The sequence below is a fragment of the Streptomyces sp. NPDC058295 genome (assembly GCF_042880655.1).
Lineage (GTDB): Bacteria > Actinomycetota > Actinomycetes > Streptomycetales > Streptomycetaceae > Streptomyces > Streptomyces coriariae.
This window is the reverse complement of record NZ_JBHVYO010000063.1, coordinates 1-44,233: the sequence shown is the minus strand read 5'-3', so window position 1 is coordinate 44,233 and position 44,233 is coordinate 1. Positions and strand designations below refer to the sequence as shown.

Below are 44,233 nucleotides of genomic sequence, written 5' to 3'. Positions count from 1 at the left end.
CGTGCGGACCGACCCGGCCGTCGTACCGCGCGTCGCCCGGTGGCCTCTCGCGGGCTTCAGGGCCCGGACACCAGCCACGGTTCCTGGGGCAGCGTCCGGCCCGTCTCCAGGAGCGACTTGAGGTTGGACAGGACCGCAGGCCAGCCGCTCGACGCGTCGGAGAGTTCGCCCTCGCCGTCGAGATCCTCGTGGGTCACGGTGAGCCGGACGATATCGGCGTGCTGCCGGATGTCGAAGGTGACCCGGGAGTGCCGGTCCGGCCGGCCCTCGTCGCCGGGCGCCCCCCAGCTGGTGACCAGCCGGATGGGGCGCTCGCTCTCGACGACGGTCCCCACGACGTCCGCGATCCCGGAGCCGTCGGTGCGCACATGCTCCCAGCGGGATCCGGGCCGCCAGTCCGACACGTTGGCGTGTCCCCAGTAGGCCGCGGTCAGGTCGGCGTCGGTGAGCGCGTCCCAGACCTTCTCCGGCGCACTGGCGATGTAGGTGACGTACACGAAGGCGGGCTTGTCGGTCATGGCTTCCTCGGATCGTCGCTTGACGTCGGAGAGCACGCGCAGCCGCGGGCGCTCGAACTTGTCGATCCACCGTTCCTGGATCTCGTGGAGCGGGACCGGATCGAGGTAGTGCAGCTTCTCCCGCCCCCGCCGCACCGCCGTGACCAGCCGGGCGGCCTCCAGGACGGCCAGGTGCTGGGTCACCGACTGGCGCGCCATGTCGATGTGCGCGCACAACTCGCCCAGCGTCTGGCCGTTGCGTTCGTGCAGCCGGTCGAGAAGCCGGCGGCGCGTGTCGTCGGCCAGCGCCTTGAAGACCTTGTCCGCGCCCGGGTCCACCCCCGGGCCTTCTCCCGATCGCACACCTCAAGTTAGGCAGGCAATTACCTGCATGTCAATCGGGCCGCAGCCGCCCAGGATCGACCCATGCAGACCAAGGGGAGTTTCATCGTGCCGCCCGCACCGCTGCGGCTCGAAGGGGTGGGGATCACCCTGCGCGAATGGACCGACGACGACCTCGACGCCCTGGTGGAGGTGTACGACGACCCCGAGATCGCCCGGTGGACCCCGGTCGTCTCCCCCTTCGACACCCGGGCGGCCCGTGCCTACCTCGACAGGGCGCGCACGAGCCGGGCCGAACGACGCGCGGCGCAGCTCGCGATCACCACGGACGGCGGGCGCCCGAAGGGCGAGGTGCTGCTGTTCCGCGGCGCGTCGGACGAGCGGGACGCCGAACTCGCCTACGGGGTCGGCGCCGAGCACCGCGGGCAGGGCCTCGCCGGCCGTGCGGTGCGCCTGGTCACGGAGCTCGCGCTGCGCGAACTACGGCCACGGCGGCTGGTGTTGTGCATCGAAGAGGGGAACGCGGCGAGCGAGGCGGTCGCCCACGCGTGCGGCTTCGCGCTCGCCGACGAGCCGCCCGTGCCCCGGCAGGCCAAGGGCCGCGAAGTCCTGCTGCGCACCTGGTCCCTCCGCCCGGAAGGGCACTGACCGGTCGGGCCGCCCGGGAGGAGCGGCCCGACCGGCCTGCGATCAGGCGAGGTTGCGGCCTGACGTCAGGCGACGTCGAGCGCCGTGTCGTCGATGACGAACGAGGTCTGGAGCTTGGAGCCCTCGGTGCTGGTGAACCTGAGGGTGACCGTCTGTCCGGCATACCCGCTCAGGCTGAAGCTGCGCTGGGTGTATCCGGCGGCCGCGTTGAGGTTGGATCGATCGCCGTCCCGTCGGCATCCGGCCGCGCCCGTCGGACCCTCACTCTCTCCGAGACGTTCGACGGGGACGGACACCGAGGGCGAGACGGCGACGCCCGCCTCGGCGCAGCCGTGCACCCGTATCGAGTGGCCATCGGTCGAGATCGGCCCGGCCGCAGTGAGCGCCCGGACCGACTGCGGTGGGCGTCGGCCCGGCCGTCCTACCGCACCGCGTGCTGTCCTACCGCGTGCCGCCCTGCCGCGTGTACAGGTACGGCGTCGTCGTGCTCAGTGGCGCGAAGCCAAGGCGTTCGAGGATGGGGCGGCTCTGGGCGGAGGCGTCGACCTGGAGGTAGCGGTAGCCGCGGTCGGCGGCGATGCGGGCGCGGTGGGCGATCAGAGCGCGGTAGACACCTCGGCCGCGCCAGCCCTCGACGGTGCCGCCGCCCCACAGGCCCGCGAACCTCGTTCCCGGAATGAGCTCCATCCGTGCCGAGCTCACCGGCACGTCCCCCGCCATCGCGAGGAGGGCCACGATCGCGTCGGGGTCGGCGGCGAGGCGGGCGAGCAGGAGGTCCCGCAGCCAGGAGCCGTCGTGACCGAACGCCCGCTCGTTCGCCTCGACCATGAGCTCGACACCCGCCCGGTCCGTGACGGGGACGATACGGACGCCCTCGGGCGGCCCGGCGTCGACCAGCTGGTCACCGGTCTCGCCGATCATCAGGGTCTCCTCCGGGTCGGCGGTGAAACCCGCCGCCGTGAGCCGCTGCCCGAGGTCGGCCGGACGGTCGTGCCCGTGCAGCTTCCACTCGAACTCGTGCCCGAGCCCGGTGAAGTAGGCGACCTGTTCCGCGATCACCGCGTCGGCGTCGGTGGAGTCCAGGTCCGACCAGAGCACCCCGCTCCAGCCGCCCTCGCCGCCGACATGGCGGACCACGGCCCCGGTCCGTTCGACGCGCGCGTCGGAGCTCTCGGGGCGCGCGCCTTCGCGCATGTCCCGGTCGTACAGGGCGAGTACCGCGGCATGATCCATGCGCCCACTCCAGCACCCCTGCCCGGCCGCGACAACGCAATTACCGGTGCGGGAACGAGCGGGGCGCGGCCACGCCGTCCGGCCGCACCGCCGCCAGGTACGCGCTCAGCCGGTCGCGGTTGCGGGCCAGACAGTCGATCCGGGCCTGGATACGGTCGATGTGCCCCTCGAGGAGGGCGGCGGTCTCCGGGGTGAGGTGCTCGGCGGGCAGGACGATCTCGTCGGGGCCGGAGAGATACGGCAGGATCGCGCGGATCATCTCGGTGGTGAGGCCGGAGTCGAGCAGTCCGCGGATCTGCTGGACGTCCCGGACGGCCGCCTCCCCGTAGGAGCGGTAGCCGTTCTCCCCGCGGTCGGGGTGCAGCAGGTCCTGCTCCTCGTAGTAGCGCAGCAGCCGGGTGGGGACACCGGTGCGGCCGGAGAGGTCGCCGATCTTCATGCCGCGCTCCGATCTTCGCGCGCCGCCGCCGTGCTCGGCGCCGTCCCTCGCCGTCGCCGCTCGGCGCCGTCGCTCCGCGAGCGGCGCACCGGGCGACGCTTGCCTTCACACTGATGTGAATGTTCGACCATGGTGGCATGTCCACCACCTCCATGGTCAAGGGCACCGCCGTGCCCGCTTCCCTGCCCTGGCCGGGGCTGCTCGCCCTGTCCACGGCCGCCTTCACCGCCGTGGTCACCGAGCTGCTGCCCGCCGGGCTGCTGCCGCGCATGGCGCCGGCCCTCGGCGTCCCCGAGGCCCGGGTCGGGTTCCTGGTCACCGGGTACGCGGTGGCGTCGTTCGTGGCCGCGATCCCGGTGACCGCGCTGCTGCGCGGCCTGCCGCGCCGGCCGGTCCTCGTCGGCACCCTGCTGGGCTTCGCGCTGAGCAACGCGGTGGTCGCGCTGTCGTCTTCGTACGGCCTCACCTTCACCGCGCGCCTGGTCGCCGGTGTCATGGGCGGCACGCTGTGGGCGATGCTCGCCGGCTACGCGGCCCGGATGGTGCCCGCCGAGCGACGCGGCCGGGCGATCGCGGTCGTGCTCGCCGGCATCACGCTCGCGCTGTCGCTGGGGGTGCCCGCCGGGACGGCGCTGGCCGAGGTGGTGGGCTGGCGTGCGGCGTTCGGGCTGCTGTCCGGACTGGCCGTGCTGCTGGTGGGCTGGGTGTGGTGGCGGGTCCCCGACTTCCCGGGCGAGGCACGGGGCGAGCGGGTGCCGTTGGCCCGGGTCGCCCTGCTGCCGGGGCTCCCGGTGATCCTTTCCGTCACCCTGTTCCTCCTGCTGGGCCACCAGGTGCTCTACACGTACATCGCGCCCTTCACCGAGCACGCGGGGTCCGGTCGTACGGATGTGGTGCTGCTGGTGTTCGGGGCGTCCACGGTGGCCGGGATCTGGGGGACGGGCCTGCTGGTGGACCGGCGCCCGCGGGCCACGCTGCTCGGCGCGCTCGCCCTGTGCGCGGCGGTCATGCTCGCCCTCGGCCGGTACGCCGACGCGCCCGCCGTGCTCCTGGTCTCCGTCGCCCTGTGGGGAGTGGCCTTCGGCGGGGCGCCGACCCTCATCCAGACTGCGCTGGTGAACGCCTCGGGGCCCGCCGCCTCCGACGTGGCGACCTCGCTCCAGACGACGGTGTACAACGCGGGCATCGCGGGCGGCTCGCTGACCGGAGGCGTGGTCCTGGGGGCGCTGGGCGCGGGGGCCCTGCCGTGGACGGCACTGCCGCTGGTCGCGCTGGCCCTCACCGCGGTCGCGCTGGGCCGCCGGCACGCCTTTCCGGTCGCGCGGAGCCGAGCCTAGGCTGGGCGGCGATGCCCGGGTCAACCGTCGAGGAGCCGTACGCCATGGTCGAGGCCGCCGAACTGCCGTATCTGCGCCGCTGCGTGGAACTCGCCGCCGAGGCACTGCGGGTCGGCGACGAACCGTTCGGTTCGGTACTCGTGGGCGCGGACGGCACGGTGCTCGCCGAGGACCACAACCGGGTGGCCTCCGGCGACCGCACCCGGCACCCCGAGTTCGAGCTGGCCCGCTGGTCGGTGGCCCGTCTGTCGTCCGCGGAGCGTGCCGCGGCGACGGTCTACACGTCGGGCGAACACTGTCCGATGTGCGCGGCCGCCCACGCGTGGGTGGGCCTGGGCCGGATCGTGTACATCGCCTCGTCCGAGCAGCTCGCGAGCTGGCTGGGCGAGTGGGGTGCACCCGCCCCGCCGGTGCGGACCCTGCCGGTGCACGAGATCGCCCCCGGAGTGACGGTGGAGGGACCGGTTCCCGAGCTGGTCGAGGAGGTACACGCACTGCACCGGCGGTTCCACGGCGGCTGAGGCGGACCCGCCCGCTCGCACTCCGCGCTTCGACGGCACCACGCGTGCGGCGCGCCGGACCGCCGCAGGCCCCCTGCTCCCGCCCGGTACGACCGAGGGGGCCTGCGCACTCCCGCTCCGAGGAGGTCGGCTCAGCGGTCCGCGTGCGGGCGGAACCGCCGCTGGAGGGCCAGACCGCCGAGCAGCAGGGCCGCGCTGCCGGCTACGGCGGGCAGGGTGGCGTCGGCCCCCGTGTGGGCGAGCGAGGACACGGCCTCGGGCACCCCGAGCTGGGGCGCGACGGCCGGCTTCTGCGGAACGGCCCGCGGGCCGGGGTGCTGCGGCTCCGAGGGCGGGTTGTGCCGGGTCGGCGGCTGCGGCGCCGGCTCGACGGGCGGCGGAGGCTCTTCTTCGGACACGTTGACGGACTCGTTGCCGAGCGCCGGGTTCCCGATGCCGACGACGTTCACGCTGTTGCCGCTGACGTTCACCGGGAGGTGGACCGGCAACTGGACACCGTTGCCGGAGACGACGCCCGGGGAGTCCTGCGTGGCGCCGTGTGCGGTGGCCCCACCACCGGAGGACGCGCCGTGTGTGGCGGCCCCAGCGCCGGAGGACGCGCCGTGCGCCCCGGAAGCGGCCATCGCGCCCTTGTTGGCGCAGGTGTTGCCCGCGGCGGGGTTCAGCACGCCCACCACGTTCACCGTGTTCCCGCACAGGTTCACCGGGAGGTGCACCGGCAGCTGGACAGCGTTGCCGGAGATCAGTCCGGGCGAGCCGGCCGCGGAGCCGTCCGCCGCGGAGTCGGCGTGTGCGGGCAGTGTCACAGCCATCGCGCCGGAAACTGCGGCGACGGCCATCACACCGGTTCGGGTTACCCGTCTCATGGGTCCCTGCCTTCCAGACTTGAATCGCGGGCACTCGCCCGCACCCGGTAGAACGTCGGCGCACCATCTGGGTAATGCCAGAACACCCTTTCACCCCATTGGGTCACCTTTGCGATCCCTCTCAGACTCCCTCGTCGAACTGGTGTCAGCCCCGCCGCACGGGCCTTGCGGGGCGCCCGCGGCGCAACCCGCGAGGGGGCGCGGGGTGGCCCCCGTCCGCCCGGAGGCGGGTCGTCGGCAGGCCGCCTATCGTGAGCGAGGGCGCCGTTCCCGGACCGCTGCGGGCGTCCCTGGAGGCATTGATGCTGGCCAAGCTGCCGACGCGGCCCGGGCTGCGACGCTGCGCGCTCGCCGCCACCGCCGCACTGACCCTGGTGGGCGCGGGCCTGCCGACGGCGACCGCGAACCGGAACGCCGCCGGGGACGACCGTCCCGGCCTCTCCCGGTTCTACGGCCAGAAGGTCACCTGGTCGGCGTGCGACGGAGACCGCATGCCCAAGGACCTCCAGTGCGCCGACCTGACCGTCCCGCTCGACTACCGCCACCCCAAGTCCGGCACGCTCGAACTCGCGCTCGCCCGCTACCGGGCCACGGGCGACAAGCGCGGCTCGGTGGTGCTCAACTTCGGCGGCCCCGGCGGCCCCGGTGTTCCCGAACTCGCCTATGGCGGAAAAGAGTTCATGGATCTCACCAACGGCTACGACGTGGTCAGCCTCGATCCCCGGGGGGTCGGCCGCTCCTCCCCCGTCAGCTGCGGGGACGGCGCGGACAGAGGACTGGCCTCCCTGGACGCCGACTCGGCCCTCGCCGATCCCCAGGCGCTCCTCACCCGGTTGAAGCGGGTCGCCGTCGACTGCGCCGAGCACTCGGGGCCGGTGCTGCCGCACATAGGCACCGTCGACGCGGCACAGGACCTGGACGTGCTGCGCGCGGCACTCGGTGACAAGAAGCTCAATTACCTGGGGTTCTCGTACGGCACCCGGCTCGGCGCGGTCTACGCCGCCCGGTTCCCCGACAAGGTGGGCCGGCTGGTCCTCGACGGCGTGGACACCCTGACCGAGCCGCTCACCGAGCAGGGCCTCGCGGGCGCCCGGGGGCAGCAGGTGGCGCTGGACGGCTTCGTCGGCTGGTGCACCAAGGACATCGCCTGCCCGTTCGGGCAGGATCCGCGCGTGGCCCGCGAGGAGGTCGTCCGGCTCGTGCGCTCGCTGGACGAGGACCCGGTGCCGACCGACTTCGGCGACGACTTCTCCGGCCAGGACCTCGTCGGCGCGATCGGACAGGGGCTGTACAGCAAGGAGCTGTGGCCCCTGCTGGAACGGGCGCTGGCGCAGCTCATCGAGAGCGGGGACGCCAGCGGGGTCCTGAGCTTCGCGACCGGCGGCTTCGCCCTGCCGCTGCCGTTCCCGCTCCGGGCCGCGGGCCGCGGCGAGCCCACCCCCGGGGCGCTCGTCGACGAGGAGGACATCCCCCTCGACAACCTGCCCGCGGCGCTGATGGCGATCAACTGCGCCGACGATCCCGACCGCCCCACGGCCGCGCAGATCTTGGCGGACCTCGAGCGGCTGCGCGCCGCGTACGACAAGGCCTCTCCGGTCTTCGGGCAGTACCGCCTCACCGAGGTCCTGATGTGCTACGGCCGCCCCGGGGGAACCGACTTCATCCGCGACGAGGTGAAGGACCTGAACACCCCGGACATGCTGCTGGTCGGCACGCGCGGGGACCCGGCGACGCCGTACCGCTGGACCGTGGAGACGGCGAAGCGTCTCGGTGCCCCGGCCGTGGTGCTCGACAACAAGGGCGACGGCCACACCGGCTACGGGTCGTCCAAGTGCGTGCACCGCAAGGTCGACGACTTTCTGCTCTACGGCTCCCTCCCGCCCAGCGGCAGCTCCTGCGGGCCCGACGAGGACGACGGCTGAGTGCGCCGGTTCCTGCCGCTGCTGCTCGTCTGCCTCCTCGCGGCCGGGACGACGGTGGCCTCGTCCGCCCGGTCCGCCTGGTGGTGGCTCGCGGCCGGACCGCTGCTGGCGTCGGCCTGTCTGGGGGGCTGGGACCTGCTCCAGCGCCGCCGCTCCGAACTGCGCACCCACCCGCTGGTCGGGCGGCTGCGGTATCGGACGGAGCAGGTGCGCGCGCGTGCCCGGCGCGGCGACCCGCGGGAGCCGTTCGGCGGCGACCGGGACGCGTACGAGTATCTGGTGCCGTCGCTGCGGCCGGTCGAGCCGGCCGAGGAGCCGCCGGTGGTGCGGGTGGGTGGGCCGGACTGCTCCCAGCCCTACGACATGGCGCTGCTGAACGTGTCCGCGATGAGCTTCGGGGCGCTGTCGTCGCGCGCGGTGCTCGCCCTCAACCGGGGTGCGGCGCTGGGGCGTTTCGCGCAGGACACCGGGGAGGGCGGGCTGTCGGAGCACCATCTGCGCGGCGGCGGCGACCTGGTCTGGGAGATCGGGACGGGGTACTTCGGCTGCCGCGACGCCGACGGCGGCTTCGACGCACGGGAGTTCGCGGACAAGGCGGCGCTGCCCGAGGTGAGGTGCGTGTCGTTGAAGCTGTCCCAGGGGGCGGCGCCGGGCAGCGGCGGGGTGCTGCCGGGGGTGAAGGTGAGCGCCGAGATCGCGCGGGAGCGGAAGGTCCCGGTGGGCGAGACGGTGGTGTCGCCGCCCTCGCACCGGGTCTTCTCGACGCCGCGTGAACTGGTGCTGTTCCTGGCCCGGCTGCGTGAGCTGGCCGGGGGCAAACCGACCGGGTTCAAGCTGTGCGTGGGCTCGCGGCGGGAGTTCCTCGCGGTGTGCCGGGCGATGGTGGCGGAGGGTCTGACGCCCGACTTCGTGGTGGTGGACGGGTCGGAGGGTGGCACCGGCGCCGGACCTGCGGGGTTCGCCGGGCACCTCGGTATGCCGCTCACCCAGGGTCTGATCACCGTGCACAACGCCCTGGTCGGCGTCGGGCTCCGGGACCGGGTCCGGATCGGGGCGAGCGGCCGGGTGGCCACCGGCTCGGACATCGTCACGCGTCTCGCGCAGGGCGCCGACTACACCAACGCGGCCCGGGCGATGATGCGCGCCGTCGGGTGTGTCGGCGCGCTGCGGTGCCACACCGGGACCTGCCCGGCCGGCGTCGCGACCCAGGACCCGCTGCGGGCACGCTCGTTGAACGTGGCCGACAAGGCCCGGCGGGTCCGGCACTACCAGCGGGAGACGGTGCGTGACGCCGTCCGGATCATGGCGGCGATGGGCATCCGCGAGCCGGCCGAACTCACCCCCGCCCATCTGGTCCGGCGGACGCGGCCGGGCACGGTCCGTTCTTACGCGGAGCTGTACGAGTGGCTGGCGCCGGGAGAACTGCTCTCCGGACCACCACCGTCCTGGGAGACGGACTGGAAGGCCGCGGACCCGGACAGCTTCGGCTAGCGGCCCCGCGGCGGACGGCCGCGAGGCCCCCGAGGCCTACAACAGCGGCCTACAACGGCCGCAACGGCTACGAGGGTTTGACGCTGACGAAGGCGTCGATCGCCGCCGTCAGCTCGGCCGGCTTCTCGACCGGGAGTTCGTGGCCCGCGTCGAGGACGCGGACGGTGGCGTCCGGATAGGCCTTGGCCATGCGCAGCATCTGCTGCACCGGGAGCTGGATGTCGTGGTAGCCGTGGATCATCAGGGTGGGGGCCTGGATCTCCCCGGCCCGGTCCAGCACGTCGAAGGCACGCATGGCGCCGTACAGCGTCATGACCACCTCGCGCGGGGTGTCCGCGGAGGACTTGATGTACGCGCGGATCTCCTCGCGGGGGTAGCCGGGGGCGAAGGCCCGCTGGATGTTGGTGGCGACGAACAGCTTGAAGGGGACGAGGGTGGAGACGCCCATCAGCAGGCCCCTGCCCCGGCTGTAGGTCATCCGGCCGATGGAGTTCACCAGCACCATGCGCTCCACCCGTTCGGGGTGGGAGAGGGCGACGGTCTGCGAGATCATCCCGCCCATCGAGTGGCCGACCAGCACGAACCGGTCGATCTCCAGGTGGTCGAGGAGGGCCAGGAGGTCCGTCGCCAGCTCCGCGACCGTCTTCACGCCCGCACCGCTGCTCTCGCCGTGCCCGCGCAGGTCGAGCCGGATCACCCGGCGCTGCTCGGCGAAGTGCGCCACCTGGTGGTCCCAGCGGTGCCGGTTCGCCGTCCAGCCGTGCACGAACACCAGGGGCACCCCGTCGCCGTCGCGCGGGCCCTCGTCGTCGTACGTCAGTGCTGCGCCGTCGACTTCGAGCTGCGGCATGGGTGCCTCCTGCGGTGCGGTCCGGACCGGTCCCGGTTACTGACGCGTACGGTAACCGGCGGAGGGGGCCGCCGTCACCGTCGGACGCCCACCGGAAAGCCGTCGCCTGTCCCCAGTCGAGTTCGGGGTCGCCCCACCACACGGTGGCGCCCGCCTAGTCGGGGTGGAAGGTGCAGACGAAGGCGAGCATCAGCATGCCGGTGCCGGCGACGGCCCAGGCGATCAGCGCACCGGCGACACCCCTCTCCTCGGCGAACCGGCTCGGCAGGGAGAAACGCCGGCCCCGACCATCGAGCCGACGACCATGGTGGTGAGCGGCAGGCTCAGTTTCGCGGTGGTCGGCCGGGACCCGGTCTCGGTCTCGGTCTGCGTCATGGATGCCCTACGACGGAGGGACGGAAGCGGTGCGCCGGCGGTCGGGGAGCGTCCGTCGGCCACCGCTGCGACCGTGACAACGCGGGCGCCCTGACATGTATTGATATTGCCCCAAATGCCTGAACGGTGATTGGGACCTATCGTGCTGATATGGAGCACGCACTCAGCCCAGCGACCCTCTCCGAACTGCGGCGCCCGCGCCCCTATCCCGCGGTGTCCGTGCTGACGCCGACGCACCGGCGGGAACCCGAGAACACCCAGGACCGGGTCCGGCTGCGCAATGTCGTGGCCGAGGCGAAGAAACAGCTGGATACCGACCCGGCGGTCAGCCGCGAGCGGCGCGCCGACGTCGCCGACCAGCTCGACCGGGCCCTGGCCGAGGTCGACCTGGCGCACACCGAGGCCGGCCTGGTCATCTACGCCGCCCCCGGCGAGCACCAGGTGTGGTCCCTCGCCCGTGCCGTCCCCGAACGCGTCGTGCTCTCCGACACCTTTCTGACCCGCAACCTCGTCTCGGCCCAGGCCGCCGAACGCCCGTTCTGGGTCCTGTCGGTCTCCGCCGACCGCGTCACGTTGTGGAACGGCGGCGCCGACCGGGTCACCGAGGAGCACGCCGCCGGCTTCCCGCTGGTCAGGAGCCAGCCGAACTTCGACGCCGAACGCATGGAGCGGATCGGCGACCTGCCCAGCACGTTCCGCGACGAGGACACCCGCCACTTCCTGCGCGAGGCCGACACCGCCCTGGGCGGACTGCTGCGCGAGGACCCGCGACCGCTGTACGTCACCGGCGAGCAGGCGGCGCTGTCGCTCCTCGACGAGCTGGGCGGAGCCACCCGAAACGCGGTGCACGTCGCGCACGGCGGGCTCTCCCACGGCACACCCGACTCCGTGTGGCAGGCGGTGCGCCCGCTGCACGACGCGGAGGCCCGCCGGAACACCGCCGCCGTCGCCCGTGAGCTCGACTCGGCCCGTGGACACAAGACGTTCGCGGCCGGCGTCGACGAGCTCTGGCAGAACGCCCGGGAGGGCCGGATCCGGCTGCTGGCCGTGGAGGAGAACTACCGCGTCACGGTCCGCGACGGCGGCGACCATCTCGTCCCCGCCGAGAGCGGCGATCTCGACGCCCGAGAGGACATCGTGGACGAGATCGTCGAGCAGTGCCTGGAGACGGGCGCCGAGGTGCGCTTCGTACCCGACGGCGCACTCGGCGACGCGGACGGGATGGCAGGCGTACTGCGCTACTGACCCGCACCACGGCGGCCGGCCCGATGACCCTGGCCGGCCCCATGGCCCTGGCCGGTCGGTCGCACCGGTCGGCCGGTTGCCCTGGTCGGGGCCCGCTCGGCGGCTCTCACCGGCGGCGTACGCTACGGCGTGATCGTCGACCGGGATGGTGAGTACGCGTGAGTGACCTGCTGGGCGTGGCCGTGCTGGGTGCCGGACACATGGGGGCCGACCATATACGCCGCCTCGATCGCGTGGTCAGCGGAGCCAGGGTCGCCGCCGTGGCCGATCCCGATGCCGCGCGCGCGAAGGAGGCCGTGGCCGGGATCGAGGGGGTGACGGTCCACCCGGAGGCCGAGGCCGCGCTCGACGCGCCCGGCGTCGAGGCCGTGCTGATCGCCTCGCCCGGCCCCGCGCACCAGGAGGCGCTGCTCGCGGCCTTCGCCCGCGGGCTCCCGGTGCTGTGCGAGAAGCCCATGGTGCCGGACTCGGCCGGGGCGCTGCGCGTGCTGGAGGCGGAGGCCCGGCTGGGGCGGCGGCTGACGCAGATCGGGTTCATGCGGCGCTACGACGCCGGGTACCGCAGGCTGAAGGCGCTGCTGGACGACGGGCGGCTCGGGCGGCCGCTGATGCTGCACTGCGTGCACCGCAACGTCTCCTCACCGCCGGGCTTCACCAGCGCGATGCTGATCGACAGCTCGGTGTCGCACGAGATCGACGCGGCCCGCTGGCTGCTCGGCCAGGAGCTGACCGCGGTCACCGTGCGGCGCCCGCGTCCCTCCGCCGGCGCCCCGCAGGGCCTGCTCGACCCGCAGTTCGTGCTCTTCGAGACCGATGGGGGCGCCCTGGTCGACGTGGAGGTCTTCGTCAACTGCGGCTTCGGGTACCAGGTGCGCTGCGAGGCCGTGTGCGAGGCGGGCAGCGCGCGCATCGGCGACGACCAGGGGATGCTCGTCACCACAGGGGGCACCGCCGCCGCGGACGTGCCCCAGGACTACCTCGTGCGGTTCGCGGACGCCTACGACCGCGAGGTGCAGGCCTGGGTCGACGCCACCCGGCGCGGTCTGGTCACCGGCCCGACCGTCTGGGACGGCTACGCGGCCTCCGTCGTCGCCGAGGCCGGGATCCGCGCCCTGGAGAGCGACATGCGCGTCGCGGTCGAACTCGCCCCGCGCCCCGGCCTGTACACCGCGGGCGGTCACTGACACCCGACGGGGCTCAGGCACTGCCGAGCAGGGCCTCCAGCCCCTGGTCGACGGCGGCGCCGACATCCTCCCGGCCCGCCGCGACCACGGCGTAACTGCGCAGCAGGAACCGGCGCAGGGCGCCCGTCTCGAACTGGAGCAGGGCCAGGCCGAGCGGAGAGTGGAACTCCACCACCGTACGGACCGGCCCACAGGGCCAGATGTGCACGTCTCCGGTCCCGGCCGGACCGCTCACACCCTGCTCCAGCAGGGTCCGGCCGAAGGTCCAGGTGACGGCCTCACCCGCGAGGGAGACCTCCGGCGGGAAGTCGACGTGTACCGCGAACGGGTCGGTGGAGTCGTAGCGGAGCGTGGCGGGCACGGGCAGCTCCTGGTCCTCCGCGGTGATCAAGCGGGCGCGGACGGGTTGTTCAAGAGTGATGTCCATGCATGTACGACCTCGCCGGGGCCACTTGCATTACGCGAAAGCGGTGTCCAATTCTTGTGACCTGCATCACAGCGGCCGTTGCCTGGAACATCAGCCCGGCGAACATGCGACCGATGGTCACCTCGACCCCCTCAGGAGTCCCCCAAGTCACGTACGTCACCTACGACTTGACCCCTTTCCGGCGCCCGCCGACCACCTCCCGCCACCCCTCCGTGAAGACACTGGCATATGCCAGAAGCACCACCGAATCGTGTGTTGCCAAATCCCTTACACGCCGTCGCGGGCTGTGCAACAGTCGTAACGGCCCTTGTGTCAGCCTTCGCCGTACCGTCCCCCATCGGAGTGCGTCATGCCGCCCCATGTCTCCGCGGACCGCTCAGCCGCCCAGCCGCCGGGGCGCGGCTCGGTCGACGCGCTGATCACGCAGACACGACGGCTCAAGGGCGAGATGGACGCCGTACGGCAGGACACCCGGAGCGACACGGCGGACCCGCAGGGGCGCTGGCAGCGCGCGCTCTGCGATCTGGCACTGCACCAACTCGACGACCTCGACGCGCACTTGGCCCAGTTGCGGGACGGTCCGCCGCCCGTGCCGGCCGCCGAGCCCGTGCCCGCCGCACCGGTCGCTTCACGGCGCGAGGCGCTGCTGAGCCGGGTCGGCAGCGCGGAGTGGAACCTGCTGACGGACGAGGCCGTCTGGTCCGAGGAGCTCTACGGGATCCTCGGCCGCGATCCCGCCGCTCCCCCGCTCACCCTCGACGAACTTCCCGCGCTCGTCCTCGACGAGGACCGGCCGAAGCTGACGGCTATGGTCACGGACTGTCTGATCGACGCCCGGCCCATCGACGGCGAGTTCCGGGTCGTGCGCCCGGACGGCGAGCACCGCACCGTGCACATGATGGGCGAGCCCGTGCTCGACACCGAGGGCGGCACCACCTCGATGTGGGCCGTGCTGCGGGACGTCAGCGAACTGCGCCGCAGCCAGCGGGCGGTGCGCGAGAGCCGTGACTCGCTCCAGCGGCAGCGGCACCGGGCCCAGACCGAACACCGGCTCGCGGTGGAGTTCCAGGAGGCCGTGCTGCCGCCGTGGCGCGGCTCCCCGCGCCTGCCGCACCAGGGCCCCGGCTCCCTCGACCTCGCCGCCCACTACCTGCCCGCCGCGACGACCTCGCAGATCGGCGGCGACTGGTACGACGCGCTCGAACTCTCCGACGGGCAGACGCTGCTGAGCGTCGGTGATCTCACCGGCCACGGCCCTGCCGTCACCTCGACCACGGCGATGCTGCTGGGCGCCCTGCGCGGAATGGCCATGGCGGGCACCTGGCCGGCCCAACTGATGTCCTGGCTCAACCAGTTACTGGACGCCACGGTCCAACCGGCCCTGGGCAGCGCGGTCTGCTGCCGCTACCGGCCGGACACCCGCACCCTGACGTGGGCGCAGGCCGGACACCCCGTCCCGTTGCTGTTCCGCGACGGGACGGGACGTCGGATGGACGCACCGGAGGGCGTGCTCCTGGGAGCCACCGCACGCGCCGCCTACGGGCAGGCCGAGGAGACCCTCGAAGAAGGCGACCTCCTTCTGCTGCACACCGACGGGCTGGCACCCGCCGACCGCCTCCTCGGCCTGGCCCCTCGTCTGGACAGGGCGCGCACCGCACAGGAGTGCGTGCGGATGGTCGTGGAGGAGTGCGGCGAGAGCGAACGCGCCGACGACGCCTGCGTGCTGGTCGCCCGGGTCACCCGGTGAGTGGACCGACCGACGACAACCCGCCTACACCTGGGTGCCGTTGCCCCCCTTGCTCCCCCGGCTGCCCTTCTGCTTCGGCAGCGCCAGCCTGATCTCCTCCCGCAGTTCGCTGATCCTCGGGTAGCCCGCGTACTGCGCGGTGAGCCGGTACATCTGGCTCAGCCGGTCCCAGGTGCGCCGGGAGGAGTTCGATCCCATCGACATCAGGGCCAGCCGCGCGAACCGGTCCGCCTGCTCGGGGTCATCGGCGATGAAGCAGGCGGACGCCATGGACAGATGGTCGAAGATCTTCGACCGTTCCCGCCCGTCGACGCGCAGCGCCAGCGCCTTCTCCGCGTAGTACTGGGCATGCGCGGCCGCCTGTGGCTCGAACTCGGCCAGCGTGCGGTAGGCCAGCGCCTGCATGCCGTACAGATCCTCGTCCTTGAAGGTCTGCATCCAGGACGGCGGTGTGACGTCGCCCTTGTCGGAGACGAAGAGGTCCTCCGCCTGGCCGAGGGTACGGCGCATGGCCTGGCCCTTGCCCATCGACGCCTGCGCCCAGGCCTCGATGGTGTGGAACATCGCCCGGGTGCGCGCGGTCACGTTGTCGCCGGATCCGGACTGGGCGAGTTTCATCAGGTCGAGGGCCTCGTCGGGCCGCCCGAGGTGGACCATCTGACGGGCCGCCCGGGAGAGCGCCTCGCCGGCCCGTGGGCGGTCACCGCCCTCTCGTGCGGCATGGGCGGCGATGACGAAGTACTTCTGGGCCGTGGGCTCCAGACCGACGTCGTGCGACATCCAGCCCGCGAGGACGGCGAGGTTGGCCGCGACGCCCCACAGGCGCCGCTGGAGATGGGTGGGATGGTGGTAGGCGAGGATGCCGCCCACCTCGTTGAGCTGTCCCACCACGGCCTTGCGTTGCAGCCCGCCTCCGCGGGCCGCGTCCCAGGCCCGGAACACCTCCACCGAGCGCTCGAGTTCGTCCACCTCCTCCGTTCCGATGGGGGCGGCCTCGTAGCGGTCGAACCCGGCGGGGTCGGCGTGGTGCAGGAGGGGATGGTCGATGACAGGAGCGTCGGAGGAGAGGGTGGGGTCGGTGTGCAGCCACTCGTACATGGCACTGCTGAGAGCTGAGCCCGCGGCGAGCGCGGCACCCGCGCCCACCAAGCCGCGTCGGTTGAGCATGAGGTCCATTCCCGTGAATTCGGTGAGGACCGCAGCAGTCCGTTCGGGCGCCCACGGCACATCGTCGGGATGTTCCACACTCCCGCCGCCGGGCCGATTCCCTGTACGCCCGTGCCGGACCAGACCGAGGTCCTCGATGGTCACGACACGGCCGAGACGCTCGGTGAACAGAGCCGCCAACACCCGCGGTACCGGATCACGCGGGATCTCTCCCGTGTCGATCCACCGCCGCACCCGGGAGGTGTCGGTCGACAGCTGGGGGTGGCCCATGGCCGCCGCCTGCCGGTTGACCAGCCTCGCGAGTTCACCCTTGGACCAGCCGGCCAGGCCGAACAGGTCCGAGAGGCGGGTGTTGGGTTGTCCGCTCACGTCAAGCCCCCAGGTTCTCGGCTGAGTTGACAGTAGCCCGGTGAAAGTTGCCGGGCGACTATTCGCCAGGGTTCGCCAGGGTTCGCCAGATGGTGTGCCACTGGGCGATGGGTGTCAGGTAGGAAAGCGCCACCCCGACCCGGTCGCCGAGGGACATTCCCCAGGGTGCACCCGAAAGGACCGGTCGGGGCAGCGCTCTGACGTCCGGCACACGAAGGGATCTGTTTCTCCCATGTACGCAGCATCGTCCTCCGTGTCCGCCCCGCCCCGGTCGCTGCACACCCGCCCGGGCGGCGGCGGCCCCTACCTCGACCCCGCCGCGCGGTCGGCGGGTCCCGCGCTCGGCGCCGGTCCGACCCGGCGTCCCGCGGGGCTCGGCACCCCACCGCTCAGCGGGAGACTCGACCTGTCCGGCCCCCAGGGCGCCCAGCTGCGCACGGCGATCGCGTCCGTGCACCGGATCTGCCCGGAGTTCGCGCCGGTCCAGGTGCTGCGCCGCAGCGGACGCTCGGTGCTGCTGGTCGGTACGACCGGCCGCAGCACGGCGGTCGCCAAGTGCTTACTCGACCACTCCCCCGTGTGGGCCGAGCAGATCCGGCACGAAATAGCCGCGTACCGCACGTTCGTCCGGCACCGCCCTCCGGTGCGGGCGCCGAGACTGATCGCGGCGGACCCGGACAACTGCACACTGGTGATCGAGCGGATGCCGGGCCGGGTGGCGGCACTCCAGCGGCACCCCACCGAGGCCCCGCCGCGGGCCGACGTCCGGGCGGCACTCGGCGCGGTCTGCCGGCTCAACGCCTGGCGGCCGCCGGCGGGGACGTTCGACGCCCCGCTGGACTACGCCGCCCGTATCTCCCGCTATCACGAGCTGGGTCTGCTCACCGACCGGGACCTCGGCGACCTCCAGAAGCTGCTGCACGGCATCGCGGCCACCGCGGGCCGGCAGGGCATGGGCCAGTTCTGTCACGGCGACGCCCTCCTGTCGAACATCCTTCTCTCACCGGCCGGTCCAGTGCTGGTGGATTGGGAGCACGCGGGTTGGTATCTGCCGGGCTACGACCTGGCGACGCTGTGGTCGGCGCTGGGCGACGCGCCGGTGGCGCGCCGTCAGATCAGCCAGATCGCCCAGTTGGCGGGCCCGGCCTCCCGGGACGCCTTCCTGGTGAACCTGATGCTGGTCCTGACCCGCGAGATCCGTACCTACGAGACGGCCGTGCAGCGTTCGATGCACGACGTCACCCCGGCGGCTCCGGGGGGCCATCCGGGTGGCACGCCGTCCGGCGAGGAACAGCGCCTGCTGCTGCGACGGCTGCACGACGACTGCCAGCTGGCCCGCCGGGCCGTGCGCGCGGCGGTCGGCACGCGCTGAGGGGACGGGGGTTCCGCGGTTGCGCCTGAACGGCGGCGCCGCGCGGGCCCCCGCGGTGCGTCAGCGGTGTCTTGACAAGGGAAATCGCCTGTCTGTGGGCATGATTGACGGGTTGTCGGCAAGCCGGTGACAGATGGCTCATGTCCGGCCCCGCACGCCCCGCCCGCTCGTCCCAGGAGGCCGCATTGCGAAAACCCGTCACTCACCCCGGACCTGGCAGACACCCCCGTAGAGCCGCAGGCGCCCTGGCGTCGGCGGCTCTGTTGCTGCCGCTGCTCGGCGCGGCCTTCCCGGCCGAGGCGACCGCTCCCTCGACCTCCCGGGCTGCCGGGGCGGCCGGCCTCCAGCGGGCCTTCGCCGTCGCGGCCGCCGAGTACCACGTGCCGCGGAGCCTGCTGCTGGGCGTCTCCTATCTCCAGTCCCGCTGGGACACGCACGCCGGAGCGCCGAGCGTGACCGGCGGCTACGGACCGATGCACCTCACCGACGCGCGTACGGCGCTCGCCGCGGCCCCGCACCACAGCCAGGGCGCGGAGGACGCCCGTGGCGACTCAGCCCGCCCGGCCCGTGTCCCGCGGACGCCGCTCCCGGCCGGCGAGGAGCTCCCGGCCCGGCTGCGCACCCTGCCGAGGGCGGCGGAGCTGACCGGCCTGAGCGCCGAGGAGCTGCGCACGGACCCCGCGGCCAACATCGCGGGCGGCGCCGCGCTCCTGGCCGCCGCGCAGCAAAGCCTGGGCGAGCCGCTGAGCGGCGACCCGGCGGACTGGTACGGCGCGGTGGCGCGCTTCTCGGGCGCGGAGGACCGCGCGACGGCCGCCGACTACGCCGACGACGTCTTCGACGTGCTCCGCACCGGCGCGGAGCGCATCACGGACGCCGGTGGGCCGGTCGCCCTGGCCGCCGTGCCGGACCTGGCCCCGCGGACCGGCCAGCTGGGGAAGACCGGCCTGCGCACGACCTCCACGGCCGGCACCGAGTGCCCGACGACGGTGTCCTGCGAGTGGATCCCGGCGCCGTACGAGCAGTTCGGCGACAACGACTACGGCAACCACGACCTCGGCGACCGGCCCGCCGCGCCGAGCATCAAGTACATCGTCGTGCACGACACCGAGGGCGGCTGGGAGGGGGTGCTGAACATGGTCCAGGACCCCACCTATGTGTCCTGGAGCTACACCCTGCGCTCCACCGACGGGCATGTCGCCCAGCATGTGAAGGCCAAGGACGTGGCCTGGCACGCGGGCAACTGGTACGTCAACGCCAAGTCGATCGGCCTGGAGCACGAGGGCTTCCTCGCCCAGCCGGACTCCTGGTACACGGAGGCGATGTACCGGTCGTCGGCGCGTCTGGTGAAATACCTGGCCGCGCGGTACGGCATCCCGCTGGACCGGCAGCACGTCCTGGGCCACGACAACGTGCCGGGGCCGACCACCGCGACCGTCTCCGGGATGCACACCGACCCGGGCCCCTACTGGGACTGGCGGCACTACTTCGAGCTGCTGGACCGGCCCTTCGCGGCGTCGGCCCGCAGGAGCGGCGGTCTGGTGACGATCCGGCCGGACTACCTCGCCAACCAGCCGGTGTACACGGACTGCGTCACCAAGGGCCGGCCGTGCGCGGCGCACGGTTCGGGCGCGGTGCGGCTGTACTCCGACCACGACGAGAAGTCGGCCCTGATCAAGGACATCGGCCAGGGCTCGGCCCCGACCACGGGCGTGAACGACATCTCCTCGCGGGTGTCCACCGGCCAGCAGTACGCGGTCGCCGACCGGTGGGGTGACTGGACGGCGATCTGGTATCTGGGTCAGAAGGCGTGGTTCCACAACCCGAAGGACCGGCCGACGGCGGTGCCCGCGGCGGGCCAGGTGATCACCCCGAAGGACGGCCGCGACAGCGTCCCGGTCTACGGCCGCGCCTACCCCGAGGCGTCGGCCTACCCGGCGGGCGTCCCGGCCCAGGCGGTGTCACCGCTTCCGTACACCCTGCCGAAGGGCCAGAAGTACGTGGTCGGTGACAAGGTGCCGGGCGAGTACTACTACGCGGTCACCTTCGCCACCGGCTCGCACCGGGTCGTGATCGGTGAGGACCAGTACTACGAGATCCAGTACGGCCACCGGGTGGCGTTCGTGCGAGCCGCGGACGTGCAGCTGATGTCCTCCACGTCGTAGCGGCGCCTCAGCCCTGCTGGAACAGCTCCGCCGGGAGCGGTTTCAGCAGGGCGTACAGGTCGTCCGTGATGGGGCGGTCCCAGGCGGCGATGGTCACCAGGACGTTGTCGCTGCGGTCGAACTGCACGCAGGAGATCCGGCCCTCGGAGAGCTTGAGGCGGCGCACGATCAGAAGGTTGTCGCCCTGCATCACCGGCATGTCCTCGGTGCCGACGACGCTCACCTCCTCGTCGTTCTCCAGCGCGAGCAGCAGCTGGGCGACCTCGAAGGGGACCTCGCCCTCCTCCACCTCGCGGGCCGGGGAGCCCTCGGGCAGGTTGCCGATGATCATCGCGGGGCCGCGGCCGCCGAAGAGGTCGTAGCGCAGGAAGACGCCCTGGCAGCTGCCGTCGGGGGCGGGCAGCAGCCCGGCACCCAGATTGCCGGGCCAGTCGCCCGGATCCATGGCCAGGACGTCGAAGTCGGGCCCGGCGGGAGTGGCGCTGCGGCGGCGGAGGAACGACATGCCGCCATGGTACGTGGACAGCGCCGTCCGGCGACCGCCGGGAGGGACGCGGTTCGTCGTCCCGGGGGGCCGTCACTCCCCGGGCGGTGGCGGCCGACGCCTGTCCGCCCGCCTCCCGCGTCGGGTCCCCTGGTCCGGGCAGGCTTCCGGTGCCGGCCGTGCGGCCGACACGGGTCTCAGGTCAGGTCGAACTCCCCCTCCCGCGCCCCCGACACGAACGCGCCCCACTCGGCGGGCGTGAAGATCAGGGAAGGGCTCTGGGGGCTGCCGCTGTTGCGCATCGCGATGAATCCCTCGACGAAGGCGATCTGGACATCCCCCCGCCCCCGGCTGCTGGACTGCCACTCGGCGTTGCTGAGGTCCAGCTCCGGCTTGTCCCAGCCCGTGAGCGGCTGCTGCTGGATGGTGCTCTCGGCCACGTCCGTGCTCCTCCCGGTTCGTCGTCCGCGGGTCAGCCTAGCGATCGGTCCCGGACGCCGACAGAGCACGTGAGGGGGACCTTTCAGGACTGCGGTGGCCGCGCTCCCACGAGCCACATGGAGAAGAACTGCGAGCCGCCGCCGTAGGCGTGCCCGAGGACCTTCCCGGCCCGCTCCACCTGGTGTTCCCCGGCCTGGCCGCGCACCTGGAGCGCCGCCTCCGCGAAGCGGATCATGCCGGAGGCTCCGATGGGGTTGGTGGACAGGACGCCGCCCGACATGTTGACGGGCAGGTCGCCGTCGAGCTCGGTCACCCCGGCCTCGGTCAGTTTCCAGCCCTCGCCCTCGTCGGCGAAGCCCAGGTTCTCCAGCCACATGGGCTCGTACCAGGAGAACGGTACGTACATCTCGACGGCGTCGATGTCGCGGCGCGGGTCGGTGACGCCGGCCTGCCGGTAGACGTCGGCGGCGCAGTCCCGGCCGGCCCGCGGGGACACGGCGTCCTTGCCCGCGAACAGGGTCGGTTCGCTGCGCATCGCGCCGCCGAGCATCCAGGCCGGCGGCCGGGGCGCGCGGGCGGCGCCGGCCCGGTCGGTGAGGATCATCGCGCAGGCGCCGTCGGAGGAGGGGCAGGTCTCCGAGTAGCGGATCGGGTCCCAGAGCATGGGCGAGGCCTGGACCTTCTCCAGCGTGATGTCGTGCTCGTGCAGGTGGGCGTAGGGGTTCTTCAGCGCGTTGCGCCGGTCCTTGTACGCCACCAGCGAGCCGACGGTGTCCGGGGCGCCGCTGCGCCGCATGTAGGCCCGCACATGTGGCGCGAAGAATCCGCCCGCCCCGGCGAGCAGGGGCTGCTGGAAGGGGATCGGCAGCGACAGTCCCCACATGGCGTTGGACTCGGACTGTTTCTCGAAGGCGAGGGTCAGCACGGTGCCGTGGACGCGGGCCGCGACGAGGCCCGCGGCGACGAGCGCGGTGGACCCGCCGACCGAGCCGGCCGTGTGCACCCGCAGCATCGGCTTGCCGACCGCGCCGAGCGCGTCGGCGAGGTAGAGCTCGGGCATCATGACGCCCTCGAAGAAGTCGGGGGCCTTGCCGATGACGACGGCGTCGATGTCGGCCCACGTCAGCTCGGCGTCGTCGAGGGCGCGTCGGGCGGCCTCGCGGACCAGCCCCGCGATCGACACGTCCCGGCGGGCCGCGACGTGCTTGGTCTGGCCGATCCCGACGACGGCCACGGGCTCCTTGCTCATCGCGGTTCCCCTTCGAGTACGGCGACCAGGTTCTGCTGGAGACACGGGCCGGAGGTGGCGTGGGCGAGGGCGCGGTCGGACTCGCCCCGGTGGATGCGGGCGGCGGCCTCGCCGACGCGGATGAGGCCGGCGGCCATCATCGGGTTGGCGGCGAGGGCGCCGCCGGACAGGTTCACCCGCACGCTGTCGTCGAGCCGCAGCGCCTTGCGCAGGACGACCTCCTGGGCGCTGAACGGAGCGTGCAGTTCGGCGGTGTCGACGGGTCGTTCGAAGGCGCCGGCCCGTTCGGCGGCCAGGCGGGTGGAGGGCGAGTCGGTCAGGTCGCGCACGCCGAGCGAGTGGGCCTCGATCCGGTGGTCGATGCCCCTGATCCAGGCGGGCCGGGAGCACAGTTCGCGGGCCCGCTCCCCGGCCGCGAGGATCACGGCTGCGGCGCCGTCGCCGACGGGAGGGCAGTCGCCGGTGCGCAGCGGCCGTACGACGTAGTCCCCCTGGGGGACCGCGCCACGGAGCTGTGCGCGGGAGTTGAGGGTCGCGACCCGGCGGCTGCGGGTGGCGATCGCGGCGAGTTCGCTCTCGTCGGTGTCGCCCGCGTCGATCAGGGCCTGCGCCTGGAGGGCGGCGAGGGCGACGGAGTCGGGCCACAGCGGGGCGACGTAGTACGGGTCGAGCTGGCGGGTGAGCACGTCGCGCAGGGAGCCGGGTGAGGACTTGCCGTAGGAGTAGACGAGCGCGGTGTCGGCGTCGCCGGTGAGCAGCTTGGTCCACGCCTCGTACAGGGCCCAGGCGCCGTCCATCTCTACATGGGACTCCGAGATGGGGGGCCAGGCGCCGACGCCGTCGAGGGCGAGGGTGAAGGAGAAGGCCCGGCCGGCGAGGTAGTCGCTGGAGCCGGAGCAGGTGAAGTCGATGTCGGCGGTCTTCAGGCCGGTGCGGTCCAGGACGCTGTGCAGGACCGGCATGAGCATCTCGACCTCGGAGAGCTCGTCGGAGGTGCGCAGGACGTCGGTCTGCGCGAAGGCCACCACCGCGATGTCCCGGGTCACAGCAGCTCCTTGTAGGCGTCGTAGTCCGCGTCGGGTTCGCCGGTCGGCCGGTAGTGGTCGGGGTAGCGGGCGCCGTCCGTCCACACGGGTTCGACGCGCAGGCCCATGCGCACCTGGTCGTAGGCGATGCCGCCGATGCGGGCGTGCAGCGCGAGATCGGCGCCGTCGAGGGCGATGTGGGCGTAGACGTAGGGCACCTCGATGTCGAGGTTCTTCGCCTTGATGTTGACGATGCAGAAGGTGGTGACGGTCCCGCGCGGCCCGACCTCGACCTGCTCGCCGGTCGGGACGCCGCAGGTGGGACAGGCGCCGCGCGGCGGCACGTACACCTTGCGGCAGGACGGGCAGCGCTCGCCGACGGTCCTGCGGTCGGCGAGGGAGTTGATGTAGGCGGTCTGGGCGCGGCCGGGCGAGTAGGTGTAGTCGAGCCGGGCGGCGGCGACGATGCCGCCGACCGGGTCAGCGAACTCGCCGGTGCTGCCCGTGAGTTCGGCCGGCTCGCCGTCGTGCGGCTCGAAGCAGGCGATGTCGGTGATGGCGCCGGTGCGCTGCTCGGCCCAGCGGATCCGGACGCGCATTCCGGTGTGGACGGCGTCGGGGCCGGGGGCGTCGAGGGCGTGCAGGAGGGCGGTGTCGGCGCCGTCGAGCCGGACCAGGGCCCAGGCGAAGGGGGTGGTGAGGGGCTGTCCGCGGCGGGGGGCGTGGTTCCAGGCCCAGGTGGTGACCGTGCCGGTGGGGGCGACCTCGACCAGGTCACGCAGGTCGTCGGCGGTGACCGGGTCGTACTCGACGGGCGGGACGAGGGTGCGGCCGTCGGTGGTCGTCACCCCGAGAACGACCCGCTCGCGCAGACCGGTGAGAAAGGCGCTCTGGACGGGCCCGAGAGACCGGGTGAACGGAAACTCGACGACCAGCGGCGCTTTGAGAACTTCGGGCATCGGGGCTGCCTCCTCGGGAAGCCGACGTCAAGGGGGGCGCCCCGCAAGGGGCGCGGGGAACTGCGCGACCAGCCACGACGGCCCCGCAGACCGCGAACGACATGCACCACCCGCTCACCCGGCGGAGCGTCACGCACGCTTGTAGACCGGCGCCCGCTTCTCCGTAAAGGCACGCGCACCTTCCTTCGCGTCGTCGGTGTCGAACACCGGCCAGCCCCGGGTGAGTTCGGCGGCGAGGCCGTCGGTCTCGGTCAGATCGGCGGCCTCGTACACGGACGCCTTCACGGCCTCCACGGCAAGTGGCCCGCAGGCGTTGACGCGTTCGGCGATCTCCAGGGCTTTTTCCAGGGCGGTGCCGTCGGGGACGACATGCCCGATCAGCCCGATGTCGGCGGCCTCGCGGGCGGTGTAGGGCCGGCCGGTGAGCAGCATCTCCAGGGCGTGGGTGCGCGGGATCTGGCGTGGCAGCCGGACCGTCGAGCCGCCGATCGGGAAGAGGCCGCGTTTCACCTCGAAGAGTCCGAAGGTGGCGGACTCGCCCGCGACGCGGATGTCGGTGCCCTGGAGCATCTCGGTGCCGCCGGCCACGCAGTACCCCTCCACGGCGGCGATCACCGGCTTGCGGGGGCGGTGGTGGCGGAGCATCGCCTTCCAGTGCAGGTCGGGGTCGGCCTTGAGCCGGTCCCGGTGCCGCTCACCCTCCATGCCGCGGCCGGCCAGGGCCTTGAGGTCCATGCCTGCGCAGAAGGAGCCGCCCGCGCCGGTGAAGACGATCGAACGGACGGAGTCGTCCGCGTCGGCCTCGAGCCAGCCGTCGTACAGGCCGACGAGCATGGCGATCGAGAGCGCGTTCCTGGCCTCCGGTCTGTTGAGCGTGAGCACGAGTGTGGCGCCTTCGCGGCGCACGGTGAGGTGTTCGGTGCCGCTCATCGCAGGTCTCCCCTCGGAAAGAACGAGAACAGGTTGCAGGAGGCGTGACGGCAGTTCAAGGGTTTTCTGACAGTCAGTCAGATTTATTGGCGCGAGCCCTTCCCACTTGCCGCCCCCTTTGCTCAGATGACCGACGAACCGTCGGAGAACCAGGCCCCCCGGTCAGGAGGAACGGTGGAGTACAACCTTGCCGACCTGTTCGAGTCGGTCGTCGACGTGGCGGCGGACCGTGAGGCCCTCGTGTACGTCGACCACCCCGGAACGGGCGCGGAACGCCGTCTGACCTACGCGGAACTCGACGCCGCGGCCAACCGCGTCGGGCACCACCTCCTCGACAGCGGGATCCGCCCCGGCGAGCACCTCGGCCTGCATCTGTACAACGGCGTCGAGTACCTCCAGACGGTGCTCGGCTGCCTCAAGGCCCGGATCGTGCCGGTCAACGTCAACTACCGTTACGTGGAAGAAGAGTTGGTCTATCTCTACCGGGACGCGGATCTGGTGGCGCTGGTCTTCGACGCGGAGTTCACGGACCGGGTGGCGGCGGCGCTGCCGCAGACGCCGGCGCTGCGGCACCTGATACGCGTGGGGCCGTCGGGTGACGGCTTCACCTCCTTCGCGGAAGCCGAGGCGGGCGGCTCTGCCGAGCGCGGCTTCCCGGTCCGTTCGGGCGACGACCAGTTCATCATCTACACCGGTGGCACGACCGGTCTGCCCAAGGGGGTGATGTGGCGTCAGGAGGACCTGTTCTTCTCGGGGCTGGGCGGCGGCTCACCCACCGGTGAACCGGTGAAGAAGCCGGAGGAGATCGCCGAACGGGTCGCGGCCGGCGGTACGGGGATCACCTTCTTCCCCACCCCGCCGCTGATGCACGGCACCTCCACCCTCACCGCCTTCATCGGCTTCAACTTCGGTCAACGTGTGGTGATCCACCGCAAGTTCGCGCCCGAGGAAGTACTGAGGACGATCGAGCGGGAGAAGGTCACCAGCATCTCCCTGGTGGGCGACGCGATGCTGCGGCCGTTGATCGACGCGCTCGAAGGCCCCCTGAGGGGCACGGACTGCTCGTCGGTGTTCAGCGTGTCCTCGTCCGGCGCGATCATGTCGGACACGGTCCGCCGCCAGTTCCGGGCGCTGATGCCGAACGCGATGCTGCTGAACAACTTCGGCTCCTCGGAGTCCGGGTTCAACGGCACGGCGACGGACGACTCCGGACCCGAACGCGGCTTCCGGGTCCGCGTCAACTCCCGTACCCGGGTGGTCGATCCGGCCACCCACGAGCCGGTCGCCGCGGGCGAGGTCGGGCGGGTCGCCCAGTGCGGGCACGTGCCGCTCGGCTACTACAACGACCCGGCGAAGACGGCTGAGACCTTCTTCCGCAAGGACGGCGAGCGCTGGGTGCTGCTCGGTGACATGGCGACCGTCGACGAGGAGGGCGTGGTCGTGGTCCTCGGGCGCGGCTCGCAGTGCATCAACACCGGGGGCGAGAAGGTGTACCCCGAGGAGGTCGAGCAGGCGCTCAAGTCCCATCCGGACGTGTACGACGCGTTGGTGGCCGGGGTGCCGGATCCGACGTGGGGCAACCATGTGGCGGCGGTCGTGCAGGTGCGCAACGGCGCCGCGCGGCCCTCGCTGGAGGACATCCAGCGTCATTGCCGCTCCCGGCTCGCCGGCTACAAGATCCCGCGTCAGCTGGTGGTCGCGGAGGCCATCCGCCGCTCGCCGAGCGGGAAGGCGGACTACCGGTGGGCGCGTGAGGTGGCGGTCGCCGAGGACCGCTGACCCGGCCTGGCGTCGGCCGCGAGGCGTCAGCCCCAGGGCGTGACCGCCAGCCGGATACTCGCCTCCTCCCCGAGGATCGGTGCCGCCGTCGCGGGGAGGGGGATGTGGGCCAGCCAGACGCCGCCGCGGGGGTCTTCGTCGCCGCACGGCGTGCCGGTGGGCCGGTGCTCCCAGATGGCGCCGGGCAGGTCCGAGTTCCAGACGGCCCAGACACCAGGGCCCCGCTCGGTGGAGCCGATGTCGACGACGAGGATGTCGGCGAAGTCCGCGGTCTGTTCGAGGTGGTCGGTGAAGCGCAGGATCCCGTCCCGTTCCCGCAGCGACAGGATCCGCAGGTGCAGCGCGTAACGCAGCGTGGGGGTCTCCGGGGGCCGGGGCGCCTTGCTGTTGAGGAACGTCGTCGCCAGCGGGACGGGCTCGGCGGCCGTGCCGTCGCCGTGCGGCTCCGGCAGCTGGATCGGGCACCAGTGGGCTGCCAGCTGTTCGTGCATCACGCTGGGCAGCCCGCGCACGGCCAGCCGCACCTCGGCCTGCCAGCTGGTGCCGCGGCCCTCCCGGGGCAGCCGGAGGCCGACCAGATCGGCCTGGACCCGCAGGTCGCCGAAGAGGAAGCGCTGGAGGTTCTGGTAGCCCTCCTCGGAGTTGACGAGTCCGTAGCGTCCGCTGTGACTGCGGTGGACGAACGCCCGGTGCGCGTGGGGCACCTGGGCGTTGTCGATCTGCACCAGCCCGTCGCTGCGGGCGCCGACGGCACGCGCGGACAGGCCGTGGGCGACGTCGTAGTCGGTGGGATCCGTGCCCACCAGGCAGAAGACCCGGTGCGGCGGGAAGCCGCCCTCGGGGATCTCCCGCGGGTCCCAGTTCTCCGGCGGGCCGCCGTCCTCGCGCTGGGAGTCGGGCGTGAGGTACTCGTACATGCGCCGGGGGGCGAAGACGTCGGCGCCGCTGATGCCGGTGGCGGCCATCAGCCGCTCGACGAGACCGAACCCGACGTCGAAGGCGATGCCCCCGTGCGGTGTGCCGTAGGTGAAGAACCTGTCCACGTGGTCCGCCGGGTCCTCACCCAGCTCGGGGAGGATCTTCTGGATCAGACAGCGGCAGACGAGGCCGCCCATGGAGTGGGCCACGAGGTGGACCCGCGGCGCGCCGCTCTTCTCCTTGAGCCTCCTGACGAGGCGGAGCAGGTCCTCGGCCGCGTCCTCGAGGCGGAACTTCCTGGGGCTCGTGCTCCAGGTGCTCGCCGAGACGTCGTAGAAGCGGTGGATCCAGATGCTGTCGGACGGGATCGCGTCATGGGTGTCCAGATACGTCTCCTGGCCGCCCCGCACCAGGATCTGGTACCCCTCGTCGAGATGCAGCCGCAGCAACGGGCTCTCGAACTGGTGGAAGGCGGGTTTGTCGTCCGGTCCGACGCGCACATGCGTCGATCCCTCGTTGAAACCGTAGAAGGGGTCCTGGACGGCACTGTTGATTCCCGAGGTGTCGCCCGCGAATCCCCGCACGTACACGATGGGGAGCTTCGGCTGGTCGGGCATGGCCCACTCCGCGGCTCGAGTTCGCTGGTGGAGGCACCCTCAGTTTATGCGGGCGGCACCGAACCGGCGACCGGTGTGCCGGCGAGGAAGGCGCCGGTCCGTCCGGCGAACCACTCCGGGTCGTCCAGCCACGGATAGTGGCCGGCGCCGGGCTGTACGGCGAACTCGGCGTTCGGGAAGGCGTCGGCGAGGAGCCGGGCGAGTGCGGGCCGGGGGCCGCCGTCCACCTCGCCGGCGAGCACCAGGACCGGGGCGGTCAGGTCCGCGAGGGCGGCCCGCAGGACGGGCGGGTCGAAGGCCTCCGGATCCAGGAACCCCTTCTCCGCCTCGGAGTTGGTCTGCTCGTCCGCGGCGGCGTCGTGGGCACGGGCGGCGGCGTCCCACCGGCCGTGGAAGAAGGCGCCGACGACCTCCCAGTCCGGCTCGTCCCCGCGCGCGAGCCATGCCTCGAAGGCCGGATACGCCGCCGCGAACCATGGCTCGTCCGTGCGCAGCCGAGCCGCCGTCAGCCGGTCCTCGGCCGTGGCCGGCCGGCCCAGGGCCCACGGCGTGGCGGTGATCAGCGCGAGCCGCGACACCCGGTGCGGGTACCGGGCCGCGTACAGCAGCGCGAGACTGCCGCCCGCCGAGTGGGCGAGCACGTCGATCCGCTCCTGTCGCAGCTGGACGCGCAGCGCCTCGACGTCGTCGACCTGCCGGTCGCAGCGGTAGGTCGCCGGGTCGGCCGGGACGGCGGAGTCGCCGGTGCCGCGCAGGTCGAGGAGGACGAGGCGGCGGTGGGCGGCGAGACCGCCGAGGTCGCCGAGGTAGGCGGAGGCGCGCATGGGGCCGCCGGGCAGGACGACGAGCGGCTCGCCCTCGCCCCGTACGTGGTAGGCGAGCTCGGTCCCGTCCGGGGCGGTGAAGGTATGCATGCCCCGATCCTCGACGCGGGCCGGACCGGTCCGCAACGGAGTTCGCCCGGGCGAAAGTCACGGCCGCCCTCTTGCCTGCGGCCGGCCGGCCTGGATTACTGATCCCGAGGAAGATCGACCGAATGATCGGTCGTCCGTATTGGCATGATTCGATGACCGTGTCGGCATGGTCCGACGAGGGTGACCAGGAAGACGAGGGAGAACGTCCCATGACGGATGCGAGGAACCTGCTGGACGAGGGCGAGCGCCTCGACGAGGGCGCCCTGCGCGCCCTGCAGTTGGAGCGGCTGCGGGCCTCGCTGCGCCACGCGTACGCCCACGTGCCCTTCTACCGCGAGTCCTTCGACAAGGCGGGCGTCCACCCCGACGACTGCCGCGCCCTCGGCGACCTGGCCCGCTTCCCGTTCACCACCAAGGCCGACCTGCGCGAGCACTACCCGTACGGGATGTTCGCCGTGCCCCGGGACCACGTGCGCCGCATCCACGCCTCCAGCGGCACCACCGGCCGCCCGACGATCGTCGGCTACACGGACGCCGACCTGGCCATGTGGGCCGACATGGTGGCCCGTTCGCTCCGCGCCGCGGGCGGGCGGCCCGGTGACACGGTCCATGTGGCCTACGGCTACGGCCTGTTCACCGGTGGCCTCGGCGCCCACTACGGCGCCGAACGCCTCGGCTGTACGGTGATCCCCGCCTCCGGCGGCATGACGTCCCGTCAGGTGCAGTTGATCCTGGACCTCGAACCCCGGATCATCATGGTGACCCCCTCCTACATGCTCACGCTGCTCGACGAGTTCGAGCGCCAGGGCGTCGACCCGCGTTCCACCTCGCTGCGGGTGGGGGTGTTCGGCGCCGAGCCGTGGACGGAACGGATGCGCCAGGAGATCGAGGACCGTTTCGCGATCGACGCCGTCGACCTGTACGGGCTGTCGGAGGTGATCGGTCCCGGGGTCGCGCAGGAGTGCGTGGAGACGAAGGACGGTCTGCACATCTGGGAGGACCACTTCTACCCCGAGGTCGTCGACCCGATCACCGGCGAGGTGCTCCCGGAGGGCGAGGAGGGCGAGCTGGTCTTCACCTCGCTGACCAAGGAGGCGATGCCGGTCGTCCGCTACCGCACCCGTGACCTGACCCGGCTGCTGCCGGGCACGGCCCGCGCCTTCCGGCGGATGCGGAAGGTGACCGGACGCAGTGACGACATGGTCATCCTGCGCGGGGTGAACCTCTTCCCCACCCAGATCGAGGAGATCGTGCTGCGCACGCCGGGCGTGGCGCCCCACTTCCAGCTCCGCCTGACCCGCGAGGGCCGCCTCGACGCCCTCACCGTCCGCGCGGAGGCACGCCCCGACGCGACCCCCGAGGACCGCGACACGGCCGCGCGCACCATCGCGGCGGCCGTGAAGGACGGGATCGGCGTGTCGGTGGCCGTCGAGATCGTCGATCCGGAGTCGCTGGAGCGGTCGGTGGGCAAGATCAGGCGGATCGCGGACCTGCGGGGGTCATGACGCGAACCGTTCGCGCAGCTCCCGCTTGAGGATCTTGCCGCTGGCGTTGCGCGGCAGCTCCTCGACGAACAGCACCCGCTTCGGCGCCTTGAAGTGGGGGAGGTTCTCGCGGGCGTGGGCGATGAGCTCCTCCTCGGTGACCTCGCCGCGCGGGACGACCACGGCCGTGACCGCCTCGATCCACCTCTCGTCGGGCAGGCCGATCACGGCGGCCTCGGCGACGGCGTCGTGGGTGTACAGCGCGTCCTCGACCTGGCGGGAAGCGACCAGCACCCCACCGGAGTTGATGACGTCCTTGACCCGGTCGACGATCGTGAAGTAGCCGTGGGCGTCGCGCACGGCGAGGTCGCCGGAGTGGAACCAGCCGTCGCGGAAGGCGGCCGCGGTCTCCTCGGGCTTGTCCCAGTAGCCCTCGCACAGCTGCGGGGACCGGTAGACGATCTCGCCGGCCGTGCCGTCGGGCACGTCCTTGCCGTTCTCGTCGACGACACGGGCGTCCACGAACAGGACCTGGCGCCCGCAGGAGTCCAGCCGGCCCTTGTGCTCGTCGGGGGCGAGGACGGTGGCGAGCGGACCGATCTCGCTCTGCCCGAAGCAGTTGTAGAAGCCCAGCCCGGGCAGGCGTTCGCGCAGCCGCTCCAGCACGGGCACAGGCATGATCGACGCCCCGTAGTACGCCTTGCGCAGCCCGCTCAGGTCACGGGTCGCGAAGTCGGGGCGGTTGGCCAGGCCGATCCACACGGTCGGCGGGGCGAAGAGGCTGTCGACGCGGTCCGCCTCGATCAGGTCGAACAGGCGGTCGCCGTCGGGCGCGTCCAGCACGATGTTCGTCGCGCCGACCGCGAGGTAGGGCAGCAGGAACACGTGCAGCTGCGCCGAGTGGTACAGCGGGAGGGAGTGCGCGGGGCGGTCGCCGGCGCTCAGGTCCAGGGCGGTGATCGCGCTCAGGTACTCGTGCACCAGGGCGCGGTGGGTCATCATCGCGCCCTTGGGCAGCGCCGTGGTGCCCGAGGTGTAGAGCAGCTGCACCAGGTCCTCGGAGCGCGGTTCGGGGCCGTCGTACGCGGGAGTCGCGGGCAGCCGGGCGAGGAGCGAGCCGGCCGTGTCGCGCAGCGGCAGCGTCCGGCTGCCGGCCGGGAGCCGGCCGGCCAGGTCCGGGTCGGTGAGGACCAGCGCGCTGCCCGACTGGCGGACGATGTACGCCAGGTCCTCGCCGGTCAGGTTCTGGTTGACGGGGACGTGCACCAGGCCCGCGCGGGCGCAGGCGAGGAAGGCGATGAGGTAGGCGTCGGAGTTGTGGCCGTAGGCGCCGACCCGGTCGCCGGGGGCGAGACCCTCGCCGAGCAGAACGCTCGCCGCGCGCGAGACGGCCTCGTCGAGTTCCTCGTAGGTCCAGGTGCGGTCGCGGTACTCCACCGCGACGCGTGCCGGGGTGCGGCGGGCGCTGCGCCGCAGCACCCCGTCGACCGTGCTGCCATGTCCGGGCGTCATGACTGATGATCCTCGGGCGGCGGCCGGGGCGGGTCAAGTCGCCGGCGGCCCGGGACGCCCGCCGGGCCGTCGGGCCGGCGCCTCCGGGGGAAGGGGCGCCACCCGCGTCACACGCCTCCCGGGCCTCGCTCACACGGGCCGGGACCGTCCCTCCCAGTAAGGCTCCCGCAGCCTCCGTTTGTAGAGCTTGCCGTTGGGGTCGCGGGGCATCTCGGTGATGAAGTCGATGCTCCTGGGGCGCTTGTAGCCGGCCAGCCGTTCGGCGCAGTGGTCGAGGAGGGCGGCGGCGAGGTCGGGTCCGGGTGCGTGGCCGGGGGCCGGTTCGACCACGGCCTTCACCTGCTCGCCCCAGTCGTCGTGCGGGATGCCGAAGGCGGCGGCGTCGGCGACGGCGGGGTGGGCGAGCAGCGCGGACTCGATCTCGGCCGGGTAGATGTTGACGCCGCCCGAGATGATCAGGTCGATCTTGCGGTCACGGAGGAAGAGGTAGCCCTCCTCGTCGAGCACGCCGAGGTCGCCGACGGTGAAGAAGTCGCCGATGCGGTTCTTCCGCGTCTTGTCGGCGTCCTTGTGGTAAGCGAAACCGCCGGTCGTCATCTTCAGGTAGACCGTGCCGAGTTCGCCGGGCGGCAGGCGGTTGCCGTCGTCGTCGAAGACCGCCAGTTCGCTGATGGGCCAGGCCTTGCCGACCGTGCCGGGCTTCTTCAGCCAGTCCTCGGCCGTGGCGAAGGCACCGCCGCCCTCGCTGGCCGCGTAGTACTCCTCCACGCAGGTGCCCCACCAGTCGATCATCGCCCGCTTCACATGGTCGGGGCAGGGCGCGGCACCGTGGATGGCGTGCCGCATGGACGACACGTCGTAGCGTGCCCGGACGTCCGCCGGGAGGGCCAGCAGACGGTGGAACTGGGTCGGGACCATATGGGTGTGGGTGCAACGGTGGTTGTCGATGAGACGGAGCATCTCCTCTGGCGTCCACTTGTCCATCAGGACCAGGGGGTGGCCGATGTGCAGGGACGCGCCCGCGAACTGGAGCACCGCCGTGTGGTAGAGCGGCGAGCAGACGAGATGCACGTTGTCGTCGAACGGCCGGACGCCGAAGATGCCGAGGAATCCGCCGAGGTACGCCTCCTCGGGCAGCTTTCCGGGCAGCGGGCGCCGGATGCCGCGCGGGCGGCCCGTTGTGCCCGAGGTGTAGTTCATGACCCAGCCGAGGGTGCGGTCGGCGGGCGGCGACTCCGGTTGTCCGTCGAGGAGTTCGGCGTACGGCCGGAAACCCTCGACCTCGCCGACGGCGTACCGGTGGGTGACGGGGAGACCGGCCTCGTCGGCGGCCCGGCGCGCCTGGTCGGCGAACCGCTCGTGGGCGAGGAGGACCTTGGCGCCGGAGTCGGAGACGATCCAGGCGATCTCGGGGCCCACCAGGTGGTGGTTGACGGGGACGAGGTAGAAGCCGGCCTGGGTGGCGGCGAGATGGGCGGTGAAGAACTCGGCCGAGTTGGGCAGGACGACGGCGAAGGCGTCGCCGCGCTCCAGACCGGCGGCCCGCAGCCCGTGCACGAGCCGGTTGGCGGCGGCGTGCAGCCGTCCGGCGCTCCAGGCCTCTCCGTCCGGCGCGATCAGGACCGTGCGGTCGGGGTCCTGGGCCGCCTGGGCCCAGAAGCCCGCGGGGGGTGTGCTGGTCATGTGCCGCTCCTTCCGGCGATGCGGTTGACGCGGTCCACGGCCCGTTCGAAGCCGCGGGTGAGGTCGTCGAAGACGGCCTGGACGCTGCGGACGTCGTTCATCCGGCCGACGATCTGGCCGACGGGCGTGCCGAGCAGGGGGTCGACCTCGTACTTCTGGATGCGCGAGACGGCCTCGGCGACGAGCAGGCCCTGGAGCGGCATGGGGAGGGTGCCGGGCCCGTCGGCTGCGTCCCAGGCGTCGGTCCATTCGGTACGCAGCTGGCGGGCGGGTTTCCCGGTGAGGGCGCGGGAGCGGACCGTGTCGCCGGAGCCGGCCGCGAGGAGTTTGCGGGTGAGGGCGGCCGAGTGCAGATCGGCCTCGGCGGTGGTCAGCCAGAGCGATCCGAGCCAGACGCCCTGGGCGCCCAGCGCGAGGGCGGCGGCGATCTGCTGTCCGCTGCCGATGCCGCCGGCGGCGAGGACCGGCAGCGGGTCGACGGCCTCGACGACCTCGGGGGTGAGCACCATGGAGGCGATCTCGCCGGTGTGGCCGCCCGCCTCGTAGCCCTGGGCGACGACGACGTCGATGCCGCCCTCCTGGTGTTTGCGGGCGTGCCGGGCGCTGCCCGCGAGGGCGGCGACGAGCACGCCCTGTTCGTGGGCGCGGGCGACGATGTCGGCGGGCGGGGAGCCGAGGGCGTTGGCCAGCAGCCGGATCGGGTAGTCGAAGGCGACGTCGAGCTGTCCGCGGGCGACCTGTTCCATCCAGCCGGTGATCCGCCACCCGGAGGCCTCGCCCTCGGCCAGCTCGGGCACCCCGTACTTGGCGAGGGTCTCCTGCACGAACTGCCGGTGCGCCGCGGGGATCATCGCCTCGACGTCCGCCTCCGTGACGCCTTCGACCTTCTTCGCGGGCATGACGACGTCGAGGCCGTACGGCTTGCCGTCGACATGCGCCTCGATCCAGTCGAGGTCGCGTTTGAGGTCGTCGGGCGCGGTGTAGCGGACCGCGCCGAGCACGCCGAAGCCGCCGGCGCGGCTGATGGCCGCGGCGACGGCGGGGAACGGCGTGAAGCCGAAGACGGCGTGCTCGACTCCCAGTTGATTGCTCAGCTCCGTCTGCATGGGCGCAGGATGCCGCAGCCGGTGCGACGACGGAAGCCTCTTTCTGATACTCCGTCAGATTTGCTTGTCCTCAGCCGGGCACGTCCATCCGCTGGGTGCCCACGACCGAGAGCAGCCGCAGCGCCTCCTCGGACGGCGAGCCCGGGGCGGCCGTGTAGATGACCACTTGCTGGTCGCGGTCGGTGATGTCCAGGACATCGCAGTTCACGGTGACGAGACCGACGAGGGGGTGGTCGAAGGTCTTGCACAGGGTGGGCCGCGCGGCCACCTCGTGGGCCGCCCACAGCTCGGCGAACTCGACGCTGCCGGTGAGCAGTTCGTCGATCAGCGCGGTCAGTTCGGGGTCGCCCGGGTAGCGGCCGACGGCGCCGCGCAGGTGCTGGGCCGCGGTCCGGGCGAACTCGTCGGCGTCGGACACGCCGTACAGCCTCGTACCGTCGCGCCGGGGCTCGAGGAAGGCCCGCCGGACGAGGTTGCGGTCGCGCCGCGGCAGCGCGGAGAAGTCCTCCAGGAGGGCGGCGGCCAGATCGTTCCAGGCGATGACCTCGTAGGTCGCCGACAGGACGATCGCCGCGGCCTGCGGCAGCCGGTGCAGCAGGTCGACGATGCTCTGCCGTACCTCGCGCGAGGGGCCGGGCGGGGGTCCTGGCGGTGTGCCCGCGAGGTGGTGGAGGTGGTCGCGCTCGGCGTCCGACAGCCGCAGGGCGCGGGCGATCTGGGCCAGCACCTCGCGGGACGGGTGCGGGGCGCGGGCCTGCTCCAGGCGGGTGTAGTACTCGGTCGAGATGAACGCCAGCTGGGCCACCTCCTCGCGGCGCAGCCCGGGGGTGCGCCGGCGCGACCCGGCGGGCAGCCCCACGTCGGCAGGGGTGAGGCGCTCGCGTCGACCGCGCAGGAAGTCGGCCAGTTCTCGTCGGTCCACGTCCCCAGTGTGCGCGCACCGCCGTGCGCCCAGCCAGGTACCGGCTGTGCCTGGATGGGCGGCGCGGCCGGGCGCAGGCTCGTCGGCATGAACCACAACACAACGACCAGCACCCCGTCCCATCCGGCCGCGGGCCTGCTCGCCGACAAGGTCGCCTTCGTCAGCGGCGCCGGTCGCGGCATCGGCGCCGCCGCAGCACGGCTGTTCGCCCGGGAAGGCGCCCGGGTGCTCCTCGCGGCCCGCACGGAGAGTCAGCTCAAGGCCGTGACCGAGGAAATCCGGACGGCCGGCGGCACCGCGGAGTACGTGCGCTGCGACCTGGCCGAACCGGCGAGCGTCCGGGCCGCCGTCGACCGGACCGTCGAGCTGTACGGCAGGCTCGACGTGGCCTTCAACAACGCGGCGACCATCCAGCCGCCCGGCCCCGTGGACCAGCTCCCGGAGGCCGACTTCGACCATGTCCTCGCCGTGAACCTCAAGGGGCCCTGGCTGGCGATGAAGGCACAGATCGCCGCGATCCGCGCCACCTCGGGGACCGGCGCCATCGTGAACACCTCCAGCGTCGGCAGCCTGATGGCCAACCCGGCCCTGCCCGTGTACGGCGCGGCGAAGCGGGCGCTCAACAGCCTGACCGCGTCGGCCGCCGCCACCTACGGCCCCGAGGGCATCCGCGTCAACGCCATCGCGCCCGGTACGACGCTGACGGAGATGATCGACGCCTGGGAGGCGGACACCCCCGGAATCGTCGGCCACCTCAACGCGCTCACCCCGCTGGGCCGCGCCGCCGACCCGGACGAGGTCGCCCAGGCCGCGGCCTGGCTGCTGAGCGACCGGGCGTCCTACGTCACGGGCACGGTCCTGCGGGTCGACGGCGGCATGCAGGCCTGATCCCGGAGCCGCTCAGCCGGCGGCCGGCTCCTCCAGCACCGCCATCGCCGCGTTGTGTCCCGGCACCCCGCTGACCCCTCCCCCGCGCACCGCGCCCGCGCCGCACAGCAGCACGTTGGCGTGCGGGGTCTCGACGCCCCAGCGGCCGGCGCCCTCCTGGGCGTACGGCCAGGCCAGGTCGCGGTGGAAGATGTTGCCGCCGGGCAGCCCGAGGTCGCGCTCCAGGTCCAGCGGGGTCCGCGCCTCGACGCAGGGGCGGCCGTCGGCGTCGGTGGCCAGACAGTCGGCGAGGGGCTCCGCGAGGTGGGCCTGGAGCTGGGCGAGGGTCGTCCTCAGGAGCTCCTCGCGCACGGCGTCGTTGTCCCGCTCGAAGAGCCGGGCGGGTGTGTGCAGACCGAACAGGGTCAGCGTCTGGTAGCCCCGCGCCACGAGGTCCGGCCCGAGGATGGTGGGGTCGGTCAGGGAGTGACAGTAGATCTCCGAGGGCGGGGCGGCGGGCAGTTCACCGGCGGCCGCCTGGGCGTGGGCGGTGGCGAGCTGCTCGTAGCCCTCGGCGATGTGGAAGGTGCCGGCGAACGCCTCGCGCGGGTCGACGGAGCCGTCCCGCAGCCTGGGCAGGCGCTTGAGCAGCATGTTCACCTTGAGCTGGGCGCCCTCGGCGGGGGCGGGCGGCGCGTCGCCGGTGAGGGCCGCGAGGGCCTGCGGCGAGGCGTTCACCAGGACGTGCCGGGCGGTGGCGACGCCCTCCCCTTCGGCGGTGCGGTAGGTGACCTCCGCTGTACGGCCGTCCGTGTCGATGCGTACGGCCTCGTGCCCGGTGGCCAGGACGGCGCCCGCCTCCCGGGCGGCGGTGGCGAGGGCGTCGGTCAGCGCGCCCATCCCGCCCACGGGCACGTCCCAGGCGCCGGTGCCGCCGCCGATCACGTGGTAGAGGAAGCAGCGGTTCTGCTTCAGGGAGGGGTCGTGGGCGTCGGCGAAGGTTCCGATGAGGGCGTCGGTCAGGACCACACCCCGCACCAGGTCGTCCGTGAAGCGCTCCTCGACGGCGACGCCGACGGGCTCCTCGAACAGGGTCCGCCAGGCCTCCTCGTCGTCGACGCGGCGGCGCAGCTCGTCCCGGGTGGGCAGCGGTTCGGTGAGGGTGGGGAAGACCCGCCGGGCGAGGCGTCCGGTCATGCCGTAGAAGCGCTCCCAGGCCGCGTACTCGCGCTCGCCGCCGGTCAGCCGTGCGAACGCCGCCCGGGTCCGTTCCTCGCCGCCGCCGACGAGCAGTCCGGTGTGCTGCCCGCCGCGCTCCACGGGGGTGTACGAGGAGATGGTGCGGCCCTGAACGCGGAAGTCAAGCCCGAGGTCCCGGACGATCTTCTGGGGCAACAGGCTGACCAGGTACGAGTAGCGGGACAGCCGGGCGTCCACGCCGGTGAACGGGCGGGTGGAGACGGCGGCGCCGCCGGTGTGGTCGAGCCGCTCCAGCACCAGCACGGACCGGCCGGCCCGGGCCAGATAGGCGGCGGCCACCAGTCCGTTGTGGCCCCCACCGACGATCACGGCGTCGTAGGCGCGGTGTCCCCGGTGATCCTCGTGTCCCGCGTGTCCCGCGTGTCCCTCGTGTTCAGGCATGGTTCTTCGTAACACGACCCGATCAAGGTCGGCCAGAGGTGGTCACGGCCACTCCCGCGCCGGGTGGCTGCACACGGAGCCGGGCTGGGCCCGAGGAGGCCTACGCTCCGCCCGCCGCGCGCTGCTGTTGCAGCACCGCCACCCTCCGGTACAGCTCGACCGCCTCCTGCCCCCGGCCGAGCCGTTCCAGGCAGTGGGCCTCGTCGTTGCGGCCGGCGAGGGTGTCGGGGTGGTCGGCGCCCAGCAGGTGCTCGCGGGCCGCGGCCACCCTGCGGTACTCGGTCAGGGCGTCGGTCCAGCGGCCCAGCCAGCCCAGGCCGACGGCGACCTCGCGGCGGCTGACCAGCGTGTCGGGGTGGTCGGCGCCGAGCACGCGCTCCCGGATGGCGCACACGTCCCGGGACTCGGCGAGCGCCTCCTCCCAGCGGCCCAGCCGTCCGAGGTTGACGCCCAGACCGTGGCGGGCCCGCAGGGTCTCGGGGTGCGCCGGGCCGTGGATGCGGGTGCGGTCGTCCACGAGGTCGCGGTAGAGCTGGAGCGCCTCCGCGCTGCGGCCGAGGCGGCCCAGGCTGATGCCGGTCTCGTAGCGGGCGGCGAGGGTGTCGGGGTGGTCGGGGCCGAGGGCCTGCGTGCGGGCCGCGGCGACCTCGCGGTAGGTCTGGAGGGCTTCCGGCCAGCGACCCAACTGCCCCAGCGCGTAGGCGACTTCGTAGCGGGTGACCAGGGTGTCCGGATGGGCGGGACCCAGGACGCGGCCCCGGGCGACGGCCACCTCGCTCGCCATCCGGTAGGACTCCTCCAGCCGGCCGAGCCTGCTGAGGTTGAAGGCGAGGTTGTGGCGGCAGCGCAGGGTGTCGGGGTGGTCGGGGCCCGCCGTGCGCACCCGGGCGGCGAGGACCGAGGCGTACACCTGGTGGGCGTCGAAGTGGCGGCCCAGCCGGCCGAGCACGTAGGCCATCTCCTGCCGGGTGGCGAGCGTGTCGGCGTGGTCGGCGCCGAGCACCCGGGTGCGGGCGGCGGCCACGTGCCGGTACTCGCGCAGCGCGTCGGCGGCGCGGCCGGTGCGGCTCAGGGTGAAGGCGACCTCGTAGCGGCTGGCGAGCGTCTCGGGGTGGTCCGCGCCGAGCAGGTGCGCGCGTTCGGCGGCGACGGCGCGGTGCACCTCCCCGGCCTCCGCCCAGCGGCCGAGCCGCCCCAGGCTGAGGCCCGCGCCGTGCCGTCCGGCGAGCGCGGCGATCGCCTGCGGGGACGGCGTGTCCGGGGCGGGCGGGGCGGGGACCGCGCCGAGCACCGGCCGGGGGATCCACTCGCCGGTCAGGGCCGCCCCCGCGTCCGGCGGCGTGACCCGCAGTGCGGCACCGGTGGCCTTGTGCCCGGTCGTCATGCCCTGCGTCCAGGACGGCAGCCGCGGCTCGCGGCCGGCGGCTCCGGATGGCCGCAGCTCGGGCCGGGGTGTCACCAGGGTCGGTACGTACCCCGGTGCGGTGCGGGCGGCGGCGATGCGCCGGACGATCTCACGGGCGTCCTGGGGTCGCTGGTCGGGCCGTTTCGCCAGCAGGTCCAGGATGATCCGGTCGAGGTGGTCGGGCAGGTCGGGGCGGAGTTCGCGCGGCGGCCGGGGCGGGGTGTCCCGGTGGCCGACGAGGATCGCCCAGGGGTCGTCCAGGTCGAACGGCGGGGCCCCGGTGGCGATCTCGTACAGCACGCAGCCCAGCGAGTAGAGGTCGCTGCGCTGGTCGACCTCCTCCCCGCCGATCTGTTCCGGAGACATGTAGTGCGGGGTGCCCATGGCTATGCCGGTGCCGGTGAGACGGGAGGTGAAGCCGATGTCGTGGCCGAGGCGGGCGATGCCGAAGTCGCAGATCTTCACCGTGCCGTCGGCGAGCCGCACGATGTTCGCGGGCTTCAGGTCGCGGTGCACCACGCCCTGCCGGTGCGTGTAGGCGAGGGCCGCGGCGACCTGGTCGGCGACCTCCACGACGTCGGCGACGGGCAGCGGACGGCGCTCGTTGTCGTCCAGCAACTGGCACAGGTTGCTGCCGTCGAGCAGCTCCATGACCAGGAAGAGGACACCGTCGCTGTCGCCGAAGTCGTGGACGACCGTCACCCCGCGGTGCTGGAGCGCGGCCGCGACGCGGCCCTCACGCCGGAACCGCTCCCGCAGGACGCGCCCGGAGGCCGGGTCGTGGTGCGGGGCGATCGGTTTGAGGCACTTCACCGCCACCTGTCGGCCGAGGGACTCGTCACGGGCCCGCCACACCTCGCCCATGCCACCGCGCCCGATCCGGTCCAGCAGCCGGTACCGGCCCTGGATCACCCTGCTCTCCGCCATAGCGCGCCGCCGCCCCCGTTGCTTTCGGCCTCCCCCTGGCCGGTCCAGTATGGCGGCCTATCGCCCGACTTTGAACGGGGCCGGGCGGGCTTCCGGGCCGAGCCTCGCCATGGCTTGCAGGACGTGTTCGGGCGGGAGTTGCCACCGCACACGTGCGGGAACGCAGCGCAGCAGGGTGCCCATGGCACCCAACCCCCTGGTGACGGTGGCGGGTTTCGGGGCCCGTCTGCCGTACAGCCGGTGGGCGTACGGCGGCAGAGAGGCGTACGTCAGGTGCGCCACCCGCCGCCACATCAGGGCGCGCGCCGGGACGAGCAGGGGGTGGACCAGCGGCCGCGACAGGAAGTCGTCCACGTCGTGCGCCTCCGCCCCGGCGGCGAGTTCGGGGCGCAGCTTGTCGAAGTACGCGTCCATGGCGGTCCGGTCGGCGGGTACCGCGTCGGGGTCGAGTCCCACCGGGCGGGCGCTGAACCGGTGTTCGGCGAGGTAGCGGTTCGGCGTCGGCGTCGAAGAGGGGGTAGCCGGAGCGGCGCAGGACGTGCAGGTAGGAGTCGATCTCGGCGCAGTGCACCCACAGCAGCGGCGCGGGTTCGTCGACGCCGTACCGCTCCCCCGTGTCCGGGTCGGTCGCGGACAGCAGCCGATGGATCCTGCGGACGCGGGCGCCGGCCTTCTCGGCGGCCTCGGTGGTGCCGTACGTCGTGGTCCCGACGAGGTCGGCGGTGCGCGTCAGCCGGCCCCAGGCGTCGCGCCGGAAGTCGGAGTTCTGCATGACCCCGCGCACGGCACGCGGGTGGAGTGCCTGGAGGTAGAGCGCGCGGACCCCGGCGACCCACATCATCGGGTCGCCGTGCAGCTGCCAGGTCACACTCGACGGGCCGAACAGCCCGGGGTCGGCCTTCATACCGGCAGGCTAACGCCGTACCCGCGGCATCCCCAGGCCGATCCACGAGATGATCTCCCGCTGGATCTCGTTGTTGCCGCCGCCGAAGGTGAAGATCACGGCGGACCGGTAGCCGCGTTCGAGTTCGCCGTGCAGCACGGCGCCCGCCGAGCCCTCCTGGAGTGCGCCGGGGGCGGCGACGACCTCCATCAGCCAGGCGTAGGCGTCCCGGCGGGCCTCCGAGCCGTAGACCTTGACGGCGGAGGCGTCCTGCGGGGTGAGGGTGCCGTTCTGGAGGGCGCCGACCATCTGCCAGTTCAGGAGCTTGAGCGCGTCGAGCTTCACATGGGTCCGGGCGAGCAGGCGGCGCACCCAGGGCAGGTCGACCACGCGGCGGCCGTCGGCGAGCTTGGTCTCCGTCGCCCAGCGCTGCACGTCGTGCAGGGCGCGGATCGCCATCGTGCCGTGCGCGGCGAGGGTCACCCGCTCGTGGTTGAGCTGGTTGGTGATCAGCCGCCAGCCCTGGTTCTCGGCGCCGACGCGCCGCGAGACGGGGACGCGCACGTTCTCGTAGTAGCTGGCGGTGGTGTCGTGCGAGGCGAGGGTGCGGATCACCGTGCAGGAGTATCCGGGGTCGCCGGTCGGCACGAGGAGCATGGTGATGCCCTTGTGCGGCGGGGCCTCGGGGTCGGTGCGCACCGCGAGCCACACCCAGTCGGCGGTGTCGCCGTTGGTCGTCCAGATCTTCTGCCCGTCGACGACGTACGTGTCGCCGTCGCGCACCGCGCGGGTCTTGAGGGCGGCGAGGTCGGTGCCCGCGTCGGGTTCGCTGTAGCCGATCGCGAAGTCGATCTCACCGGCGAGGATCTTCGGCAGGAAGTACGCCTTCTGCTCGTCGGTGCCGTAGCGCATGATCGTGGGTCCGACCGTGTTCAGCGCCATCAGCGGCAGCGGCACGCCGGCCTGGGCGGCCTCGTCGAAGAAGACGAACTGCTCGATCGGGGTGAGGCCGCGGCCGCCGTACTCCTCGGGCCAGCCGACGCCGAGCCAGCCGTCCTCGCCGAGCCGGCGGATCGTCTTGCGGTAGAAGCGCTTCGCGGCGACCGGGTCGATATGCCGGGCGTAGGCGTTGTGCGGCACCAACTCGGCGAAGTAGGCGCGCAGTTCGGTGCGCAGCCGCAGTTGCTCGGGCGTGTGGTCGAGGTGCACGGCGCCTCCTGGCTCCCCAAAGCCGGTCCTGACGGCGCACACGGTAGAACGTGTTTCAGAAATTGGGAATGGCAGGGACCCTCTTCCTTCAGGCCCCGGGCGCCGGACCTCAGGCCAGCGTGCCCATGAATTCCGTGCAGGCCTGGGCACAGGCACGGCAGGCGGCGGCGCCCTCCTCGGCTCCCGGGTGCTTGTCGAAGACGTGGGCGGTCTCCAGGCACACGGTGCGGCACCACTCCAGCTGGGCGCGGATGCCGGCCTCGTCCAGGCGGTTGTCCTCGGACAGCACACGACAGGTCGCGTCGCACACCTCCGCGCACATGATGCCCTTGCGGCGCAGCAGCGCCTGATCGTCGGTCCCGTCCGGATCCACGAGGCTCGCGCGCAGCGCACTTTCCCGCGCACACTCGGTGCACGCCTGGGCGCAGGCGAAGCGGTCCTCCAGGAACCGGAAGAGCTCCTGTTGCGATGTCTGGTACGTCTGGGATGTCGTCGGAGTCACCCCTGACGGGTAGCCGGGCGCGGCGGCACGAAACCCGTATGCCGGTCCGGTGCGTGAAACCCGCGGGCCACCCGGAGGCGGCGCCGGCCGCCGTGTGCGAGGCGTCGCCGACGGAGAGTCACGAGGCCGGAGTGGCGGGTTCATGTCCCTTTTGGTGGGTATTCGTCTGATATGACTAACGCAAGCGTTCAGCTGGCCGCCGCGAGCGGCCTGCTCAGCCTCGGGATGTTCGTGGTCGGGCTGGCCCTGCTGGCCGTGCTGGGCGGCAGCTTCTGGCTGGGCACGCGGGTGAAGTCGCGCGAGCCGGCCAGGCCGCGCCCCGACGAGCAGCCGCACCTCCCGCCCGACGGCGCGGTGCACGAGATACGCGAGAACCGGGAACCCGACGAGGTGCCACGGATGCCGAAGGGCGGCCGTCCCCTCACGCCGTACGAACTGACCAACATGCAGACCCGGTCGAGCGGGGACAAGACCCGGCCGCGCTGGAGCCGCGGCAGCAGTGGCTCGTTCGGCGGGGGCGGTATCGGATCCCACTGACGCTAGGCCCCACGGGAGGAGTCGAGTGGGGCGGGCCGTCAC

Annotated in this window: 37 protein-coding genes and 3 pseudogenes; 14 read left to right on the top strand and 26 right to left on the bottom strand. The window is 72.7% G+C overall.

The features are described 5' to 3' along the window. Window positions 1-56 precede the first annotated feature (56 nt). The gene (locus ACFVYS_RS39145) at window positions 57-836 is read right to left on the bottom strand and encodes an ArsR/SmtB family transcription factor (RefSeq protein WP_389510026.1); all 780 of its coding nucleotides are present in this window, start codon (window positions 834-836) and stop codon (window positions 57-59) included. A gap of 87 nt (window positions 837-923) precedes the next feature. On the opposite strand from ACFVYS_RS39145, the gene ACFVYS_RS39140 reads away from it, so the two are divergent. Then, on the top strand, window positions 924-1,487 hold the full coding sequence (locus ACFVYS_RS39140; protein ID WP_389510024.1) for a GNAT family N-acetyltransferase: 564 nt from the start codon (window positions 924-926) through the stop codon (window positions 1,485-1,487). 65 nt (window positions 1,488-1,552) lie between these two features. Here the strand turns inward: ACFVYS_RS39140 and ACFVYS_RS39135 are convergent. The 3 genes and pseudogenes from ACFVYS_RS39135 to ACFVYS_RS39125 form a co-directional block, all read right to left on the bottom strand. Beyond that, a pseudogene (locus tag ACFVYS_RS39135) lies at window positions 1,553-1,705 on the bottom strand (hydrolase); the annotation flags it as partial. A 223-nt stretch (window positions 1,706-1,928) separates the two neighbouring features. Beyond that, the gene (locus ACFVYS_RS39130; protein ID WP_389510022.1) at window positions 1,929-2,720 is read right to left on the bottom strand and encodes a GNAT family N-acetyltransferase; all 792 of its coding nucleotides are present in this window, start codon (window positions 2,718-2,720) and stop codon (window positions 1,929-1,931) included. Window positions 2,721-2,760: 40 nt separating this feature from the next. Further along, window positions 2,761-3,159: a MerR family transcriptional regulator gene (locus tag ACFVYS_RS39125; protein ID WP_389510021.1), complete on the bottom strand. Its 399-nt coding sequence runs from the start codon at window positions 3,157-3,159 to the stop codon at window positions 2,761-2,763. Between the two features lie 137 nt (window positions 3,160-3,296). Between ACFVYS_RS39125 and ACFVYS_RS39120 the strand changes: the two genes are divergently transcribed. After that, window positions 3,297-4,496 carry an MFS transporter gene (locus ACFVYS_RS39120; RefSeq protein ID WP_389510019.1) on the top strand — a complete coding sequence of 400 codons (1,200 nt, stop codon included), beginning with the start codon at window positions 3,297-3,299 and terminating at the stop codon, window positions 4,494-4,496. 44 nt (window positions 4,497-4,540) lie between these two features. Then, the gene (locus tag ACFVYS_RS39115; RefSeq protein ID WP_389510034.1) at window positions 4,541-5,017 is read left to right on the top strand and encodes a nucleoside deaminase; all 477 of its coding nucleotides are present in this window, start codon (window positions 4,541-4,543) and stop codon (window positions 5,015-5,017) included. 131 nt (window positions 5,018-5,148) lie between these two features. Here ACFVYS_RS39115 and ACFVYS_RS39110 read toward each other — a convergent pair whose 3' ends face one another. Next, entirely contained in the window at window positions 5,149-5,856 is a 708-nt protein-coding gene (locus ACFVYS_RS39110) for a chaplin (protein WP_389510032.1), read from the bottom strand. Window positions 5,857-6,185: 329 nt separating this feature from the next. On the opposite strand from ACFVYS_RS39110, the gene ACFVYS_RS39105 reads away from it, so the two are divergent. Next, complete coding sequence (locus tag ACFVYS_RS39105) at window positions 6,186-7,805, top strand: alpha/beta hydrolase (protein WP_389510030.1); 1,620 nt, start codon at window positions 6,186-6,188, stop codon at window positions 7,803-7,805. Beyond that, on the top strand, window positions 7,806-9,296 hold the full coding sequence (locus tag ACFVYS_RS39100; RefSeq protein WP_389510018.1) for an FMN-binding glutamate synthase family protein: 1,491 nt from the start codon (window positions 7,806-7,808) through the stop codon (window positions 9,294-9,296). 67 nt (window positions 9,297-9,363) lie between these two features. Here the strand turns inward: ACFVYS_RS39100 and ACFVYS_RS39095 are convergent, their stop codons facing one another. After that, on the bottom strand, window positions 9,364-10,146 hold the full coding sequence (locus tag ACFVYS_RS39095; RefSeq protein WP_389510017.1) for an alpha/beta fold hydrolase: 783 nt from the start codon (window positions 10,144-10,146) through the stop codon (window positions 9,364-9,366). A 175-nt stretch (window positions 10,147-10,321) separates the two neighbouring features. Beyond that, a pseudogene (locus ACFVYS_RS39090) lies at window positions 10,322-10,521 on the bottom strand (arginine-ornithine antiporter); the annotation flags it as partial. A gap of 150 nt (window positions 10,522-10,671) precedes the next feature. On the opposite strand from ACFVYS_RS39090, the gene ACFVYS_RS39085 reads away from it, so the two are divergent. Together ACFVYS_RS39085 and ACFVYS_RS39080 are read left to right on the top strand one after the other, a co-directional pair. Beyond that, window positions 10,672-11,766 carry a chemotaxis protein gene (locus tag ACFVYS_RS39085; protein WP_389510015.1) on the top strand — a complete coding sequence of 365 codons (1,095 nt, stop codon included), beginning with the start codon at window positions 10,672-10,674 and terminating at the stop codon, window positions 11,764-11,766. A 158-nt stretch (window positions 11,767-11,924) separates the two neighbouring features. Continuing rightward, entirely contained in the window at window positions 11,925-12,950 is a 1,026-nt protein-coding gene (locus tag ACFVYS_RS39080; RefSeq protein WP_389510013.1) for a Gfo/Idh/MocA family protein, read from the top strand. A gap of 13 nt (window positions 12,951-12,963) precedes the next feature. On the opposite strand, the gene ACFVYS_RS39075 is transcribed toward ACFVYS_RS39080, so the two are convergent. Continuing rightward, window positions 12,964-13,377, bottom strand: coding sequence for an SsgA family sporulation/cell division regulator (locus tag ACFVYS_RS39075; protein WP_389510011.1), 414 nt, complete (start codon window positions 13,375-13,377; stop codon window positions 12,964-12,966). Window positions 13,378-13,726: 349 nt separating this feature from the next. Here ACFVYS_RS39075 and ACFVYS_RS39070 point away from each other — a divergent pair, with 349 nt between their 5' ends. Beyond that, window positions 13,727-15,124 carry a PP2C family protein-serine/threonine phosphatase gene (locus ACFVYS_RS39070; protein WP_389510009.1) on the top strand — a complete coding sequence of 466 codons (1,398 nt, stop codon included), beginning with the start codon at window positions 13,727-13,729 and terminating at the stop codon, window positions 15,122-15,124. 24 nt (window positions 15,125-15,148) lie between these two features. Here ACFVYS_RS39070 and ACFVYS_RS39065 read toward each other — a convergent pair whose 3' ends face one another. Then, a complete protein-coding gene (locus ACFVYS_RS39065; protein ID WP_389510007.1) occupies window positions 15,149-16,660 on the bottom strand; it encodes a hypothetical protein in 1,512 nt (503 codons plus the stop codon). 232 nt (window positions 16,661-16,892) lie between these two features. Here ACFVYS_RS39065 and ACFVYS_RS39060 point away from each other — a divergent pair, with 232 nt between their 5' ends. Beyond that, complete coding sequence (locus ACFVYS_RS39060; RefSeq protein ID WP_389510006.1) at window positions 16,893-18,032, top strand: aminoglycoside phosphotransferase family protein; 1,140 nt, start codon at window positions 16,893-16,895, stop codon at window positions 18,030-18,032. Window positions 18,033-18,172: 140 nt separating this feature from the next. Then, window positions 18,173-20,197: an N-acetylmuramoyl-L-alanine amidase gene (locus tag ACFVYS_RS39055; RefSeq protein WP_389510004.1), complete on the top strand. Its 2,025-nt coding sequence runs from the start codon at window positions 18,173-18,175 to the stop codon at window positions 20,195-20,197. Between the two features lie 7 nt (window positions 20,198-20,204). Here ACFVYS_RS39055 and ACFVYS_RS39050 read toward each other — a convergent pair whose 3' ends face one another. The 6 genes from ACFVYS_RS39050 to ACFVYS_RS39025 all read right to left on the bottom strand — a co-directional run bounded on the left by ACFVYS_RS39050 (window position 20,205) and on the right by ACFVYS_RS39025 (window position 25,285). Further along, complete coding sequence (locus tag ACFVYS_RS39050; RefSeq protein WP_389510002.1) at window positions 20,205-20,702, bottom strand: hypothetical protein; 498 nt, start codon at window positions 20,700-20,702, stop codon at window positions 20,205-20,207. A gap of 176 nt (window positions 20,703-20,878) precedes the next feature. Then, window positions 20,879-21,121: a DUF397 domain-containing protein gene (locus ACFVYS_RS39045; protein WP_020126126.1), complete on the bottom strand. Its 243-nt coding sequence runs from the start codon at window positions 21,119-21,121 to the stop codon at window positions 20,879-20,881. 83 nt (window positions 21,122-21,204) lie between these two features. After that, window positions 21,205-22,371 carry a thiolase domain-containing protein gene (locus ACFVYS_RS39040; protein WP_327181305.1) on the bottom strand — a complete coding sequence of 389 codons (1,167 nt, stop codon included), beginning with the start codon at window positions 22,369-22,371 and terminating at the stop codon, window positions 21,205-21,207. Beyond that, on the bottom strand, window positions 22,368-23,417 hold the full coding sequence (locus ACFVYS_RS39035) for a thiolase domain-containing protein (protein WP_389510000.1): 1,050 nt from the start codon (window positions 23,415-23,417) through the stop codon (window positions 22,368-22,370). Before ACFVYS_RS39035 ends, ACFVYS_RS39040 begins: the two co-directional genes overlap by 4 nt. Continuing rightward, window positions 23,414-24,355: a Zn-ribbon domain-containing OB-fold protein gene (locus ACFVYS_RS39030; protein WP_389509998.1), complete on the bottom strand. Its 942-nt coding sequence runs from the start codon at window positions 24,353-24,355 to the stop codon at window positions 23,414-23,416. The genes ACFVYS_RS39035 and ACFVYS_RS39030 overlap by 4 nt, the downstream gene beginning before the upstream one ends. A 129-nt stretch (window positions 24,356-24,484) precedes the next feature. Further along, window positions 24,485-25,285 (bottom strand): crotonase/enoyl-CoA hydratase family protein, encoded by an 801-nt coding sequence (locus tag ACFVYS_RS39025; protein ID WP_389509996.1) that lies wholly within the window; start codon window positions 25,283-25,285, stop codon window positions 24,485-24,487. Window positions 25,286-25,459: 174 nt separating this feature from the next. On the opposite strand from ACFVYS_RS39025, the gene ACFVYS_RS39020 reads away from it, so the two are divergent. Beyond that, entirely contained in the window at window positions 25,460-27,064 is a 1,605-nt protein-coding gene (locus ACFVYS_RS39020; protein ID WP_389509994.1) for an acyl-CoA synthetase, read from the top strand. A gap of 26 nt (window positions 27,065-27,090) precedes the next feature. Here the strand turns inward: ACFVYS_RS39020 and ACFVYS_RS39015 are convergent, their stop codons facing one another. Together ACFVYS_RS39015 and ACFVYS_RS39010 are read right to left on the bottom strand one after the other, a co-directional pair. Further along, window positions 27,091-28,599 carry an esterase/lipase family protein gene (locus tag ACFVYS_RS39015; RefSeq protein ID WP_389509992.1) on the bottom strand — a complete coding sequence of 503 codons (1,509 nt, stop codon included), beginning with the start codon at window positions 28,597-28,599 and terminating at the stop codon, window positions 27,091-27,093. Window positions 28,600-28,643: 44 nt separating this feature from the next. Further along, a complete protein-coding gene (locus ACFVYS_RS39010; RefSeq protein ID WP_389509990.1) occupies window positions 28,644-29,513 on the bottom strand; it encodes an alpha/beta fold hydrolase in 870 nt (289 codons plus the stop codon). 209 nt (window positions 29,514-29,722) lie between these two features. On the opposite strand from ACFVYS_RS39010, the gene paaK reads away from it, so the two are divergent. After that, complete coding sequence (gene paaK, locus ACFVYS_RS39005; RefSeq protein WP_389509988.1) at window positions 29,723-31,018, top strand: phenylacetate--CoA ligase PaaK; 1,296 nt, start codon at window positions 29,723-29,725, stop codon at window positions 31,016-31,018. Here paaK and ACFVYS_RS39000 read toward each other — a convergent pair. The 4 genes from ACFVYS_RS39000 to ACFVYS_RS38985 all read right to left on the bottom strand — a co-directional run bounded on the left by ACFVYS_RS39000 (window position 31,013) and on the right by ACFVYS_RS38985 (window position 36,220). Then, window positions 31,013-32,509, bottom strand: a complete 1,497-nt coding sequence (locus tag ACFVYS_RS39000; protein WP_389509986.1) for an acyl-CoA synthetase — start codon at window positions 32,507-32,509, stop codon at window positions 31,013-31,015. The genes paaK and ACFVYS_RS39000 overlap by 6 nt on opposite strands. Window positions 32,510-32,638: 129 nt before the next feature. Then, window positions 32,639-34,192, bottom strand: a complete 1,554-nt coding sequence (locus ACFVYS_RS38995; RefSeq protein ID WP_389509984.1) for an acyl-CoA synthetase — start codon at window positions 34,190-34,192, stop codon at window positions 32,639-32,641. Beyond that, a complete protein-coding gene (locus ACFVYS_RS38990) occupies window positions 34,189-35,298 on the bottom strand; it encodes an NAD(P)H-dependent flavin oxidoreductase (protein WP_389509982.1) in 1,110 nt (369 codons plus the stop codon). Before ACFVYS_RS38990 ends, ACFVYS_RS38995 begins: the two co-directional genes overlap by 4 nt. A 70-nt stretch (window positions 35,299-35,368) precedes the next feature. Further along, window positions 35,369-36,220 (bottom strand): helix-turn-helix transcriptional regulator, encoded by an 852-nt coding sequence (locus ACFVYS_RS38985; RefSeq protein ID WP_389509980.1) that lies wholly within the window; start codon window positions 36,218-36,220, stop codon window positions 35,369-35,371. 54 nt (window positions 36,221-36,274) lie between these two features. Between ACFVYS_RS38985 and ACFVYS_RS38980 the strand changes: the two genes are divergently transcribed. Further along, a complete protein-coding gene (locus tag ACFVYS_RS38980; protein ID WP_389510028.1) occupies window positions 36,275-37,108 on the top strand; it encodes an SDR family NAD(P)-dependent oxidoreductase in 834 nt (277 codons plus the stop codon). Between the two features lie 12 nt (window positions 37,109-37,120). Here the strand turns inward: ACFVYS_RS38980 and ACFVYS_RS38975 are convergent, their stop codons facing one another. From ACFVYS_RS38975 to ACFVYS_RS38955, 5 genes and pseudogenes are all read right to left on the bottom strand, one after another. Next, a complete protein-coding gene (locus ACFVYS_RS38975; protein ID WP_389509978.1) occupies window positions 37,121-38,728 on the bottom strand; it encodes a phytoene desaturase family protein in 1,608 nt (535 codons plus the stop codon). A 100-nt stretch (window positions 38,729-38,828) separates the two neighbouring features. Next, window positions 38,829-41,060, bottom strand: a complete 2,232-nt coding sequence (locus ACFVYS_RS38970) for a tetratricopeptide repeat protein (protein ID WP_389509976.1) — start codon at window positions 41,058-41,060, stop codon at window positions 38,829-38,831. Window positions 41,061-41,117: 57 nt separating this feature from the next. Then, window positions 41,118-41,964, bottom strand: a pseudogene (locus ACFVYS_RS38965) (oxygenase MpaB family protein). A gap of 9 nt (window positions 41,965-41,973) precedes the next feature. Beyond that, on the bottom strand, window positions 41,974-43,152 hold the full coding sequence (locus ACFVYS_RS38960; RefSeq protein WP_389509974.1) for an acyl-CoA dehydrogenase family protein: 1,179 nt from the start codon (window positions 43,150-43,152) through the stop codon (window positions 41,974-41,976). 109 nt (window positions 43,153-43,261) lie between these two features. Continuing rightward, entirely contained in the window at window positions 43,262-43,654 is a 393-nt protein-coding gene (locus ACFVYS_RS38955) for a ferredoxin (protein ID WP_389509972.1), read from the bottom strand. A 171-nt stretch (window positions 43,655-43,825) separates the two neighbouring features. Between ACFVYS_RS38955 and ACFVYS_RS38950 the strand changes: the two genes are divergently transcribed. Then, complete coding sequence (locus ACFVYS_RS38950; protein ID WP_389509970.1) at window positions 43,826-44,191, top strand: DUF6479 family protein; 366 nt, start codon at window positions 43,826-43,828, stop codon at window positions 44,189-44,191. The last annotated feature ends 42 nt before the right edge of the window (window positions 44,192-44,233 follow it).

What these genes read in the sequence shown, in the direction of transcription:
- ACFVYS_RS39140 (WP_389510024.1), top strand. Translation starts at nt 924, where the DNA reads ATGCAGACCAAGGGGAGTTTCATCGTGCCGCCCGCACCGCTGCGGCTC.
- ACFVYS_RS39130 (WP_389510022.1), bottom strand. Translation starts at nt 2,720, where the DNA reads ATGGATCATGCCGCGGTACTCGCCCTGTACGACCGGGACATGCGCGAA.
- ACFVYS_RS39125 (WP_389510021.1), bottom strand. Translation starts at nt 3,159, where the DNA reads ATGAAGATCGGCGACCTCTCCGGCCGCACCGGTGTCCCCACCCGGCTG.
- ACFVYS_RS39120 (WP_389510019.1), top strand. Translation starts at nt 3,297, where the DNA reads ATGTCCACCACCTCCATGGTCAAGGGCACCGCCGTGCCCGCTTCCCTG.
- ACFVYS_RS39115 (WP_389510034.1), top strand. Translation starts at nt 4,541, where the DNA reads ATGGTCGAGGCCGCCGAACTGCCGTATCTGCGCCGCTGCGTGGAACTC.
- ACFVYS_RS39110 (WP_389510032.1), bottom strand. Translation starts at nt 5,856, where the DNA reads ATGGCCGTCGCCGCAGTTTCCGGCGCGATGGCTGTGACACTGCCCGCA.
- ACFVYS_RS39105 (WP_389510030.1), top strand. Translation starts at nt 6,186, where the DNA reads ATGCTGGCCAAGCTGCCGACGCGGCCCGGGCTGCGACGCTGCGCGCTC.
- ACFVYS_RS39095 (WP_389510017.1), bottom strand. Translation starts at nt 10,146, where the DNA reads ATGCCGCAGCTCGAAGTCGACGGCGCAGCACTGACGTACGACGACGAG.
- ACFVYS_RS39085 (WP_389510015.1), top strand. Translation starts at nt 10,672, where the DNA reads ATGGAGCACGCACTCAGCCCAGCGACCCTCTCCGAACTGCGGCGCCCG.
- ACFVYS_RS39075 (WP_389510011.1), bottom strand. Translation starts at nt 13,377, where the DNA reads ATGGACATCACTCTTGAACAACCCGTCCGCGCCCGCTTGATCACCGCG.
- ACFVYS_RS39070 (WP_389510009.1), top strand. Translation starts at nt 13,727, where the DNA reads ATGCCGCCCCATGTCTCCGCGGACCGCTCAGCCGCCCAGCCGCCGGGG.
- ACFVYS_RS39060 (WP_389510006.1), top strand. Translation starts at nt 16,893, where the DNA reads ATGTACGCAGCATCGTCCTCCGTGTCCGCCCCGCCCCGGTCGCTGCAC.
- ACFVYS_RS39055 (WP_389510004.1), top strand. Translation starts at nt 18,173, where the DNA reads ATGTCCGGCCCCGCACGCCCCGCCCGCTCGTCCCAGGAGGCCGCATTG.
- ACFVYS_RS39050 (WP_389510002.1), bottom strand. Translation starts at nt 20,702, where the DNA reads ATGTCGTTCCTCCGCCGCCGCAGCGCCACTCCCGCCGGGCCCGACTTC.
- ACFVYS_RS39040 (WP_327181305.1), bottom strand. Translation starts at nt 22,371, where the DNA reads ATGAGCAAGGAGCCCGTGGCCGTCGTCGGGATCGGCCAGACCAAGCAC.
- ACFVYS_RS39030 (WP_389509998.1), bottom strand. Translation starts at nt 24,355, where the DNA reads ATGCCCGAAGTTCTCAAAGCGCCGCTGGTCGTCGAGTTTCCGTTCACC.
- ACFVYS_RS39025 (WP_389509996.1), bottom strand. Translation starts at nt 25,285, where the DNA reads ATGAGCGGCACCGAACACCTCACCGTGCGCCGCGAAGGCGCCACACTC.
- ACFVYS_RS39015 (WP_389509992.1), bottom strand. Translation starts at nt 28,599, where the DNA reads ATGCCCGACCAGCCGAAGCTCCCCATCGTGTACGTGCGGGGATTCGCG.
- ACFVYS_RS39010 (WP_389509990.1), bottom strand. Translation starts at nt 29,513, where the DNA reads ATGCATACCTTCACCGCCCCGGACGGGACCGAGCTCGCCTACCACGTA.
- paaK (WP_389509988.1), top strand. Translation starts at nt 29,723, where the DNA reads ATGACGGATGCGAGGAACCTGCTGGACGAGGGCGAGCGCCTCGACGAG.
- ACFVYS_RS39000 (WP_389509986.1), bottom strand. Translation starts at nt 32,509, where the DNA reads ATGACGCCCGGACATGGCAGCACGGTCGACGGGGTGCTGCGGCGCAGC.
- ACFVYS_RS38995 (WP_389509984.1), bottom strand. Translation starts at nt 34,192, where the DNA reads ATGACCAGCACACCCCCCGCGGGCTTCTGGGCCCAGGCGGCCCAGGAC.
- ACFVYS_RS38990 (WP_389509982.1), bottom strand. Translation starts at nt 35,298, where the DNA reads ATGCAGACGGAGCTGAGCAATCAACTGGGAGTCGAGCACGCCGTCTTC.
- ACFVYS_RS38980 (WP_389510028.1), top strand. Translation starts at nt 36,275, where the DNA reads ATGGGCGGCGCGGCCGGGCGCAGGCTCGTCGGCATGAACCACAACACA.
- ACFVYS_RS38975 (WP_389509978.1), bottom strand. Translation starts at nt 38,728, where the DNA reads ATGCCTGAACACGAGGGACACGCGGGACACGCGGGACACGAGGATCAC.
- ACFVYS_RS38970 (WP_389509976.1), bottom strand. Translation starts at nt 41,060, where the DNA reads ATGGCGGAGAGCAGGGTGATCCAGGGCCGGTACCGGCTGCTGGACCGG.
- ACFVYS_RS38950 (WP_389509970.1), top strand. Translation starts at nt 43,826, where the DNA reads ATGACTAACGCAAGCGTTCAGCTGGCCGCCGCGAGCGGCCTGCTCAGC.